Origin of the sequence: Paenibacillus sp. FSL L8-0435, assembly GCF_037965655.1 — a bacterium.
Taxonomy (GTDB): domain Bacteria; phylum Bacillota; class Bacilli; order Paenibacillales; family Paenibacillaceae; genus Paenibacillus.
The window spans coordinates 6,516,374-6,574,044 of record NZ_CP150185.1; the positions used below are offsets into that span (position 1 = coordinate 6,516,374).

Sequence of the window (57,671 nt, forward strand, 5' to 3'; positions counted from 1 at the left end):
CCCACGATCATTCCATACCACCACGGCATCTCCATCCTCCACATTTCTACGGATGGCATCCTCGGGGTGTATCTGCAATAGAGGCATCTTTTCCAAACGCTGATGTTTGGCTGAATTGCCAAAGGTGGAGTTCAGGAAATTATGGTTTGGCGGCGACAGGAACATCAACGGATACGTATCGGTAGGTCCAGCCGGGTTCTCCCCATCATATCCTTCAACCAGAGCGCTATAGGTAGGGAGCGGCGGAAGCCCTCTCTGTTCCATTGTCTCCGAATACAATTCGATTTTGCCTGAAGGTGTGGGCAGTTGATCCAGAAATGCAGCATGTGGCGTCATATCCAGCTTCACGAATCGATGTTCCTTCAATCCCTCCAACGTGACTCCATTCATATAGGGGTTGTCCGTCCCCTGAAGTGCGTCCTCAATCATCTGTTCCGGCGTTTCTCCGAAGATCACAGGGTCATACCCCATGGCCTGTCCAAGCAGGGAAAACAGTTCGACATTGCTCTTGCTCTCCCCGATCGGTGCAATCACCGGTTCTTGCAAATGAACGTACTGATGCCAATAAGAGGTGTACAGGTCTGTCGCTTCAAATGAAGACGTAGCTGGTAACAAGATATCTGCATATTTCGCCGTATCCGTCATGAACAGATCATGCACAACCGTGAATAAATCTTCCCGTGCAAAACCTCGCTCCACCCGCTCGGTATCCGGTGCCACCACCAATGGATTGCTGCAGTAGACCATCATGGCCCGAATCGGCTGCTCTGTTTCCAGCAACGCTTCACCAATTCGATTCATGTTCACCACTCGCGGCTCCGGGTTCTGCCGCAGCTCCGGACGTTCGAGCGCGTCGCTATTCGTGCTCGCATAACTGTTGGTGCGAACGGCACCGCCGCCTTGCTTCAGCCATTGCCCTGTAATGGCAGGCAGACATGCAACGCTGCGCACGTTCATCCCCCCATTATCATGGTGCTGGAGGCCATTGCCAATATGAATATGGGCTGCCTGTGCGTTGCCATATAGTTCGGCCAGCTCCACAATCGTTTCCTCCGGCACGCCCGTAATACGTGCAACGCGGTCAGGGGTGTAACTGCGGACATGGTCACGCAGTGCCTCATGACCCACCGTATATTTTTGCATAAACGCTTCATCCGTTAGTCCCCGTTCGAACAGCACATGCATTAATCCTAGCGCCAGTGCACTGTCCGTGCCCGGATACAGCGGAATAAACCAGTCGCCCCATTGGGCCGTGCGATTGCGATGAACGTCGATTACGACGATCTTGGCGCCTTTTTTGCGGGCTTTCTCCGCCAAAACGACCTGATGCATATTTGTACTCACGATATTGCCGCCCCATACCAGGATGAGATCCGCATGCTCCGTATCTTCCGGCACCGTTCCCCGGTTGGCGCCCATCGTATATTTCCAGCCGGTATTTCCAGCGGAGTTACAGATCGTCTGCTCCAGTACACTCGCACCAAGCGCATTGAAGAAACGTCTGTCCATACCGTCTACGCCGAGAATGCCCATGTTACCGTAAAAGCTGTAGGGCAGGATACTCTCCGGGCCGTAGGTTTCGGACAATGCAGTGAATTTGGTCGTAATCTCGTGAATCGCTTCATCCCAACTCATTCGTTCGAACTTGCCTTCGCCTTTGGCTCCTACACGTTTCATCGGATATTGTAGACGCTCGGGGTGATACACCCGCTCGGTCATATTTCTGACTTTATTACAGATGGCACCCTTCGTTATCGGATGGTCCGGATTGCCAGCTACCTTCACAATTTTACCGTTCTCTTTATGTAACAACAGACCACAAGTGTCCGGACAATCGAGCGGGCATACCGCTGCAAATACCCCATTCTCCTGATCGATCATCGTATGGCTCCCCCTCTTTAAAAGCTATCCCTATATCATATCTTCTTCGAGGTTATCACGTAAAGAGAACAGTATATTTTCGCCTAATATTCGCCGCTATAGCAGCTTCAAATTATTTTCAAAAAAATGTTTTGTCGTTTGATTCAACTTCAGAATTCAGGGGTAAATTAAAAATAAGGCATTAGGCTAGTGTTTCCCCACTTCCTCCTCATGCCATATCATGGACCACTCCCGAAATTCGCCATGAACAGGTTTCGTTCCCCCGAACCTTGTCATGGCGAATTTGCTTTGCGTTGAATTCCAACAAGGACCCCATACAAAAAACGATCCCGACCTTCTCCGTCACAGCATATTCGTTAGGCAGTGTGACGGTGTCTTGTTACCCTCCCTCATATGCATCCATCCCACGTCTCTAAATGAAAAAAGAAAAAAGACTTTATGCCCTCATGTTCGGTTTTGGCTCTAAATTTAAGTTGGCCATAGGCCTTCTGCTGCCCCGCGGCCTGTACGACAGACTTCTTTTCATCTTTAAGCTTACGTATCCAACTGCCCACATAAGCCGTGCTGTTCTCCATCAATACCAGCTACACCGAAAAGCATCGCCGCCCCGATTTCGGCAACTAATTCCTCTTTGCTGTAGTTTTCATCTCCAAAGGCAGCAAGTTCTTTAATCCTTGAAGGCTATCGTGGCCTGTGCTGTGTACATGCTCGTGGAATAATGTGCTGTAATATTCTTCTGTTTTACTGAAATTACAGATAGGTAGCACCCTCACAATATCGTCAACTGGACGATAGAACACACGACCAGACGGACGGTTTTTTGGAACGGTGAAGGAATGAAGCGAAGCGTAATGGAGTCATGGTTCTTTATTTGCTTCGTAGTACATGGTGGGTATTGTGAAGTGGAGTGAAACGGAGCGAAGCAATGCCCATGATGTATGAGCATTGCCCCAAGTTTTTAGCTTCCCTGCTGGTTCCGTTAAGAATCCCAAGCGCCCCCGGACGGCTTATCCGGGGGCGCTTGGGATTTAGGGACGGTGAACTGCGGGAATAAACACCTGTTTTCTACACTTCTTAGATTTTTGTGTAAATAAGTTTGTCCTGGTGTTTGCTGATTGAAATAAGATCTAATTTCAGACTCCCATCGAAACAATACCCGAAACTTTAAATCTATACTCAGTTCTCGATCTTCAACAAACCAGATAACATCTATTCCTTTTCCTCAAAATACTTCTTTCGCTTTCGAATCAATTTGCGAAACAAAATGGTCTCTCATAACAAAATTAGAAAATATTCACTTTTAAAGGAGTAATTTGGACATCGAGGTCGAATTATACATTTGTAGTACTACACATTATTTTTTTAAAAGGGAGACTTCGACAAAATGAAAAAATTATTAGCAGCAGTATCTGTACCAGCCCTAGCTCTTGCATTCACACTAGGAACCGTTCCGGTTTCAGCCGCTCCAGCTGTTCAAGCTGAATCTACTACAATCGGTGGTTCAATCATTACTCCAATGGATACTACAATTCGTACTACTGTGGGTAGCGACTTCTTCATGACAGGCTCTTCTTTTACTATCTTATATGGCTCCAATGTGGTAAGTCTTTCGGGTGGCAAAGCTACTATGATCGGCGAAGGTACCGCGCAGGTAGCAGCATACAAATCTAATGGTGCACTCAACGGAGTGTACACATTTGTAGTAACTAAATAAGGCATAGTTTTTTAATCAAGGTCAGTAATTGGGGTAACCCAATTACTGACCTTTTTATAATTACTTTTTAATTTGAACTTCTACCTCAAGATTAGTTAGGTACTGTTTTAAAACCTCACCGTTTGGATCCTGTTTAAATGTTCCATTCTCATTAATTTCAATAATGTAAGGTTTGATTGTTATTTTGTCTGGTATTGTATTAAAAGGCTGGAATCGAATATCTGAGGTCAACTCGTTCCCATTCGTTTCATGCCATTCATTAGAACTAAGTAACTTTAGACTGTTTCCATCTGAATCGACAACATCATAGGCTAAGCTAAGTGTAAGTGGATCATACGCCTCTCCTTCTGGTAAACTCAAAACAGTTGATAGATTCGTTGTTACTGGTGTAATTTCAACTTTCTGAAATTTTATTGTGAAATCTTCAAACTTCTTTGTCGCATTAATATTAGTCACAAAAGCGTCTGTGGCATTTTTCTCAACAGGGACTTCAATAGATAAAGGCTTGCTTTCTCCTTTAAGATCAACATTCAAAGTCAGATCAAAGGAATTAGGCAGTATTTTCCCTTCTTGGTTACGTAAATCTGAGAATTCAAGGATAACTGAATTGTTATCAACACCGGCATATTGAAATACTCCAATGTCGTTTGAATTATCAGGACCAAAAGATTGAATATCTTCACCATTAATCAATAGACTTATATTTTTAATATCTTTTTTTAATGGATTATTTGAGATTGATAATTCACTTGTTGGATTTCGCTCTAAGCTCAAGGAAACTCTCGTCCCATCATAAATAATTTCCGGTACTACCAAAGATATGTTTTCATTTGATGCACTTACGTTAGGGAAGTTAACTAAATTCTCTTTAACTGCTACCTTTAACCCTAAGTCTCCTGCTAGCTTAAAGATACTCTTTACCCCAGGAACTTGTTGCAAAGATTCAGCCATTGTAGGTGACACAAATCCACTTGCAATCACCAGCGTTAAACTAGCAGCAACCGTTGTAGCAATAACCCTTTTCTTCACTTTTATTCTCCTTTCAATAGTGGTGATAGGTTTTATATTTTGTTCTTTAATTTTTGTCATAATGATATCTGAGAAATCCTTGTTTGGATCCATTTCACGAATTTTATTTATTACTTCATCCTCTTGTGGTTCCAAGTGTTTTTTCATGTTCTTCATAACCTCCATTTCTGTGTCTATTTAATTTTTTTCGAATACGTTCATATTTTTTTCTAGCATTTGCTGCAGTTATGTTAAGTACATGGCCCACCTCATCAAAAGAATACTCCTCTACAGCCCGTAATAGTAAAATGTATTTTTCATTGAAATTAAGCTGTTGTAATAACACATCAATGTAATTTTTCTGGTTTTCATTAGTGGATGAAACTTTGTTTAAATATTGAAAATCAAGAAGCAGTTGATAATCTCTGAATTTCTTCTTATTTAAATTTATAGAGTGGTTATAAACGATCTTGTGAATCCAAGCAGAAAAAGAAACTGTTTTAGTATAGTCACCAATATGTTGATACACTTTAATGAAAATATCTTGAACTGCGTCATCTACTTGTTCTTTATCATTCAGTAAGTAATAACTATAGAGGTAAACTCTCCTCTGGTACTTCTCAATGATGACTCTGAACTTATCAGTATCGCCTTTCTTTATTTGCTGAATTACTTGATCAATTTCCTCACTGTCAATATTGTCTGGATGTTCAGAAGTCAATTGATATCGCCTCCTTCCGTGTACTTATATAACAATTGGAAACTTCAATTTGTGACACTTAGCTATTCTTTATTTTATAAATACTTTCGACTGCCATCTCCCTCCTCTTTGCTTGCAGCGATTCGTGTGATTAGTAGGGGGAGTAGATTTGTTTGCCTTCAGACACAGGGAAATAGAGCTTGTCTTACACCAAGTCCTTGCTCGATTATGTATTACTTATTATTTAGCTTGACGAGGTCATATAAAGCCTGCGGTTGACCATCGTTTGTGCCGGAGCATCCGGTCCTGCAGCAAAGTTTGCCCAGTGGCTCGAAGCAAATTATACGCAACCAAACCCGCACAGAGGAGCCTAAAGAAGGCCTGCAATGCGCAGAAACCAGGAAAAGGGCTCATTCACGATTCGGACCGAGGCATTCATTTCACCATTTATGGTAAAGGAAATATGCAAATCCATCGTGATTGGATGTACGAACATGAAGAAAAGAAAGATTTAATTAAAATCATTTGATGGAAATTATTCTAGGGGTAGATATTCCGGGGTTGCAAAGTGCTTATCTTATCGCAGTGTTGAACATAACAGAGGTGCACAAGAAATTTGCTCGGTGGGTGAAGTTGAACATACAAATTCATTAATATGCCTTGGCCTATCCCGGATGTTCACGAAAAGTATCGCAATGATATTTCAAAATCTTTCGATACTTTCTAATTGTTCTGCATGGATCTCGTCTTCAGCTCATGTCCTGATGTCCTGGGTGGGAGCTGCGCGAATCTCGTCCGGATCGGAGAGAGCAGCAGCATGCCGGTCGCTTGGGGGCTGTCGTTTTTTTTCAATGGAAGGAACCACTTCTTTTTTAGAAGCTTTTCGTTCCTCTCCCTACGTAGCAGCAAGCAGACCCTAAAGCTTCTTTTATACATGAACTGCAAATGAAATAATCTTTAAAGTAGGTAAGTTGTTCCGTTGCGGAACAAAATGTACATTCACATGTTCTATACTTCCGCAAAATTATGCGTGGATCATCAAAAAAATATTCAATTGGATCTCCATGCTCGATCCCCAGGTTATGCTTCAGTTCAATAGGCAATACAATACGTCCAAGTGCGTCTATGTGGTATACCATTCCCGTATCTTTATCTTTTTTCATCACCGTTTCCTCTCCTATTTTTTCCTTATTGTACCATATTATTTATAGTTCTATCGGATATTAAGATAATGTTATCTATGGAATGTTCGGGTTTTGAACAAAAATAGGCAAGCTGCAGGAGCTGGCCAAGCATCCAAATTGCCTTAAAAGACGAACGTTGGTGGTCTTTAATATCTGTTAAGGCTCAGTGCGGGGTGTGAAGCGCGGCACAGGAACCTAAAGCGCCTTGGCCGGGACGGCTTAGGCGCTCTAGGTATCGGGCCAAGTAACCCCCCAGCAGTGCGTAGCGGCTCTTAGGTGGCCGCTCTTGCCCTAGTCTTCTTGATTGGTATAAACACTCCTTCGATCCTCCTGCAGAAGCTGAAGCCCTTCCTGATCCGAAATCCTTCCCTTAGTCTAGGCTTGTTTAAACCAAGCCTAGGTTGCAACAGGACACACAAAAGGCGTTCCCAATAATCCAGGAATGCCCTTTTCTTAGAACTTATTTGTAATTGTAATTTCTGGATTCATGTACGCGCCGATATAATTTTATCGAACGCAATCCCATCCTAATCATCGTCATAGTGAAACTTTATTTCCTTCCGTAACGTACACAAATGAGTCCAGTTAACTCTCTAAATTGGTGATAAAAACAATAATATTATGCACTAACTTCATCATGTATAATTGATGTATAGATACTTTTTGATGGTTTAGTTAACTAGCAATAAATTCTATATTCGAATGGAGGTAAGTGCTATGGAGTACCGATTTGAACAAGGTTACTTTTTGATTTATTTTCCTGCTAGAACCACCAGTACTGGAGACATTATGGTGGTTAAATTATTAGACAGACCATTTAAAGATAGAATTGAATTCCTTATAAATAGCAAAAACTATGAGTGCAAATCACGTAATAAATATTTAACGTTTGAGCCAAATTCAAACAATAAATCTGAAAAGCCCGGTGCATTCTCAGCGGTACGAAGCGAGTACAATCGAATGTGGGCAACAATGAATTCATATTTTGAATAATAAAAATTTAATTGGCAGTTGGGGACGACCTACGTCCACACATGCTACGCAATGCCCTCTATGCTTGTTTGCTCCACATCGCTCTAGCCTCCGTCTCCACAGGTTCGATCGACGTTGCTATCTCTGGCTTCACTTTCGGCTCAACTTGGCGCAGGTACACCACCCAATAGGCTGCAGCTACAAACAAAGCTCCTCCAGTCAGATTCCCGAGCCATACCGGAATGAAATTCATCACATATTGACCCCACGAATAATGTCCTTCGAAGATTGCTGCCGGGATGAGGAACATATTGGCCACAACGTGCTGGAATCCAATCGCCACAAATGCCATCGTTGGAAACCAAATGCCTAGTACTTTGCCACTCATCGTATCGGATGCATAGGATAACCACACGGCCAGCGCAACCAGCCAGTTACAGCCGATGCCGGAGATAAAAGCCTGCAGGAATCCATCATGCAGCTTATGTCCAGCCATATCCACCACTTTCGCCAGATATACACCCTCTCCAGTCAGACCAAGCACATGTCCAAACGCATACGCGACAAACAAAGCTCCAACAAAGTTACCAATCGTCACTAACGTCAGATTTTTCAACATGCTGCCCGCGGATAATTTTCGTGCAATTGTCGCGAGTGGAACAGCCATCATATTTCCCGTCAGCAACTCGCCACCACCAATGAGCACCATAATCAATCCAACTGGGAATACCGCCGCACCGATCAAATTAACCAAACTTCCCCACTCTGCTGGCGCAGAAGCAATTACCCGAATATCCAGTAGAAAACCCAGCGCGATAAAAGCCCCTGCCAGAAAACTGAGCACCAGTACAGAAGAGTCCCGATATTGTGCCTTCTTCATTCCTGTTTGCGCCGTATATTGTGCAACCTCAAGAGGTGTTTTTGCTGCCATATCATTCATCCTCTCCTTCATTGTTCATCATTGGATAAGACCATCTAAAATTCATTAGTTATGCGTTGAATACCATATCCTAATTGTATCTTGGTCTTATACAAAACTTTGTGCAAATTATCACAATGTTATGTATAAAAGTCGTTATTCATGCTTGTCATTGAATGACTCTGACAGCAAGGGATATCGTGCATGTTACTTACACCTCCATTACAGATATACAAAAAAAGACTGACGATATGCTCGCCAGCCTTTGTGCATTTTATGGTTCAGTATTTTATATCAACATCTATTCTGCTTCCTTACACCATTGCTGGTGCTTTTACTTCTATTGGAGGCAGTGCTTGCAGACCCGCCGTGTTCAGGAAGTTCCACGGTTTGTTGTAATGTGGCTGGAAGAAGAAGTCGATGAAGGCCAGCTCATCTACGGTCATGTTGTTTTGGATGCAGACCGAGATCGTATTAATCGATTGAGTCAGATCAACCTGTGACATTACTTGCGCTCCGACAATTCGACGAGTAGCCTGCTCATATACCACTTTGAGTAACAGTTTCTCAGCCGTAGGCATGAACTCCGGACGGTAGCTGTCTTCCAGTACCACGGATTCCACGATCAGACCTTCGTCAGCAGCAGATGTTTCCGTCATCCCGGTACCCGCGATATTTTGCTCGTAAATTTTGATACCCGATGTTCCTTGTGTACCCATATACGGTGTCGTAGGGCGAACCAGGTTGCGGGCTACCAGTGTACCCATCCGCACAGCGTTAGTCGCCAGTGGAATGTAAGATGCTTTGCCTGTAGGGTTATAATGGATAGCACAGCTGTCACCCGCAGCGAAGACGTCTTTTTGACTGGTTTGCATATATTTATCCACGATGATCGCACCGTTTGGCAGCATATCCACTTGGCCTTTGAGCAGCTCTGTATTTGGACGGAAGCCGATGCACAGAATAACCAGATCGGTTTCAAACTCACCTTTGGACGTGATCACCTTGGTCACTTTGCCATTTTCTCCAGTAAACTTCTGTACCGTCTGACCAAGAGCCAGCTTGATACCGCGTCCAGTCAACGTATCTTCGATCGCATCTGTGAATTCAGGGTCCAGGTATTTGTTCAAAATCCGGTCCACACTGTCGATCAGGGTAACTTCCTTGCCGTTCATCTGGAAAGCTTCCACCAGCTCTACGCCGATATATCCTGCACCTACAACGGTAACACGTTTGGCATCTTTGGCTTTTTCTATAATCGTATTGGAGTGATTGTAATTTTTGCAAAGTAAAATGTTATCCTTGTCGATGCCTTCAAGCTTCGGAACGACAGGCCAAGAACCCGTTGTCACGATCAGTTTGTCAAACGTATCTTCAAATTCTTCCCCAGTTTTCAGGTTTTTAGCCTGAAGGGTATGACCCTTGGCATCAACTGCTGTAACTTCATGAAGCATCTTGGTTACAACGCCGAGATCTGCCAATTGATTAGGCGAAGAATAGAACAAACCGTCAGGGTCTTTCACAACCCCACCTACGTAGAGCGCAATGCCACAAGATAGGAAGGAGATATTGTCATTGCGCTCATACACGGTGATGGTAGCATCCGGGTACAATTTGGCGGTATTTACGATGGCTGCGGTCCCTGCGTGTGTACATCCGATAACTGCGATTTTCATTAAAAGTTCCTCCTCGAAATATATAAATGAGTTTGAATATAAGGTTGTTATGGTTGTGAAATATTTCACTTCTTAATCGATACTGTGTATGTGATTAATTTCACTTTATACACTCATTATAATGTGATCTTTTTCACATTGCAATAGGTTGAGCAAAAAAAGTTTGTCGAAAGAAGTCATTTCCCTGTATTCAAGCTTTTCTTCAGCTTTTCTTCCCTTCATTTTATTGATTTCATTTTCCCCGGATTCGGGTCGATTTATGCTATGCAAAGGCTTCCGCGATCCCTGTATGGACGCATAAAGTTAGAAGCGTGCCTTTCATTCATGTTTTAGTTGTACAAAAAATAAATGTCTTCAATTTTCATTACAGAGAGTTGATTTCATGGAGCCAACTCCTACCTGTGAAGAGAATAAATCTGCGTATATAAAATAATCAAAAAAGCCTATCCTCGTTTATACGAGGATAGGCTTCTCAACGTTCATGTATTAACCGAGCAATTTCTCGATATCTGCAATCATGGTCTCCGGGGATTCTTTCGGTTCAACACGACCTACCACTTCACCTTCACGGTTAACAAGGAACTTGGTAAAGTTCCATTGGATGTCGCTTGTTTCGCCTACGCCGGGTTGTTGCTCCTTCAGGTATTGGAATAGAGGATGTGTTTCCTCACCATTCACATCTACCTTGGCAAACACCGGGAAATTCACACCATAGTTAATCTGGCAAAATGATTCGGCTTCCTCATTTGTACCTGGCTCCTGCCCTCCAAACTGGTTACAAGGGAAACCCAGTACAACCAAGCCTTGATCGCGATAACGATCATAGAGCTTTTGCAATTCACCGTATTGCGGGGTCAGTCCACACTTGCTGGCTGTATTGGCAATGACCAATACCTTACCTTGATACAGATCCAGTGAGACTTCTTGGTTCGCGGTAGTTACCGCCTGATATGAATATACGGACATGACTGATTCCTCCCATGACATATGTTGGTTTGGACTGTTGCGAGCACGTTGGCATAACCAATGAACCTACAGCCTGTCTTATTATTATAAACCTGATCGGATGCGATTACCAAATCTCGGATCTACCCATATCCCTTTGCTCCCGACTCACTTCAACCTGACTTGGCAGCCACAATTGCATCATACCGCTCTTGCCGCTCGGCCTTGGTCAGTTTGGGACAGCTGTAACAGTAATTCTGACCACCGTACACCTGATAGTGCAGGCAACATGTCGGCTTCATCAGCATGGTCTCTCCAGGTTGATGGGGATTAGCAATCTCGACCGGTTTGAATGACAGCAAGTTCTTGCGTAACCCCAGAATCTCCGGTGGCATGGCAATGACATGCTCATATCCCTGAATTACAGCTTCTCGTTCCGATTCTGTAATGTCCATCTTTACCACCATCGTCTTGAACCATCTCAGGATGGATGCGAACTGTGCCCACATCTGACCCGTGTTTGCTTCTCCCGCAAGGGCCACCCCCTCAATCAGTGGGCGTAGTTGTTCACCGTAATATGCTGTAAGTAGCTCATTCCGCCAAGGAGATACAGCTCCAACACTGCTGTCGACTGAACCAGGATGGGCATACTCGGTTGCATCCACAATCTGAAAATGGATTACAGGACGCCCTTCCTGAACCTCCAACTGCAAATGGATATTCTCCAACGAAATATTCAGCGATGCATCACACATAGATGTCAAGTAATGAATACCGAGCACTAAACCGCGAACAGAGTGCATGAAATATACAGCAGCAGAGCGAAGAGAATCTGTACGCAGGTGCTTATTATAGACTTCGAGCATAAGCTTTGCGTTCTCCGGATGTCTTAACAATGTCAAAGGCATGCCAAAAACCGGTTCGTTAACCGGACCGGTCGTTATACGTCCATATTGCTCTAACCACGTGTAGTTGATTGCTCCCATTGGTTGCAAACCTCCCATGAATGCGAATGAGCCGCGTGCATTATGCACAGCGGCTTCATTCTATAATGTAAGGACCACATATGGCCCATTTCGTTAACTTCCTGTCGCTTGAACACGTGGTTCTGTCCGTCCTCCAGCATGAACCATCGCACTGTTCATGACCATCTGCTCTGGCGTCTTCGATTGCTGGCGTTCGCCTGCAAGAGCGTAAGGCAAGCAGAGCGGTACACCGGAACGCGGATCAATCACGATATCTGCTTCAATGTTAAATACTTCACGAAGTACATCCGAATTCATAACTTCCACAGGTGAACCATGAGCAATAGCTTTACCTTTTTTGATACCAATCATGTGATGTGCATAGCGGGAAGCATGATTCAAGTCATGGACAACCATAACAATGGTACGGTTGGCTGTGGCATTCAGTTGCTCCAGTAATTGCAATACTTCGAGCTGGTGAGCCATATCCAGGAACGTAGTCGGCTCGTCCAGGAAAAGGATATCTGTTTCTTGTGCAAGTGCCATAGCAATCCAGGCACGTTGACGCTGTCCACCGGACAGTTGATCAATCGGACGATCATGGAATTCAGTCATGGCTGTCACTTCGATAGCCCATTCAATCATGCGTTTGTCTTCCGCACGCATGGAGCCAAATCCCTTTTGATAAGGAAAGCGACCATACGATACCAGTTCAGTAACGGTAAGACCTTCAGGGGCTGTTGGATTCTGTGGCAAAATCGCAAGCTGCTTGGCAACTTCACGCGTGGATTGTTTATGGATGGACTTCCCGTCGAGCAATACATTACCTGCTTTTGGAGCCATAATACGTGCCATCGTTTTCAGGATGGTTGACTTCCCTGAACCATTGGCTCCAACAAGTGCTGTAATTTTTCCTTGGGGAATCTGAATATTCAGATCCTCTACAATTAGTCTTTCCTCATAAGCGATATCCAGCTTGGTCGTCTCCAGACGAAACATGCGATCATCCCTCTCTCATTTATCCCGGTTATGTAATCCGGCTATGGCAACAAAAACGAAATTGTAATTCTGTGTATTTCCGACGCAAATATCTTCTACACTAAAGATACTGATAATCATTATCATTTGTCAACATAAAAAACCAAATTTTCTTCTCTTTTCGTGCTTTATTTGGTCTTTCTATAGCAGAAATCCCCCTCTTTTTTCAAGTACACTTGAGATCTTTTCTCATTCATTCCGCGCACTTTATCACTTCTGTCTGTCTTTCAAACTCTTGAATCGCAAATTTTGTGTCCGAATTGTGAATGACTGATTTATTTTCATGCGTTTGCTATATCCGGGATGTGGAACAAAAAAAGATGACCTTGAAATTCAAGTTCAAGGTCATCTCACATACGCTCGTTTAATAAGGTATGAAGTCAGCATTTTTCATTATTGGATCAAAAGACACTTAATGAATCTATGCAACATGTTCATATAAAATAACTTAGAGCTTCGGCTGCGACATCAATTGGATCACCTTCATATTGCCCTGCGTACTCTTCACACTGACAATACTCTCGGCATCCATATTCGCTGGAAGATCGATCTGCAATCCATACGGATAGAGACGATCTACCTCTCCAATAGACATCTGTGCAGGAGTGGTCGCATCCGCATCCTGTTCATTGGATACAGATGTGTCAGGCGATGTGGAACCAGTAGCTTGATCTGCATCCGTACCTTGATCCGTGTCTCCACTCGCAGCATTAGACGATGTATTCGTCCCTGTACCCGTTGTTGTATCGTTACCAGGATCTGAAGTGGGATCACCCGATGTTGAAGGATCGGCCTGCTGATCGCCATCCTCCGTCTGCTCTATGTTCCCCACGTTTCCCGCTGATGAGCCATCCGTGCTTCCTTCGGAAGTACTTCCTGAGCCACCATCGGAGGTATCTTGGGTATCAGGCTCTTCATTCCGATTAAAACTCTCCCACTTGCCTGTAGTATCCAACTCCTGAGTGCTATCATCCTTCATCGTCAATTGAAGTTTGCCTTGCTCAAACTCAGTGCTTCCCGTATCATTCCTGAAACGGATCACGAGTTGAGCAGGTAATTCCGTACCCTCCTGGTCACTCGCAGGAATCATATAAGCAATCTGCTCCGCGAGCTGCACCTCAGGTTCAGCCGGTATGACAGGCTCCTGGGTAGATGGAGGGGATGCCGCTGGCGGCTCTACAGAATCTTTCATCCATGCATATGTACCGCCAGCAATACCAAGAACGAGGATCAAGAGGATTAATCCGAACAGATTTTTCCTTCTACCCGTTAGCATCCGCACCAGTGGAGAGGACAATTCCGTCTTCGCACGATCATAGACCGGCTTCATTGTCTTGCTGGCTCTCACGTAATACGGTTTGAAAGCTGACTTCGACTTGAAAGCTTCACGGTCATGGGCTTTGAAATACGCCACGATGGCATCCGCATATCCTTTATGCGCATTGGAACCCCAGACAAACATTCGATGATCTCCTGACCATTCGAAGAATGGATACAGCCCTTCAGCACGACTTGCATTGGTGCGAATGAATTCTATCAGGCCAGGATAATCCAACCGATTGCTGCCGCTTCCTCCCCGATAAAAAGCCATAGGCAAAGCTTCATATGCCGCAATCCCCGGATGAGTCTGCAACTCTCCGGCAAGCCAGCGACGCGTCCAGCGTTGAAGTTCATTGCGCTCTGCCAGGGAAAGTGCCTCCAATGCCTCTTCTTCATTCCCCTCGCCACTAAGCCACACTCTCGCAGCCAGCATCATGTTCGTTCGAGCGGATACATCAGAGCCCTGACGTGCCGCCCAATCCCGAACCTCATTACCATGCTGCAAAATATCGACGCTTAACAACTGTTCACGGTTAACCCGATCCAGATCGAGATCCTGAATCATAAACAAGTTAATGACATAAGCGAGCTTGTCTGCAAGGCGGGTTAACTCCTCCTGATATGCCGGATCTTGACTGGCAGACGGAGATCCCCCTTTTCGATTAGGGCGGACTGTAGCTTCAGTTTGACCAATTCGTGCCGTAATGCCTGTATCATACGTACCTTCCACAGATACCCTATCGAGTATGCTAACCCGCTGGAGTGCTTCATTCGCAGATTGTACCGGATTAGGCGCAGAACATAACCGTTCACGCAGCTCATTGGCTGTCCGCTCCTGCAAGAAGCTGTAGGAGATCGCAGATGGATGGGACGTAACCCATCTTCGGATCACTTCCACAACGTTCGCTGCTGATTCCGTGCGTTTCAGCTGATTGTCCAGATAAGGCTCGAACAACAGCTTAGTGAGCGATTCATTGGCCAGCACTTTATCAAAGAAAGCCCGATTCAGCTGCGGATCCCGATCCAGCACAGCATACAATTCCTGCACAGCACGCATACGCTTCTGGGCGCGGGCATTATTCACACCGTAGATAAAATAGTCCACAATCCGGGATTGCACCACGGGCGCGGCAACACTGAAATATTCTCCAATGCGAGCTGCGACGTCTTCTTCCGGTACGTTCTCACGCTTCACGCTGTCCAGTTCCCTGCTGAGCAAGGTCAGGAACAGTTCGTTCAGACGGGAACGTTGCTGTAATCCACCATCCGGCTTCAAATAGGTCAGCAAGCCACTCAGGACATGACTTTTGTTATCCAAATACAGGTCTTCCATGCCTTGTTCAAGACCATAGAACACCGCAAGTTCGCCATATGCTTCAATGGAAAGTTCCCGTCCAGGCTCCATGCCGGATAACATTTCATCCGCAAACGTATAGAACGCATCCGCCGCACCAGGTTCCTGTAATAAGGCCCAAGCGAATTCGGCGTAAGGTAACTTCGCCACAGATGCATCCGCATGTGTCACTCTGCCGGATACCAGATCAAAGGTGAAATCCTTCTCCGTATTCCGGTCTTTCGGACGCAACGTTCCTCGCTCTACAAACTGGACGTGAATGCCCTTCTTGGCCTGTGGCTCCTTGGCAAACGTCATGAATCCCAGCTGCCGCCGGAATGCGTAGGGTAAAGCCGTGTACAGCAAACGTAACAATCCTTTGGCCCCTTCGGTCACTTCTTCTGCCGGAAGGTCCAGCGCAATGTATACTTTTCTGCGTGTCGCTACAGACTGCATTACCGCATAGAGCAGGCGCTTGAACAGCACTTCGTTCATTTTCAAAGCGCTCAGCACTTGGGTTGGTGATCCTACGCCAGCATCGGTCACCCCACCCTGTCCGCTCCTAGGTGATATAGGCAATTCAGCAAGCGCCGGCAGAACTGTACCTTGTTCGATGTCATAGGACGTGGCGAACACGGCATCCAGCCAGCCACCTTGTTTCATCTGCTCTTCCGAGCGTTCGGGAGACAAGACGTAATTATGTGCAAAAAAGGCACTGCGCAGCCCGGTGAAATCCGCAGACTGGTACACATTTTGCCCAAGGATCGTCTCTCCACTCTCCAGATGAAGCAGGTGAATGGAAGCCGGAAACTTCGTCTCGTCCTTCTCGCTACGGCCTGTTAGCTCCGCTGGAGCGTCATAGACACAGTAGGGGTGAAGCACTTTTTTGATAAAAGAAGGGTCCAGTCCCGGCGATGCCGCAACCGTATCAAACCCTTCTGTTGTGCGAAACACCCCGCGCCGCTCTCGGGTATACAACTGTTGTTCAATGGGCGGGGTTACGGAAGAACGCATCATCCCACTCTCCCCTCAATGTACTTCAGCTTGTACAGCAGCCACAGGAAAGGTTCATCCACGCGGATCGGGCTAACCACACCCTGCAATTTCATATCCACCGGATTGCTGCCCAACGCAGATACTGCGAAATAGGCTGTATCCTTGAAGTACACATCCATCGTGCCCTTGAACGGACGATCCACCTTCTCGATAAAACGCCGGATCTCCCCGTCGATATTCTCGAACTCGGTTAAGTCGAACCAATCACGGTGCACCATATTGCGGAAGACATTACTGTTGGATTTGATATAATCGCCCTCTTCATCCTTGAGGGAATGCAACATGTCGCTTTTCGTGAGCACAACGGCTGTTGGAATATTGGTCTTGGCTTTATCCTGATACGCGATAAAATCCCCAAACATCGTCAGTACCACGTCACGTGGTTCATCGTATCGTGGTGTCCACTCTCCCGGCTCATTGCCGAGGTTAATGCGGATTTTGTCCCGAATCGAACGAATCTGAAGCGGGTCCACCATGAACAGGATACCTGCCGAGTTCTTGATGTGCTGCCCGTGAAGTCCGAGATAATCCTGCTCAACCATACCTTCACCTGCAACGTCAAAGAACACCAGCGTCAGCGGCGCTTTATCTTCGTCCTTGAACACAAACTGGAAGATAAACGGCTCCTGCAACTTTTCCTTCTGTGTGGAATCCAGCAGATCCCCCCGTTCGAACAACGGTTCTTCATAATCCGCACGGAACCGGCGGCTGATCTCCGCATTCAATGGCATGCAAGCCGCGTCAAAATGATCGGCGGTATAATGCTGCAATGTATGAATTAATGAAGTCATGTAGACGGATTTACCTACCTGGGATGCACCAATGATGGATATGATGTTGCTCGGTGCTTTACCTGCCGTAACAGGTAGCTCGTTATGACATTGCGGACACAACCGGCGGCGTGTAACGACACCGTACCGATCGTTCAGACCCATCACAATGTTATCGGAATAAATCCGGTGTTCCTCCGGTACATCATGAGGTGCCAATACCGCCTCCATATCAAATACCGTGTCGAGTCCGAACCTTTCGCGATACCGATTCAACTTCGCATCTTCCCCGAGTGCGTAGTCCTCATCATCATCGCGGTGATGGGCGGCGCGGAACACCACCTCTTCCGGTGAAAACTTGCTGAAACAATAAGGGCATACAATATCGTAAAACAGCGGACGTTCCTCCGGCTGTTGTCTCTTCAAAAACCGACTAAAAAAGCTCATAGCCACTCCCCTCCCCTGATCAGTCAGACTAAGGTGATTTACACTTGCACTACGATGACAGAGTAACCTTCCCATCGCTAGTCCAACTATCTAGTCTGATATAAGCCGATAGGCGGCTCCATATTTCGGTCCGTCCGTGAAGAATAATCGCACATAATCATCCTTGGCAACTTCAACGGGCGGCATCTCATTTCTTCCGGGAGCAAAATCACTCACAAAAGGATACACCGTACCATCTTCCTTATTCAGCGGAACCCCGCCCTGTTTGCGAACATAACAGAGGGCTTCCTTGGGAACAGGTACTTCCGCTGTGACGGTGATCAATACACTTTTTCGTTTCTGAAAAAAACCGCTCTTGTAGCGAATGGAAAAGCGGATGTCCGCCTTCCCTGCGCTTGCAATTACCATGTTGTCCTCGTCTCGTTGACGGATCAGTACAGGACCCTCTTCCTCCATCTGACACACATACACGGTGTACTTGATGGCACCAAAACCTGTGATCCGATCCGTGTAACCATTGCTCGCCTTATATTCTTCTCTCGTGTACAGCTTCAGCTTGCCCTGTGCAGGTTCTTCCCCGGTACGATCATCGCTCATCATATCCAGCTCCAGCCGTTCCACATACACAGCTTCTACCCGTTCCGGCCAGAGCCAGCGAAGTGTACAACGCCCTTCATCCACCGCAAGTGTCAGTTTTCGAATCAAGGGTGTCGAAGGGTCTGCATCCGTAAACCGCATTTCCATTGACCTCCCGACGTTAGAATCCTTTGCTGCGTGTATCTCTTGGTCTCTGACCAAACCCTTCGGCAGAAGAAGTTCCGCCGCCAGCTTCACGACGACCTCGGCTCTTCCGCGGCGTGTTCTCCTTAATCGGAACAATCCAGGAGAAGAGGGTCAATACGCCAGACAAAATGAGCATCGCACCGAGTCGTACAAATGTATCACCCACGTTCGAACCGTCGAGTCCCCACTCCAGCAGAAGCCCTGCCAGTAGACCCGACACCGCACCGCCTATACCAAAGCTGAGCGCGAGATGACGGTTATCAAACACCAGTCCAAGTGATACACCCAGGACTACTCCAATCAGTAACACTGCTGCTACACGGAAAATCGCCAGATAAACGCTATGCTCCATCATGCCTGTACGCTCCGTTACCAGCGTCCGTTCATCAATCGTATCGTAGATCTGCTGGAATGCCAGATTCAGACCACCGGAATCCGGTACATCATAGTACATGCCACCCGTTTGCTGGGCAATGTTACGCAACAAATCCGTACCCGAAGGGTCTACCAGACTAAGGCCGACTGTATTAATAGCAATCTGTTCGTTGTTATATTGGGACAAAATATCGGTCGTGTCCGCTTCACTGAAGCCATCGGATAACAAGATGACAACTGTACCGCGTTTCGGGTCCTGTTTGCCCTGAATCTGCTCCATGCCTTCCCGCAGCACGGCATCAAAATTGGTGCCGCCCGAAGTCGTGACAATGCCATCGATTTTGCTATAAACCTCATTCTTGGCCGCTTCACTATCCAGCGCAATAAACGGCTGTAACAACTGCGGTTGGTCATCAAACGTAATGACAGCTACCTGTTTGTCACTCTCCATCTGGCTGATTAGTGTCTTGGCGGCTTCAAAACGTCCGTTATCCGGATCTGTCTCGCTCATGCTGCCCGAGTTATCGATCATCAGTACGATGTCCTTCACTTGCTTCACACCGCCCGGATTGATCTGATACAACAATTGCAGGGCGAGTCCAACAACAAATAACAGAGCCAGTGTTGCCGGAACAAGCAATTTCCACGACAGTCCCAGATACCGGAGCTTCCATGAAGCGCCATTCAGCTTGGGTGAGATCATCTCTGCGATCAAACAGAACAATCCAACGCTCAGCGCCAGTACGCCAAAGTATAATCCCATCAGCAACAGACGTGGCATCTCCCCAAGCCATTGACGCAGCATGATTTCTCCTGCCGCAAAGCCCACTGCCCCGCCAATCAGGCTGAATAGGACCAGGAGAAGATTAATTTTTCGCTGCATGTGTGCATGCATCCTTTCCAAACCAGCCTTAAACAGGCTGAGTTAATACAAGATTGGTGCTGGGTGTAGGACACCACCAGACTTCTTAACGAATGGGTGACAACTTTTCCACCAGACCTGCGGGGTGAAGTTCATAACCATTCTCCGTGTACGAGTCATAATATACCTTGCCGTTCCGATACACCATGAGATCCTCCAGATGGAAACCTCCCATCAGATTCAGTTTCTCCACACCACTGCTGCGTTCTTCGTACACCACACCCAACTTGTAGATGCGTGACGTCTCTTCGGCATGTGCCGCATAGTCCATGAAAGCACTATGATGGTCGCCAAAGAAGTACTTTTCTTCATACCGATGTTCCTGCGTATAATCGAATACCCGTACCCGAACAACCGCCTGATCCTCCAGCGTGTGGTACAACCTGCGGAACAGATCATCCCGGGTTAATACGTCTTTATCTCCGTAGGCAATCGTAACGTTAGCACGCTGCAACAGTTCTTCTTCAAATGGCAATCGCAATGGCTCGGCTGTAAGCAGCAACGAGTGACATACCTCCATCAACCGTTTCAGCAGACGATCATCGCCTTCTGTGGCAAGCCGGTTCATGTCTCCCATGTAACGGTCCTCAAACCATACATCCCGTCCGCGTTTGGCTTCCAGGTCAATGATTAGCTCTTCCGTCACTTTGCCGTAGTACTCCATCACGTTCTGGCCGATGTATTCATCCGCAGCGGCGATACTTTGGGCAGCTGTCTCTCGCAGTGTGCGTTCCAGCGCTTCAAGTGTTGCTGTGACGTGGCGACTAAAACGATGAAGTTCTTCCATCTCCGTATCGTAGATGCGCAGCAGATGTAATTCATTTTCCAGTCGCAGTAATTCTACCTTTTGTACATACACTCGCTCCAGCATGCAGTCAATCAGATTGCGTACATTCTGTTTATCACGGAACAACGCTCGTTTGAACGACTGATCTTCCACTCGCTCTTGCTGACGTTGCTCCAGCAGAGCACGTGCCGATTCAAGCTGCATCGATTTATCCCGAATCAGTCCGAGCAGCGCTTCACGTACACTACCAGGCTCACTGTCACTCCAGGCCGCCCACTGGAAGTAACCAACCTCTGGATGCTCCGCGCGGGAATGTTCAGCCTGACGGCGCAGGGAACCGTTAGAGCTGCGCTCGCGCACACGCTCTTCGACAAGACGGACAACGTTATCGCGGAAGTACGCATCAGCTCCTTGTCCAAACAACGCTCTCTCCGCTTCACGTAGGGAGAGCGGCTTCAGATCAGAGAAACTGACGTTATGCGTCATGATGCCACTCATGCCACTAACCAGATCTTCATTGGGCAGCAAGCCTTCGACTTTGCGTTCCACCGAAGCCGCGTCCAGTCCAAAGAATGCGAGCTTGTCCTTAATGCTCCAATCCGGCTCTTGCCGCATGCGTGCGAGCAGATACCGATACAGGTGATATAACACCGTCAGGGCAATCGGCTTGTTTGGCCGCCTGATCTCGGCAAAACCCGCACTTGCATAACCATGCTGATCAGAGGTAGTACGAATATTGTTTTTAAAGGATGTATTGTTGTACGTGTTCGCTCCCGTGCTTGAAACGCTACCCGAGTGATCCACATCCTGCTTCCTGTTCTTCAGCAGGCAGATGCGGCAGATGATCTCGGCATTTTCGATCCAGCCACCGGGAACGCCGGTTCCACGCTCATTTTTGTCGGACAACAGATATACCAGATCAAACAACGGTGACGCGGGATGTGTAACCGGAATGGAGATCCCATCCTCCGTCACCAGCAGTTTACCGCTGAACGTGTAGTCCAAGGACTGCATATAATCCAGTTCCCGCAGAAAAGCAAGACCTGCTGCGCTGGCATACCCGAAGGAATCCACCTGCTCCATCTCACTGACCAATACATGCAGATCCGTCTGCACCGACTTGAAGGCTTGGGACAAAATGGTCTCCGTCAGCTTGGTGAGCTCTGGCAACAATACATTCAGCGGATCATCCGCTCTGGTTACCACCGTAACGTAAATCCGATCAAATGACGAGTATAACCGTCCATATTCGGCAATTCGGTTACTGACCCGCCGAAGCGTACGATTCAGATCGTAGAGCGCCTGATCCGATTCATGGAAATTGCGGTGCACATCCTTACGCCGTGTTTTGGAAGGTCGCTCCTTCTGCCCAGTGGACAATGGCAAGCGGTGCAGAGTTACCTGTCCGTCGTCACCGGATGAGCTATCGTTCCTCGTTTCACCCGGATCTGCTTCCTGATCTTCTGTCCCAATCTGAACGTAGACCACACCGTCTCCATTATCCCATTTCAACCGGTTAATCTCCCTCACGGCAGACACGGCAGGTGCAACCTGATCACCCACGAACAGAAACAAGGCCGGGTAATGGATACTGCTGCGTCCATCACCCAGGCTGCCTTGACGCTCCTGCTCTATTGCATACTGTGCTGCATACTTCTCCAGATCACGCTTCAGGGTATTGTTCGAATTGAACTCCATCCCAGCCGCCATCTTACTTCAGCCTTCTGCGAATGTCGTTCAGCTTGGACGACATCGTTCTGTAGAACTGATAGATGTCTTCTCCGTTAGCCAGTTCTACCCGCTCGTATTCGAGACGATCGCGCGATTCCATGAACAGCGCAGCCAGATCATCCAGCTTCGTCAGCAGTGGGGTGATATCCTCTGAAGCGGTTAGATCGTTATCGCGGCGGGAGGCTTTGCGCAGCAATGTACTGCGATCCTTCTCAGCCAGACCGCGGAAGTTGCCAAACACTTCATACTCGGCAAAGTTACGGCTCTTCATCAGGTTTGCGAATGGCTCCCATGCGTCTTCTTCCGGGTCACGGTCATAGACGTAGAGCGCGCCTTTTTTGACGATGGTGTCGGTATATAACGCTTCGATGAAGCGGTCATACCACTGCTCTTCATCCTGGTACTGGGCAAGAATGCCTTCGAGTTCCGCGACTTTGGCCGAGATGGCATTCATCTTCGCCAGTTCCTCACGTACACGTGCGATCAGCTGCGGGGAGCGTACCAGGTTTTCTTTAGCCATATCTTCATTAATACTGCCGAAAATATCCTTAACTCCCACACGAGGCAACCCTTCGGATTGCAGACGTTTCAGCTCGATCACCGCCCGCTTCACTTCGCCGAGGTTCGGCGTGGTGGACGTCAGACGCATGTCGTAGGCTCCCAGTTTGGCAGACAAATCAAACGCTTCTGTTGTCACAATCGCATACCGGTTGCTTGTATTCTCATCGATGGATTTGGCTGTCACAATGTTGTATCCGAGCGCCTGCTCGAATTCGCTACGCACACGGGCGTTATACTGCTTCACGCGGGCGTTCTCGTACACATCTCCCCATGATTTCTCCGGAATCGGAGACGGCAGATAGGTCCAGTTGTTTTTCTCCGTTTGCACCAAGTGACGACCAATGCCTTCTTTGTCCAAAATGGTACGTTCATAACTTTCCTCATATACCTTAAGCGGTGTATACACAAAGAGTGGTACCCCGTTGCGGGTATTCAGCCAGAAAATCCGGTTACGTACTTCACTTTCCTTAACGGTAAAATGAGACTTGCCCACGGCATTGTTCTGATAATTGCGAATCCCTTTCAGAATGCCCGGCGCCTGTGCAGGTACCGATACAAATCCCCATGAAGGGAAATGCAGACTGCCTGTACTGTTGCTCAGATTGAACACTGGAACAGCCTCATCATCCAGCTTGCCAGCAATGAAACGTTCCACGAATTTCTCTACTGACTCATCCTGACCGTACTTGATCACCAGGAAATCTTCCATGGAACGGGTAATCAGATCACCGAATTTCTCACTTAGGAAGTCGGAGATGGAGCTGACGATATCAATCTCGTTTTCTTTCACCCACTGGCTGGAGTTTTCCAGCAATTCACGAGAGAAGTCACGGATCAGATCATCCGTATCTCGCTTGTCCAACAGCCTGTCCACTACACTGACGATATCCGGTACACTTACAACGTTCCAATAATATGTTTTGTTGCCTTTGTGATCGGCTTGTTCTTCGCCGCGTGTCAGCAGGTCACCGTTCTTGGCGAATATCGAGCTAAGGGCGTTCAGCGTTTCGGTAAATACGTTATAAATGCGGCTGTTCTCCTGGTTCAGCAACTCATACAGATCTTCATAGAACTCGATCATCTGATCGTTGCGTTCCACGTCGGCGTGCAGCCAGTACTCATGAATTTTTGCTTCAATATAAGCATTCTTTTTCTTCTCTTTGGAGACAAAAGCACTCTTTGCATCGCCCAGCTTCTCTTCGGACTGCTCCTGAGCTGCTTCAATATCACGCGGAATGCGGAAGGCATTCTCACGCAGCGTTTCGATGTACGACTGAATCATCTTCAGTACACAGAAACCTTTTTCCGTATAAATCAGACGAGAGACATAGAACGGACCTTGTTCGGGATGCAAAAACATACGCCGGATCTGTTCGGTGAACTGACCCGCAATCTCACCCGGCAGTTGTTTCTTCGCCTTGATATATTCTTCACGGGCACGGGCCAGGAAGTTCTGCTCCAGTTCGGTGTCCATATTCACAACTTGTGATTTCACCACGTTGCCATAGGATAAACGCTCGCTGTTCTGATAACCAGGCAGCGGCTCTGGCACGCGGGCTTCAAAAGACTTGACCACACTTTCGAGATCAATGCCCAGCTTGCGGGCAAACTTCTCGGTATCCTCCTGGTTTGGTGCTTTGGAGAACATGGTGTTCATTTTGTCGAACATCCGGTAAGCCAGATACGTTGTCATCTCTTCAATCGGCAGTACAGCCGAAGATGCACCGATGATGTTGTAATCATAGTTCGCCGGGTACACCTTGTTCATCTGTGCAATGTTGGTCCGGATGTTGCTGATATAGTCATGGATCGCAAACTCCTCACCCGACTGCTTCTCCTCACTTGCCATGAAGTTGGTAATGTTCTCGGCAGTGACGTTCATGCAGTAATCATAGGCGTTCTCCAGCAATTTGCCCTCGGTATTCGTCGCAGAGATCAGGTGACACAGGTTAAATGGTGGCAGTGGTGAGTTAACTGTTAAAATATTGCCGTACTTCTGTGTAAACCGCTCACCGCGGCTATCCACGTTCATCCAATAATCCAGCTCTTTGAGCGCAGCATATCCGTTCTTGCGAATATATTCGCGAGTGTGTTCGCTCAAGCTTTTGTTGGACAGGTTCACGTCTGGCGTGAACAGATAGCCCAGCGTATTCACGCGGTCAATCCCGGCTGAGCCGTGATCACGTTCGATAATACCGCGCACGATATAGGAAATATCGAGGAAGCAACCGCTGCCTGTACCGCCGGACAGACCTGTCAGCAGGAACACCATCAGTTTTTTGTTGGTGCCTACAGATAAGGTTTTGATCTTTTTATCGATGGCCTGTACGACCTGATTAATCTTGGTGAACAGGAGCAGACGTCCAGCCTGACGCACCCCTGCGGCGCCGTTCATGCCGTCCGTGATGCTCAGTTCCGGAGACAGCCAGTCCGTAATGTACGGCTCTAGTACACTGCGGTTCTGAAGAAGTCCGCCAATCTCGGCATTGGACAGCAGCACGAATTCATTGATCGGATCAAGTCCGATCCCTTTATACTTTTTGGCACGATCCTGTTCGTTTGTCTCAAAAGCCAGAAACTCCACATTGTCCGGCTTATCCATTTTTTTCTTGGATACTGGGTCTTGTGGCAGCTTGAAACGACGGTTGATCTGATATTTGAGACGCAGCAGCGCATCAATTCCCGTTCCTCCCAGACCAATAATCAGAATGGGGTTATCAATCGTATCAACTCTGATCTTCTCACTGACAATACCTCCGCCAAGTGATACATCCAGTTGCTGAATATGTTCTCTAACAATCGGTTTCATTCCATGTCCTCCTTAGATTAACGCACGTATGCTTCAATCTATATAATTCAAACTAAAGAATATTTACACTTGCCACTCCGTTGACAGAACAACCTTCCGATCGCTGTTATACCCAGATTTTTTGATTCTATTTTCCAAAGGTGAACATCTGGGTATAAAGGCGAACGCTTCGCTTCTCCAGCTTTTTTCTGTCCTCTGCGTTCTCGTGTAAATGGATTAGTTCAACTTATATAGCTTACATTCACTTAGCTATAATCTTTCACACCAGATACTCAATTAAAATGGTTTTGTCCGCCTGTTGCAGCGGGATGCTCAGTCGGTCACCGTTCTTCAGTTCAACGCCTGAGCTTGCATCGACTGCACGACCGGATTTCTCCAGCGTACCGCCAGCGGTGTTACGGATTATAATTCGATCCCCATTGCTGGGCGTAAATACATATTTCTCGGTTTCCTTCAGCTCAGGGTCCAGTTGCAACAACTGATGCAGATGGAATCTGCCGCGGAAGGATACCAGCTTTTTATATTGTGGATAGGACTTGTCGCCTGTGTTCTCATCACGAATCTCCACAACCATCTGACCTACAAATCCACGGTTTTTGCGTTTCAGCCAGCCCATCAGGAACCATGCACCCACACCGACCACAATTAGAGCTATAACACCCAGAATAACAGGTAACCAAGGAAACGGCTTATCCTGTTCACCGCCTGATGTTGTCGGTTGTGTTCCACTTCCGGCTGCTCCGCTCGCGTTGATCGTAATTGGCGCACTTTCACGGTAGAAGCTGTCTTCTTCCGCACGGATGACCAATTCATAGTTATGATTGTCCGGTACTTCAAACGTTCCGGCAAAACCAGAACCTGTGTTTTCCAGCGGTTGTTCTTCACTTTTGCCTGTATCCACATCTTTCACAACCAGCGTGGCCTTCATATCCGTATACAGGTCATTATCCTGAAGCGGCTGACCGCCATTCTCCAGTTTGGCTGCAAGATCAACCTTGTCCCCTTTGGTATAGGACTTGGTCTTAATTGGGTCCACAACGAGCTGAAGATCATAGTTGAACAACAGGTTGATATCGATGCTGTCTTTCGGAGCCCCTTTTACCCGAAGTTTCCAGTCTCCCTCTTGGGGTTTCAACAGCTTCACGAGTGAATAACTCTTCGACGTCGAGAGCTTGGCTGCATCCGAATTCAGGTCCACGGCTTGTCCGGAAGGGTCCGTCAATTGCACTTCCACCGGCTTCGAAGACATGATCGAAATATTTGCTTCCAATACACTGTCATTCGGCACATTCACGGTAACTTCCTGATAACTGCCGTTTCCCGTTACAGAGGGCAGCTTCACCACATTCAGTTTGGCATGATCGGCGAAGATCTCACTCAGAATCTGTGGCAGATCATCCGGCGTATCGGTAATGAATGACTTGCCTCCGGTCTGCTGAGCCAGGTCTGCGAGTGCATTCTTGTTCAGCTTGCCATCCGCGTTCAGTCCAATCGTATACACCGGAATACCTTGATCCTGTGCTTCCTTCACGGCTTTCGCCAGATCAGCGTCGGATTGTGCCTGTGTACGGCCTTTGGTTTTGTTAAAGTCATTGTTGCCATCCGCCAGCAGCACGATCATCGGCGAGTGGGATGGGTCTGCACCATGATTCAGTATGTTTACGGCTTCAGCGACACCAACTGAGACATCGGTATATGGGCCTCGGCCGAGTTGATCAATAAAATCCTTCAGGCTACTCTTGTCCGCATCGGACTGAATCTCCAGCATAGCCTTTTCCCGCTCCACCTGATCGGTATATGCAACAATTCCTACCTTGTCCCCCTGGACCGGCAGCATATCAACAAACATTTTCATGGCCTCATTACTAATCTTGTCACGGTCACTTGTATTCATCGAGTTACTTACATCGGCTACAAGTACCGCATCGATTCCGCTTGTCTGTGCCTGAGCCGCTGCAGCTTGTGGCAGCAACGCTTGAGGTAGCAGTAGCGTTAGAATTGCCAGCAGAACCATCGTTCCGCTGAGCCAGCGTATTTTGCGTGTCCGCAGCATTGGGTGTACTCCTTCACGTTTGAGATTAAAATGGGAATAGTTTATTATAGGCGTCAAGCCTTAAGGAAATCTTAACAGTCTGCTAATAAATTCTGAAAAGCACCCCTATCTTGAGTTACAGTTTTGTAATGACTGACAATAATCGACGATTTCACGCCTGTAACTGGCACAAAAGTACCAACTATGGAAATATGATATAGTTATTGCCAGCAAACTGCAATATAACAGCGCTTGATTATCAAGCTATAGAAGGGAACGGATTATGGTTACATACGGATGCCTCGCCATATTGTTTCTTTTTGTCATGATAAAGGGTTTTGCACTCCAGCTTCATCGGCGGAAACCGGTCTCCCGGGAAGACACGGATCGTACCCTCTACACTATTCTGAATGGTGAGCGTGATTGAGCATGAGTACTAAACTAGTTGTATCCATACGACCATTTCAACGAACGACCTATGCCTATGAAAAGTTGCAAGTCTGCACCCGTTGTGGACAGTATACCTGCCTGTGGGAAGAGGAGTGCACGGCCTGTGGCCGGGGTACCCTGAATTCCGTTCAAGCGAAGGCAACTTCCCGTGTGAAACGTCGAATTGCACGCGACCTGTTCATTACGATATTGTTCGGTGCTGCTGCCACCTATTTTGGTGAAACCATAGATCAGACCATGGCGGCAGCCAGCGTTTCCCTGCTGCTTCTGGCCTTACTGATTTTCATGCAGAAACGTTCGTTCGAGGTACAGCAGCAGCGCGAGTTGAAGCGCACGTTGCAACAGGATGAGGAACTCATCCGCCAGGGTATTAACCGCAACTGGGCTCTGGTCGCTGAAGCTCGAAAGCAGGATGAAGCACTTGCCTATGAGATGCTCCGCGAGATCGGCTCACTCGTCTACAATGACCGGATTCGACTGCAACAGGTTGCGCTGTTACAATCCTTTGTACTGCGCAGTGATATGGATCTGCAGCTCAAGCCCTTGCTGTTACGCAGCTTCGAGCGGCTACTGGCTGAATATATCGGTGAGATCGCACGACTTAAGCCGGATTTGATCCGGGAAGATGCGATTCGTTATATCGCAACCTATGAAGTGAACATTTTACAGCTCCACAATGGTATTCAGATTCTTACAGCCGTAGCTGCTGCTGCCGTGCGCAAGAGCAAATATATTGAGTTATTCCCTAGTCTTATTACCCGCTACGCCCGCTTTATGCCCAAGGATCGATTCATGAGACTTTATCACACGATTGAACGCTATCCGAGCAAGGCACGCGGGGGACTGGCGGAGTCAGTAGGCCGGGTGTATAACGAGAAATATCGGGATCAATACGCAGATGTTCAGCTGTAGGGATGATATATTGAGAAAGAAAAACGTAGTTTAGTGCAAACTCATTCCCTGTATATAGACGAATGCAATTTCATCCATCCCTGCATGCGCGTCAGCACCACAGATCGAAGGTTATGATTCTAATGATATAAGAATTAATCCAAAAACACCCCATCCTTAGGTCTAGGATGAGGTGTTTTGAATTTTATGGAAGTTTGCCAAGTGCTATGCGCAGTACACGGACAGAAAGAAAAACTAGATGGGGAATACCTAAATGGCATCTTCCATGGATCAAGCAGGCGCACAAACAGGCACTCACAGATGACAAAAAGAATAAGCGAAAATGATCATCTGCCCTGTTGAAAAAGGGCCGCGACGTGGTTCCGTCGCGACCCTTGATCTGAGGGTTCGGTACATCTGTACCCGAACCCTCTCATATGTGCCATGCCAAACCCTGTGGCATGGCATGGTGCCTGCGCAATTGCGGCTGCATCGCCGCTTGCGCCAAGGCTTTACCGTCCGCGACGGGAATCGCGACGGTCGCCCTTTGCCGGTCCGCGTCCTGCGGATTCCGGACGGCGAGAGCCTTCGCTGCTGCGCCCGGAGCTGCGCTTGTCGGCGCTACGGCCAGCCCAGCCGCTGCTAGCTGCACCGCGTCCGCCTTGGCCCGCTGCTCCGCGACTGCTGTCGCTGCTGCGCGCGGAACCACGACCTGCGCTGCGCTCGTCGCCACTGCGACCTGCACCGCGTCCACCTTGACCCGCTGCACCACGACTGCTGTCGCTGCTGCGGCCAGCGCTACGACCACCACTGCGGCCACCTTCACTGCGTCCACCTTCGCCGCCGCGGGAACCACGCCCCCCACGTCCGCCATCTCTGCGATCGTTACGGCCTGCACCGCGACGGGCACTACCAGTTCCGGAAGAGCGTCCGCCTGAACGTTCGTCATCCCCTTGACTGTTGATGGAACGTCTAGCTGCTCCAGTTGAAGCAATTGGACCTTCGCTTGTCCACTGGATACGGGACAGCTTCTGGTCGATCCCTTGTTCAATACGTGCTAGTTCCGGTCTGTCGTGCTCTGTTGCAAACGTTACAGCAAGACCTGTACCGCCTGCACGGCCCGTACGACCAATCCGGTGAATATAACTTTCCGCATCATGCGGCATATCGTAGTTAAATACATGCGTAACGCCTTCAACATCAAGTCCACGTGCAGCTACATCTGTAGCAACCAGCACTTGCAGTTTGGCATCGCGGAACGCTTTCATGACGTTCTCACGCTTGGATTGGGACAGATCTCCATGAAGTTCATCACTTGCATAACCTGCTTCACGCAGATCTTGGTTCAGCTTGGATGCACGACGCTTGGTCCGACAGAAAATAATCGCCAAGTATGGGCGATACGTATCAATCATGCCGCGAAGTGCTTCTAATTTACCACGATCCGTGCATTCCAGCACTTGCTGGCGAATTTGTTTGATCGGAATAACAGATTGGGAAGATACTTTTACATCTTCCGGATCTTTCATGTAGGTCTTCGCCAGGTTGCGAATGCCCTTCGGCATTGTTGCTGAGAACAGCATGGTCTGACGTTTGTGTGGAAGCTCACTAAGAATCGTTTCCACATCGTCCAGGAAGCCCATGTGCAACATTTGGTCGGCTTCATCCAGCACCAGTTTCTTCACATTATCAAGCTTCAACGTGCCACGGCGCAGGTGATCCAGGAGACGACCTGGTGTACCAATAACGATCTGGGTACCGTTCTGCAATTTACGCAGTTGCTTGTCCACATCCTGCCCGCCGTATACGGCAAGCACGTGCAGTTTATCGTCGTTTGCCGTGAGTTTCTTCGCTTCTTCCGTAATTTGCAGCGCAAGCTCACGCGTAGGCGCAATAATCAACGCTTGTGGCGAACGGTCCGATACGTTAATTTTCTGAATAATCGGCAGCAAAAATGCCAGCGTTTTCCCTGTTCCTGTCTGTGCCTCGGCGATAATATCGCGTCCACCCAGCAGTACCGGAATCGAACGCTCCTGTACCGGAGTCGGCACGGCGATGCCCTGATGTTTCAGGATCTCGCACCATTCCGGGCGAATGCCCAGTTGTTCAAAGTTTGCCAATCGTTACACCTCTGTATATTCATTTAGATAAGTCCATTTCATAATGACCTTAGTATCAGTATCTGCCATCAAGACTAGTTTTCCTTATATCAATCATGTTTATGAAATGAATTTTTTAAAAAGCAATCCACTCGTTGCTCTTCTTCTCCATACCCTGTAGTTTACACGTTAGTCAAGCAAAACAAAAGGGGATACAGCGTTACACCCTAACTTGTAGCATAAAATCTCGAGATCAGCGTGACTTGTATCAACCAAGTGACTCTAGATCTGCCTTCAGGTTGCTGATGATGTGGAAATGACCTAGCATGCCTCAGGCTCTAATAAAAAACAGCGACGCCCTCTCCCCGATTAAATCCGGAAAAAGTGCGCCGCTGATTAAAATGCATCTTTTTATGTTATCTATTCGTTGTTTACTTCGTTGCAACCAAGTTACGAGCCGTGCCCTCCAGCTGTGGCAAATCCACTCCGTTCAAGAATGCGAGTGCTCTCTTCGTTCAACCCGCGCAGGTGCACAGTTTTGCCCAGCTTCGCGTATTTGAACTTCACTTTGCCAATAGCCACAACCGCAGTATTGTCCCAGATATGTGAACCTCCGAAATCAATCGTGATTTCCTTCGGATCAGCTTCTGCATCGAACTCGTCCACAAACCGGGACGAAGAACCGAAGAAGAACGGTCCATGAACCCGATATACTTTCTGCCCTTGCTCCTGGCTCGCCTGAACACGAATCTTGGTCTGTTTCCAGCCAAAATGCAACACACTGAGCACAACGCCTACCATGACCCCGATCGACAGATCGTGGGTATAGACCACAATTGCCACCGTCACGATCATGACAAAGGCTTCCGCCCGAGGCACACGAGCAATATTTTTAATGGAACTCCAGTCGAATGTTCCGATACACACCATAAACATTACACCGACGAGCGCACCCATCGGCACCTGTTTCACCACGCCGCTAAAAAGCAACAACAGGATCGCGAGAAACGCACCCGCAGTAAACGTGGACAATCTTCCACGTCCGCCAGACTTCACATTAATGACCGACTGCCCAATCATCGCACAGCCGCCCATGCCGCCAAACAAACCGTTCACAAAATTCGCGATACCCTGACCACGCACCTCACGGTTCTTGCTGCTCTTGGTCTCGGTCATCTCATCCACGATGGTTGCAGTCAGCAGGGATTCCAGCAAACCAACCAGTGCCATGGTGAATGAATAAGGCAAAAGAATCATCAGCGTGTCCCAAGTCCATGCAATATTTGGCAAGTGGAACATCGGCAGAGTGCTCGTTATATTCCCCATATTGCCTACTGTTCTTACGTCCAGATGGAACACCACGGTAATAATCGTCATCACGATAATCGCAATCAGTGGAGCTGGAACGCCTTTGAAAAACCGTGGCAAAATATAAACGATCGCCAGCGTGCCCGCCACCATCGCATACATAATCCAATTCGCTCCCGTGAAGTGGGTTAACTGCGCCATAAAGATCAGTATAGCCAGTGCATTCACGAATCCGGTCAGAACAGAATGAGGCACAAACGTAATAAACCGTCCAACCTTAAATATGCCCAGTAGAAACTGAATAATTCCTGTTAATATCGTTGCTGCAAAAAGGTATTCCACGCCATAATCCTTGACGAGTCCAACCATCAGTACCGCCATGGCACCTGTTGCCGCCGAGATCATGCCTGGTCTTCCACCAGCTATCGAGATCACAATTGCAATTGTAATCGAAGCATACAACCCGACCATCGGATCAACACCCGCAATGATGGAGAACGCAATGGCTTCCGGAATTAACGCCAGCGCTACCGTAATGCCTGCCAGCACGTCTCCGCGAATGTTGCCAAACCATTGTTGTTTTAAAGTATTCATATGTTCTTGCCGTTCCTCCTACGTGTATTCCTCAGAATGGACAATCTTACTGAAGAGTAACGGAAGACGTTCACACTAACCAACTACCCAGGACAGCACAAAACAACGGATCCCGCTCCGCATCATTCGTCTATGCTCTTGCCTGAGCTGCACCATTCTTCCCCATCCGTATAACCTTGACGGGTTCATGAGCACTCATGTCTTTTCCGTTCCAGTGTGTACCGCTGATATTCCATTACTGCCCTCAGTTGTCTTACTCGTGCGACATCAGGAGCTGATCCTGATATCATAGGTTTTCCCCTCTCAGAAAAACCGGGTCCGTTAATGTACTGACCTATTATTATAGTCACAGGACTGGATATGTACTAATACAGTTAAGGCGAAAAAACAGAACCTTTTCTTCTATTATCTTAATATTTCTATAATTTACTCACCAATTCTCTATTCACAAAAAATAACCCGCAAAGACCTTTGGAGAAAGTCTCTTTGCGGGTATTCTGTAATGTCATGCTAGTGCTAGAACCTTCCCGATTTGAATATCGAATAGAGCAGGAAAGCCACCATCAGAATCGCCACCAGGAAACCAATCTCAATGACCGGAATATCCCACAGCATCGTGGACTGATGACTGATCGACGAACCAATAATCAAACCAACCATGATGATACAAAAAGCGAGTAACACAATACTGAAAGACAGCCGATTACTGATTTGGTCCATTCTGCGCATGAGTGCATCCAGTTCAGGGACACTGATCTCCAGCCTCAACTTGCCTTTGCTAATAATGGATGATAATTGCCTTAACTGCCCTGGCAGACCAATGACACTTTCGGCCATATCAGCCGCACTGCGGAACAACCGATTCTTTATTCTTCCTGCGCTAAAACGTTCCTTGATCAGCTTCCGCCCAAAGGGCTCGGCCATATCTACGATGCTCAGGGAAGGATCGAGATGTTCGATGACACCTTCCATTGTTAGCAACGATTTACCGAGCAGCAGAATATCGGCAGGCATGACAACCCGGTGCCTCTGGGCTACGCCGAACAAGTCATTTAGCGCCTGACCCACACTAATCTTGGAAAAAGGAATATCATAATATTTGGTACGCAACTTGTCCAAATCCACATGAAGCCCACGCAGGTCCATGTCATCTGGCATCATGCCCAATTTCTCAATTGCCCGGATCATACTGTCCGTATCTTTGCGCATTAACCCAATAATAAGCGAAGCAAGCTGCTGTTTCATCTCATCACTCAGACTGCCCACCATACCGAAGTCTATAAAGGCAAGACGTCCATCCTTCAATACCATCAGATTGCCCGGATGTGGATCAGCGTGAAAGAAACCCTGAATAAAAATCTGATTCAATAATGAATCCACCAGCCGCTCGGCAATGTTATTCAGATCATGACCGCGTCTAACCAGTTCTTCACGATCATTGAGTTTGATACCTTCGATATACTCCATCGTGAGTACACGGGATGAAGTCTGATCCCAGTAAATTGCCGGGATTTTCACCTTGTTGTCCTGTTGGTATTGCTGTGCAATCTTTTCCGTATTGCGGCCTTCGACCGTATAATCCAGCTCGGCCATCAGGGCCTGAGCATATTCTTCGACCATTTGCGGAATCTGATATTGTTTTACCCAGTCCCACCGCTTCTCCGCCATGGCTGTCAGTTCACGCAAAATATCCAGGTCACGCTGCACAATACGCGATATACCCGGCCGCTGAATCTTGATGGCTACCGACTCACCGCTTCGAAGTTTGCCCAGATGCACCTGTCCAATGCTGGCCGCAGCTACAGGGGTATCCTCGAACCGGGAAAAGATCTCCTCCAGCGGTGTATCCAATTCCTGTTCCAAAATACCCCGTGCCGTCTCGGAAGAGAAAGGCGGGACCTGATCCTGCAACTTCACCAATTCACGAATGACAGACTCAGGCAATAGATCTGCCCTTGTACTTGCGAGTTGCCCCAGCTTGACGAAAGCTGGCCCCAGCTCCTGCAGCACAAGCCTGATGCGTTCACTCAACGTTTTGGTGGTGTGTGCTTCACGCGACATCCACCGTCTGGGCAGAGCCAACAGCTGGAACAAACCCAGCTCCTCGACCATATAACCGAAGCCATGACGCACTAGCGCCATGGCAATTTCACGGTATCTGCCGACATGTTTGATTCGCACTGCCATCTACTCGATCTCGTTTCCTTTGAGAGGAGGAGGAACTTCAAGTGGAGCCGGGGATTCATCAGGGTGGAGCTGTGGTGATTGGCCCAGTTCGGCAAGTTTTTTCTCCAGGACAGCAACGCGCTGTTCCAGACTGGTTACATCACTTTCGGATGCCACACCAGCTTCCTGAAGCACTCGCTTGACCTGCTCCTGAATCATTCTCTTGAACTGACCCTGCTCTTCATCGCCCCGTTCCAGCAGACGTTCAACCAAAGCTTTGGATTCACCGGGCGCAAGTTCCCCGCGCTTGACCAAATCATCCACGGTTTTCTCAATCTTTTCTTTGCTTACAACAGTAAGACCAAGCCCTAACGAGATCGCCTTTTTGAACAAATCGCTCATTTTTGTCATCCTCCTCTTCGTTGATCTCTATATTATACCCCTTATACTCTGCATGCAAAGTTGCGTGTCCGATTAGACGTAACGTGCAGCCCATTTGCCTGCTTGCAGAAGTAATTTACGGTACGTTTCGTGTGCAAAAGACGGCACATGGTGACCCGGCATCAGATACACAATACGTCCAACACCATATCGATGAGCCCAAACCGCAGGTTTTGGTCCATCTTCGGATTGATATTCCAGCAATATTTTCGTTTCAGCAAAAGAACCAAATTCGAACTGATACGGCTCTTCTTCCATTGTGAAATTCGAAATGCCCTCCGTCACGGGATGGCTTTCCGCCGTTACAGTAAATTCAAGCGGTGCATATGCCGGATGATGCAGGAACTTGGCACCGATCATCTGTTTGAGCTCATAACGATTTTGGAGCGAAATGCCGTTATGTATAATGACCAGTCCACCTCCATTACTTACATAGGACAACAAACCTGCTGTCTGCTGTGGAGAGACTTTCCCCTTCCAATCGTCCATGTATGAGATACATACATCAAACCCGGTTATATTTTCTTGCAGCAGCATATTCCGATTCTCACTGCACTGCACAGTCATAGTATCATGGAAAATTCGGCTAATCTCCGCATCCACACCTTGAAGCGGGTGCCAATCCGGATGTGTATAATCGCCAAGTAGTAATGCTTTTTTACGATGATCCATTCAATCAATCTCCTTTCTTGTTCACCTCACTGTATCCATCAACTACCAGGGGAGCTTCTCGCCCTTGTAGTCCACATATGCGGGTTGATCTCCTTTAAACTGTTCATGGCGGTCGATAAGTACTGCGATATGCTGTGCAGATTGCTCGGGCGTGAGATCCGCAGAAACATCCAATTCGCCCCTCATATAACTCTGTACCCAACCGGGATGCACAAGCATCACTTGTCCGCCTTCATCCTTCAGACCATTGTGCACAAGACGGGCCTGCATGTTCAAAGCAGCTTTGGACATACAATAGGCATACCACCCATCCCGACTGCATTGCTCTATACTTCCAGCCTCGGAAGAGATATCAACAATCAGCTTGACCTGTCCTTGAAGAAGGAGGGGCAACAGCGAATGAGTCACACGCAGTGTGCCTAAGGTGTTCACATTAAATACTTCAGCCATCTCCGCCATATTCAACGGCCCGCGGATATGATCCGTAATACTCCCTAGTATAGCCGCATTATTGATCAGCATATCCAAATGATTCGTATCCAGCTTCAACGTCTCCGTGAACAAAGCTACCGACAGGTCGTCCGCGATATCCAGTTCGATGGCGCGCAGATGGTCAGGATATCCTTCTGCAAGCATACGAATCCCCTCGGAATCCTCCACGTCCAGACCGGCCGCATACACGAGATACCCTCTCTTCAGCATCTGTGCCGTCAAAGCCAATCCCAATCCCCGAGCAGCTCCCGTTACACATACGGTTCTCATCATGATGTCCCTCCCTCGCATAATGATTCTGTCTTTTATTCATTCCACATATTCATCTAAAAACCTTTAATTCAGAATGGGATCGCCAACTTCACGACCAAAGACTCAGGAGGCAAAAGCGAGATTAGAGCCATTTTGCTTATTGAATTCAGCTATCTATTTGAGCTATAAAAAGCTGCTATTATCTCTGCATATATCGCTCCTGCCGATAGGCTAGACAATGTTCCACCCATCTTCGAGCGGCTGCCGGGTAAGAGCCCAGATGAACGTGCGTGTACCCCGCCACGATGTTGCCTGCGGCATACCCTTCTTGCTTCAAGCCACGCAACCCCTTGGTCTCATACGCATAAGGAATCATTCCTTCTTCACGATAGGTCATTGTGGAGTAATGAAATTCATGACCCCGAAGTACTTCACCCTTTTTCAGCAAAAAGGAATCCTGAACCGCACTCGCTTCACGGTAACCAAGTGCAGCTCGCTTCTTCTGCATCAGCACCTGTGCGGGGATAATGCCCGCCATCTCGAAAGTAACACCCTCCCGATCGGTCAACGTTTCCCCGAGCACCATGTAGCCGCCACACTCTGCGAATAAGGGCATGTTGGATTGTGCTGCCTGTCGAAGTCCTTCCAAGAACCCCTGGTTACCGGCAATCTCTGCTGCAAACTCCTCTGGAAACCCGCCGCCCAAATAGACGCCATCCACATCCATTGGAATACCTTCACCAGCGAGCGGGCTGAAGTATTGTAATCGGGCCCCGGCTGCTTCGAGCAATTCCAGATTATCGGGATAATAGAAATTAAATGCCGCATCACGCGCAACGGCAATGACAGGCTGCACCGCATATGATACATGTCGATTATTAACGTGGATCACTGAATCGAATTGCGAATCGTAATTCGAGCCTGATTCAGCATTAGCCGAATCCGCGTGGGTAGTAGCGGCAAGACTCCCTTTTTCTTGTTGAAGCGGCGGGGCGCTTGCTGCCAGCTCCAGCAGAAGATCCAGATCAGTGCCTTCCATTAACACATCGGCTGCACGTTGGAATAATGGCTCCAGTTCACCGCGCTCAATGGCAGGCACCAGTCCCAGATGTCTCTCAGGGATGGACATGTCCTCGTCCCGCTGCAGCCAGCCAACCACCGGAATGCCGCACATCTGCTCAATGGCTTTTTTCACAATGGTGTAATGACCTGCACTTCCACACCGGTTAACGATCACTCCCGCAATATTTAATTCAGGCTCCAAATGTTGAAAACCCAGTACAATCGCGGCCGCACTGCGAGCCATGCTGCGTACATCCACGACCAGGATCACAGGGGTCTGCGTGACCAGAGCAATCTCTGCAGTTGAGCCTGTATTGCTAAGCGGATCTTTGCCATCGTAGAGGCCCATAACGCCTTCGATAATGGATATATCATGTCCTGCCGATGCCTTCTCGAACGTATCTCTCACATACTCAGGCGATGTCATCCATGCATCCAGATTACGTGACGGTCTGCCCGTGACTGCGGTATGATATGTCGGATCAATATAATCCGGGCCGCACTTGAACCCTTGTACACTCAAGCCACGCTGAGCGAGTGCTCTCATCAGCCCCAAGGTTACTGTCGTTTTTCCTGCACCACTCCCGGTGCCTGCAATGATCAGTCGGGGCCTGGCGTTACGATCTGCAATGGTCATCGTCATTTCCACCTTTTCTTCGAGATAAGAAAAGCTTCTGATCGAAGCACTATCAAGGATGTACATTGGTGTTTTAGTTGTAATGTATAAATTCTATAATCTAAACAAAACCGCATCATATAGCGATGCGGTTAAGCTTAATGCACACTCTTTATTCATGAAGCGACGCCAAAAGCTTTTTGTCGAACTGATCTAAAAGCAGGCCACTAATCTCTAATCTTGGCCGCACGCCCTGCTGCAAAGTAACGTCCGAGCTCCACGATGAGTGCTCCCATCTTCTCTTCCTCCGGAATGACCAGTGCCTCAATGCCTTCTTCACGCATGGAGTTTGCTGTAACTTTACCTACAGACGCAGGAATTAAACCTTGTCTGAAGGCTGCAAGCATAGGCTCAAGCTTGTCCTGGGAGGCTGCATATTGGGTCAGAAATCTGACCTGCGGTCCACTTGTGAACGCAACAGCATCTACTTCGAAATTTAGAATTTCATTCAGTAACTGTTCCAGCTCTGTCTCTTCTGGCGGTACATGGCGGTAAGGAAGCACTTGTCTGACGAGTGCGCCTTGTTCTTCCAACCATACGACAAGTTTGGGAGCTGTCTCCCCATGAAGCTGCAACATCACCTTTTTCCCTGCGAGATCATGTGGGGCGAATTCTCGAATGAGCCCGTCCGTGCTACCGTCATCATCTCGTACCAGTGGTGTTAACTTGCGCTTTTTGAGCGCATTCACCGTCTTGTATCCCCTTGCCGCAATTGAGGATTCCGATAATACATCCAACAATTGGCCTGCCACTTCCATATCCTCAGCCATTTCAAACAACGCATCCAATCCCATACCCGTAGTTAATACCGCCCAGTCTGGCGGGTCTGAGATCCAGGATACCAGCCCGTCCCTGATACTCCGGTCATCCAGAAATACGGTCCCCTGTGCCGGTCGCACAAGCGGGATTCCACCCATTTTTTCAACCAGTACGGACATTTCTTTCGATTTTCGTGGTCCTGTCAATGCTACACGCACACCTGCCAAATGTTGAGCCATTCATGTTCCCCCCGTTAGTTCAGCCGAATGTTCATCAGTCTGACTACAGTATACAGGGTACTTCTGTGAAGGGGAACTGTGCTTTCCCTCTTTTTGCCCGTTCATCTATAAGGATTTTTGATGGAATGCATCAGGAAGGCTGGAGTTCCCCACCATGAGAATCTTTCCGCCTTTTCTCTCCGTCCTTCTCCGAATCAGCCGATTTTTGTTCCGGCTCATGCTTCTCTTTCTTTGACTGGTCTCCCGTTCTCTGTTGGGTAGATTCTTTTTTATCCTTTTTGCGAGGACGAAGAAAAAGGAACAGCACAATGGGGAACAGCGCTTCGAAAACAATAGCAATCCATGTCCATTCCCGGGTAAAACGATTAAGCTGAATCGCGTTTCGGAAGAACCAGAAAGCACATACGAATCCAACCAAGGCCACCGGGCCTGTCATCATCTTTCCCGACACTTTCGGAATCATCCGCTTCAGTCCCCAGCAGACAAAGTATAGATCAAATGCAATCTTCGTAATCATGGTTGGCATGGTTGCTGCTGCCAGCGCAAGGTCAAACCGGTCCAGAAAATCACTGATTTGCAGCTGCCTTGCCAGTTCATAGGATGGGTATACGAGTCTGGAAGCAATAGGGACTCCGATCGCAGTTATCGTCTCCACAAGGATAAGCATCATTAGGAGTGCAGAGATGATAATTCCCCATAGAACCGACTTGAAACGAAAATCACTACCCTTGATGACAAACGGCAATGCAATCATCTCTCCATAAAACGAAAATATGTACCAACTCCCCTTGCCTACTCCTGCAACATCAACATGAAAATACGGCATGAGATTATCCATATTTACCTGCTGAATAAGCATGAAAGGTATAATCAACGAGATCAGCAGAAACAGCATAACATACAATTCCGCCATTCCGATTAAGGAACCGAGTCCGCCTCGAACGATAAAGACGCCCATGATCACCAGAGATAATACAATGATGGAAATGGGTGTGTTCTCCAGTAGCGTTATACTTATATAGTCACCTGATAGTCGGATGTCTCTTGCAAACACGAAGAAAAAAAATAGAATGTACAGAAATCCCATTACTCTCCCCAAAAACGGGAATCGCTGAACAATGGATTCGAACAGATCCTGATTGGGAAATCGTCGCTGGACCCGACTTATTAACCATAGAGATATTATCATCACAAAAACAACGGGCACATACGAGAGATAAGCATGCTGCTCCGCGTAGAAAATGGCCTGAGCGTGGGGCTGAATCAGCGTACCTGTAATACTGAGTATCAGCACGAGCAGCACAACCTGCCGATGGGTCACACTCTGATTCATACAATACCTCCTTTCCGTCAGTTAATCTGCAATCTATGGTAAAGGTAAAAATCGCTGAATAACGTGGCTTATCCATACTGTGACATAAAGCGTTTTACTCAAGTGAGTGACATAGAACCAAATGACCGTTCCCAATGCAATCAGACCATAGGATATCCAGCGATTAATGGCTGCTGCCTGCTTCATATGTCTGAAATCCATCAAAATGACCACAATTGCCATGCCCAGATAGGTAAACAAAAGCGGTTTAATCATGTACGACCTCCTCCTCCACGACACCGATCGGTTTGTTGATCACTCCTACATTTTCAATAATGACATGGGGAATAACGGTTACCTCAACTTCAGGATAAATGACTTCCCATCGATCCTTCATCTTGTCCCATTCCGCCGGCAGGTGCTGATGGATAGATCGACCGATTCCAAGAATATCGGCACGATACTTCTGCTGGACCAATCGGATGCCTTCCTCAATATCTGACTTTATTTTCTTGTGGATGGCGTCATTTATCTTTAATATCTCATCCTCCCGCCGGTCACCGTAATTCGATTCGTTATCGACGATAACTCCCTTGGCGTATAATTGAATGTTTACCTTAACCTTGTCATTCTTGATACTGGGATGCAGCGAAGAATTGTTCTCGTTCAGTTTAATGAATATATCTCCTTCTCCCCCTGGAGCCTCGACCATAACCTCTGGTGCATTGGCCTCACCCATGGCCAGAATTAGTGCATCTGCTGGTGCTTTATCGATCATGCCTACCAGCTTGTCTTTCTTGAAAATGGCCAATCCATCCATCTTGATGTTCGTTTTGGGGTCCTTCCAGTTTTTGGGCACAGTGTCAACGACCGAAGCTATGGGCAGAAAAGGATCTACGCCTTCGCTAAGAATGGAATCTATAAACGTCTTGAGCGAGCGGGGATTTCGCATATTTAAAAAACACAATTCCCGTACCATCTCAGATGGAAATTTTTCTATGGGTGCATCAGTATCCATGACCTTATATGCTTCTCCTCTTGTCACAACCGGCAACGCTGAGAAACGATTGAGCGGATAACGTGTCATCAAATCCAGCATAGGGGCAACGCCCTCCCTCGCCAAATCCTCACCGATTAGCAGAGTACGCCGATGAGCGTAATATATTCTGCGTGAGAGCGCCTTTTGCCCTTCAAGAGATGTTCCGTGAAAGGTTTTGGCTGTATTGGACAATATGAACCAGGATTTATCACCACTTGTGCCCCCTCCTCCTCCTTCACTACCCGAAGAACCAGATTGTCCTGGAAGAGCAATCTGCAGACTGGATCTGTAGTTTTGTTCCTCCTTATCCACAGCGATACCAATTACAAAGGCAACATCATTTATTTCCTCTCGATCCCAGCAACCTGAAATGAGAGAGGTACATAACAACAGGGCTATAACTGCCCGGTATTTATACATAAATTGCATGGGTTTACCACCCTTCCTCTGCTTCGGGGGAACCATTGATCTTCTCATTCATCCGTTTATGGTTATCATGGACGGTAGATGGACGATTGATCATTTTCCACCACGGCACACGAATGAGAATATCCTTGGTATCCGTTTTGCTGTATGGGCTAAGACCCGACAGATAAGGCACACCAAATGAGGTCATCTGGGTCAGATGCACCGATATCAGGACCAGACCGATCACGATGCCATACAGTCCGAACATGCCCGCCAGTAACATGATTGGAAAACGCAATAGACGAACGGTAATCGCAAAATTAAACCGCGGAATCGTAAAGGAAGCGATACCTGTCATGGATACGATAATAACCATTGGTGCAGATACAATCCCTGCCTGAACGGCTGCCTGCCCAATTACAAGCGCACCCAAGATACTGACGGCCTGCCCTACCGTTTTCGGTAACCTGACTCCTGCTTCACGAAGTGCCTCGAAGGAAAGCTCCATGATAAGAGCCTCTACCAGTGCCGGAAAAGGGATGGCTTCCCGCGCCCCGGCAATACTCAGTATCAAAGTGGTTGGCAGCATGTCCTGATGAAATGTCGTAATAGCAATGTAAAGCGCTGGCAGAAATAGAGCGATGGCTACGAACAAAAATCGAATCCAACGCACCAGATTACTGATGAAGAATCGTTCGTAATAATCCTCGCTGGCTTGCAGCATCTGCCACATTGTGACTGGAGCAATCAACGCAAAGGGAGTACCATCTACCATAATGGCAAACCGCCCTTCCAACAGATTGCCTGCTACCGTATCCGGACGCTCCGAGTAGTGCATTTGTGGAAAAGGAGAATACGGATGATCCTCAATTAACTCCTCGATATACCCACTCTCCAGGATGCCGTCGATTTTTATTTTTTCCAGACGTTTCTTGACATCCTGAATCGTTTTAGGATCAGCTATATCCTCCAGATAGGTTAGAACGATATCGGTCTTGGTATCTGTGCCAAGGGTCATACTCACGATCTTGAGAGAGGGTGTTTTCAGCTTGAACCGCAATAAGGCCGTATTTACACGGAGCGTCTCGGTAAATCCCTCCCGCGGTCCCCGAATCACGGATTCTGTCTGCGGTTCCTCCACACCACGTCTGACGCCGCCTTTGACATTGAACATCCAGGCTTCGCTACTTCCATCGACCACCAGAAGTGCGGAGGATGCCAGCACCCCTTCTGTCGCAGCAGCCCAGGTATCCACTCGCTTCACCTGTGTCAGCTCAACACGTGTATCATCCAAAGGAACATCAGGTTCATCTGTACGCTGCTGCACCAGCCCTCGAATAATCGGACGCAGCATGTGTTCCTGGATATCAGCCGAATTAACAATGCCTTCGATATAGACGAGAAGTCCTTTCACTTCAGGCGTAATCATGACGTTGCGAAAAACCACATCCGAGCAATCGGAGAATATCTCCTTCACCGCTTGAATCTGAGTTTCATGTACTGCACTAATCGGCTGCCGCAGAAAAGGCGGGGACGGCAGTCCCAAAGGGATATGTTTTTTTTCTGAAGTTCTTCCCGATTGCCGGGACTTGTCTTTCCCAGATGTTTTGTCCGCCATATGCCGCCCCTCCGTTCTTGTTTTTATACAAGGTAGCTTGTGCCAGACAGCAGGGAATTATGTGGTCTTTTTTGCAAAATTACGATTAAATCCTCTGAGTTTTCAGACAGCAAAAAAGGCCTCTGTATTTAACAGAGACCTCTGGGATGTTCCAAGTTCTATCGTTACTTACACGTTAATCCGCAAAATAATCTTCAGGCACATAACGAATCTCCGACTTCGCATAGATGCTTAGCGTGTGACTCTCCCTATCGTACACAACCCGTTCACCATCTACGTAGTACCAGTGTTTCAAAAGGGGCTGATCCTTGCGTTGGACGAAGCGAAATACGTTCAGTTCCTGTCTAAGCTCCATAATCTGTTCCACCATCTGCTCGTCCAGACCCGTAACGGTAAATATGAAGCCTGTACCCTCCTGTTGGAACCGATAGGACAGGGAATCTGTTTTGCTATTAGCTAATCCTCGCCCGGTCACCGCATGTTTAACCATAAACCATTCCTGTTGCGCCATACGTGTATATCCTCCTTCATCTTGGAGTTCATTTCATCAGTCATCTACGGCAAATCAATAATCATATAGAACGTATCTTCGTTTCCTTGCAGTTCGATTGAATCCCGCTGTTCCACACGAGCCGTGTCGCCTTCGTTCAACAGGTACTCTCCATCCAATCCCAGCTTGCCTTCGATGGAGAAAATGTACATTCGGCGGCCTGCATCCTGATTAAAGGTTAACGTTTCGTCTTTGGCTAATCGGCCAAGGTAGATCGTCATATCCTGATGAATGGTCGCAACTCTTGGTCCCCCATCTGGGGATACAATCGGCACGAGTGCTCCTGCCAATGCCGCTGGATCAAATGATGTCGTCTCATAGGAGGGCTCCAACCCTTTGGTCTGTGGCATGAACCAGAGTTGAAGCAAACGTACTTCTTCGGTATCGGATGCATTATGTTCGGTATGAATCATGCCACTGCCTGCTGACATCCGCTGGATACCGCCAAAGCCTGTAACGGCTACATTCCCAAGGTTATCTTCATGTCGCAACTTGCCGTTCAGTACGATCGATACAATCTCCATATCACTATGCGGGTGAACTCCAAAACCGCGACCAGGCGCGATCACATCGTCGTTCGCTACCCGCATCGGTCCAAACGCCGTATTCTCCGGGTCTTGGTATTCTCCGAAAGAAAAGCTGTGACTACCACGGAGCCAGTCTCGATCGAAGCTGGAGCGGGCATCGGATGGAATGACGTTAATCATAAAATGCATCCTCCTTATTTTTTCTTAGTAGCATACTTATTCTCATTGTACCAAACCAAAGGCATGTCGTCCAAACAAGGTGAAACGGCTGTCGCCGTCCGCTCACGGTTCAGCGTGTTTCATTCCGAAGAAATATAGATAAAGACTCGCAAATCAATTCCCGAACCGGCCTGGCCAATAAAGAACCTCGTTACAGGACTAATCCTGCACTTCATTATTTGTAGCAATCGTTAGTCCATTCAAGCACTCACATTCTGGCGACCGTTCCCCTGTCTGGAGAACAGATAATCCACGGCCAGGAAGCGGCTTCCTGTGAAGAGCAGTGTCACGGAACCCGCCAGCAGCAGGTAATCTAACTCGGTACCACTCAGGAACGGCTCACCCACTTTGGCTGTAAACAGAACGCCAACCATCACGATGGCAAACAGGGCAGCAAACACACGTGTTCCCAGACCCAGAATCATCGCTGCACCACCTACCAACTCAATGATGGCTACAACGGATGCAAGAAATCCGGGAATACCAATACTTTCGAAAAAACCTACCGTACCGCTGATTCCACCTTCGAATTTACTCCAGCCGTGCAATACAAAAATCAAACCGATCATAATCCTTGAGAAAAGTAATCCAATCTCTACACTTTTATTATTCATGTTCATCTTCCTTTCTCATTATATTCGACTTCACTTTAGCCAAATTAATCTATCCGATCGACCAAACAAACAAGATAGACAGCAATAGAAAAACAGTAGCCGACATCAGAACAGCATAACGTGGCAACCTCAACGTCACGTCCTGTTCCGGATCCAGCAGACGTGAAATTCGGACATTCACCGACGTATCCGCAAATGAGGATTGAACGGTCAGTTCTGTGGCCCCCCAAGGTTCAGGACAAGCGCGGAGCAGCTTGAGTAAAGCACTGCCAATGCCTGCCACATTGCCTGTACGCTCAATGGCCTCATTGTCTGCCAGAATTTCTCTAACGATATTGTAATGTTTCGAAGTATGCTTCAATACGGGAATATACGGCATCATGATTGCAAATACCGATAACAGTGTCGTCTTCAGTGGGTCACGGTGCCACAGATGATGGACTTCGTGGTACACAACTGCTGTCTCCTCTTCTGCATCCAACATCGTCAGAAGCCCCGTGGAGAGTACGATGCAAGGTCTCCATAGACCAATTGTAAATGCAACCGGAGAATGCTTGTCCACTACAATGAATCCTGGCTGTCCAAGATGGTGATACTTGGACTCCAGTTCGCGAGACAATGCACGCACCTCCATGGAGCGGAGCTTACGTACGGCTGCTCTGGTTTTCATCATACGCACCATTAGCAACCAACCTGTTCCCGCAAATGTCAGCAATACCAGTGCCAGCAGGAAATGTCCCACGGATAACCAACCCAGTCGACTCATCCAATGATTACAGAGCCAGAGCAGGTTAAACGGGATATCCCAGCCAAAAATTTTGTACATCGCGTACATGAACATCTGCATGAACACGAGTAACGGAATGCCAAACCCGACGGTAAACAAAAGTTTCGAGCGGGTCTTCCACATCTTAATCGGTATCCTTTTTCCATTGTTTGATCTTCTGTTCCAAGCGTTCAATCAGACCCGCATCTGCTTCATCCAGCGCATCCAGCATATGATTCAATGCCAAAGCTCCGAATTCATCCACCAACTCATGTGACAGTTCCTTGGATTGGTCGTTCATAAACTCCTCCTTACTCTGTACCGGTTGGTACAAAGATGTTCTGCCCTTTTGTGACTTTCCGAGAAGTCCCTTGTCTACGAGCCGGTTCATCACGGTCATGACTGTATTAAAATTGACGTCTTTGTCTTGTTCAAGTGCGGTCTGCACTTCACGGATGCTGCTGCCAGGACGAGCCCATAAAATGTCCATGATCTTGGCCTCCAGCGGACCGAAAAATCGGTTGAGCCCACGCTCACCCACTTTGAAATTGTGTATTCTCATTTTCTGACACCCCTCACACTACCCATTGTAGTGCCAACAAATGAGAAGTCAACCTCTATGTCAGCTATTTTATGTAAATGATTTGTAAATTTGTTTTCCATTGCAGTAAAAAAGGTTAAAGACCGGGAAATTCCGCACGTTCACGGTTTTCCCGGTCTTCAACGAATATCAGTCAGTATGATGTTGTGAGTACAAGTTCAAACTGCAATTTATTTTCCATCCTGTGACGGCATATGTGCAGAAATATCCACGCCGAGTCCATGAGCCAAACGTCCGCCAAGCTGTCCATCCGCCCGGAAGAAGTGGCACAGGGCACGCATTTGAATATCAACAGATACGCCCTTGAGGTCATTGATCAGATTATCCAGCAAATGCTGCTGCTCTACAGGAGTGAATGAACGGAAAAGCTCCCCTGCCTGCGTATAATCATCCGTCTTCTCGATTTTCTCTCTTGTAACGTGTCCTTGCAACGGAACCTGACTGTCCCGGTATGCCGGATCTTCCTGCGGGCTGTTCCCGGAACTGTTGGGTTCATAGTTCACCGGGGATGGGTCCTGATTCACATTCATGAGTCCATCACGCTGATGATTACGAACGGGTGCGTACGGGCAATTCACCGGAATTTGTAAATAGTTCGTTCCAAGCCGGTGCCGCTGTGTATCTGGGTAGGAGAATAGGCGTCCTTGCAGCAATTTGTCTTCGGAAGGCTCAATTCCAGGTACAACCGCACTAGGAGAAAACGCAGCCTGCTCCACTTCAGCAAAGAAGTTTTGCGGATTACGATTCAGGGTCATGGTTCCTACCGTATGGAACGGGAGTACATCCTCAGGCCAGGTCTTCGTAGGGTCGAGTGGATCAAAAGCAAAATCATCCATCTGTTCAGGCTTCAACAGTTGCACTTGAAGCTTCCACTGCGGGTATTGCCCGTTCTTGATATGTTCACGCAGATCACGGGTAGCATGGTTAAAGTCTTGGCCCTGTACTTCGGCAGCTTCCTGACGAGAGAAGCCTCGGACCCCTTGGGCAGACTCCCACTTATACTTCACATAGTGGACCTGTCCCTGTGCATTGATCCATTTGAAAGCATGTACGCCGAATCCATCCATCTCCCGATAACTTGCCGGTGTACCCAGGTCAGAGAATAACCAGGTCATCATATGGGTTGATTCCGGCGAGAGGGTCATAAAGTCCCAATAGCGAGCTGGGTCCTGAATGTTGGTATCCGGAGCTGGCTTCAGGGAGTGAACCATGTCAGGGAACTTTATGGCATCACGAATGAAGAAAACGGGCAGATGGTTGCCTACGATATCATAGTTGCCTTCACGTGTGTAGAATTTGACGGCGAATCCACGCGGATCTCTTGCGGTCTCTGGTGATCCCGTACCATGAATAACGGTCGAAAACCGCACCAGCACATCGGTCTCCGTACCCGGATCTTGCAGGAAGTCCGCTGTTGTATAAGCCTTCATACTTTGCTCCAGCGTGAATACACCATGAGCTCCGGCACCTCTCGCATGTACGACTCTTTCGGGAATACGTTCACGGTCAAAGTGGGCTATTTTCTCAATGAGATGGTAGTCTTCAAGCAGTGTTGGCCCTCTTCTGCCTGCTGTGCGGGAATTCTGGTTGTCACCTACAGGTGCTCCCTGATTCGTAGTCATACGTTCTGTCATCATGTCGTCCTCCTCTAATGGGTCTCACGGCTGTTATATATCTACTATTAAAATCATATTCGGCTTCGGTTTAAATATACATTTAGACTTGATCTAACTGTTAAATTGATTCTAACATGTCCCTCTCTGCTCTTGCATGAGGTTCACATGAGATTAAGATGAGGTTCTCCAACACTTCATGAATGAACTATGAACTTGCTTTTAAGGAAGTGATCCGGATTTACTATATCCATTAGGCAAAAAAAAAGCGGACTAATCCGCCAGGCGGTAGCCCACTCCTCTTACAGTGACAATATATTGCGGCGAAGATGCGTTATCGCCCAATTTTTTACGCAAGCTTTTGATATGAACATCGACCACATTGCTTCCACCCGTAAAGTCCGTCTCCCAGATATCGCTGAGCATCTCCTCACGGGAAATGACTGCACCTTTGGCATCAATCAGCTTGAGTAACAGATCATATTCGGTCTTGGTTAGATGAATCCGGTTATTATCGCGCTGTACACTCATCCGTTCACGGTCGAGCCACAGATCCTTAAATCCGATACGGTGCCCTTCCTCAGGCAAAAAACCACGGTTGGGTAGAGCAGGACTGTTACCAATCATACGCTGCACCCGGTAAAGTGCTTCCTGCGGGCGTGCAGGCCACACCAGCAATTCCTCCTGAAGCATCGGTCCACTCGCACTGCCGATCATCTTCTCACCAACCAGATACAGACAAGGGGTTGTATGCTCAGCCTCACGATTCAATCGGCTGCTAATGCCGGCAAATGCATCGATCGTTCCGGCAACAGACAGGTCATAGATCAACAGATCAAAGACAAGACGCTCATGCAGATCTGGTTCCCAGCGATGAAAGACCAGTACATCAAAGCAGCTATCCGTTAAGGCTTTTACCAGTTCATGAACCTGCCCCGGCATCGGGCTGATCAGAATAACACGCCGTGTAACAGGACAATTGTCCACAAGAGGTGCCGAGTCGGACAAGGCTGGTTTAACCCTAAGGGGTAAACGGCGGCCAGGCAGTTTTATTTTTACTTGATCCGTTTGTTTCTGCATTCCCCGCAGACACCTCCAAAGACCACATGAGCATGATCGATTGCATATCCGGTTTCTTCAGCTACCTGTTTCATCCATTGTGGAGGAACCTCTGTCATTACCTCATCCACTTTGCCGCACACTTCACACATGATGTGCTGATGATCATCCATACGGGCATCGTATCGGCTTGCTGTCTCTCCGAGTTTAAGTTCCCGTATCAATTCTTTGTCCGTCAGATAACGAAGAGAATTATACACCGTACCATAGGCCAGATTATATCCTTGTTCTACGAGTCGATTCATGACATCTGCAGCTGTCGGGTGATCCTCTGAATGGCGCACCACATCATATACCGCTTGCCGTTGTATCGTCAGATTTAAAGTTCTCACAACCATTTCTCCTTTATTATTGATCCATTTTATATGAAATCAGACACTGATCTTCTACTTATGATGGTCTTCCCAAAAAGAAGGAATACATTTTGATTTAGATTAAGTATAAATCTTATTGCATATTGAAGTCAATATCACCCTAACATCCTGTATATGCAAATAAAACATCTTTCCCAGCAATCCCCTCATAAATTTGGGATAATATGGTTCGCTACAGCACCACTTTTCAGATAAAATATAGGGATGTGCGTAAAAAGGGGGAATGTCGGTTGTTTAGCACTTTTTTCATTAATATCTGTGTCATGATTACGTTTATGTATGTGTCCGGGATCATCGCGAAGTTCTATAGTATCCGATTGCCTTTTCCCTCGTTACGTGTTCAGTTGATCGGCGGCTTATTATTCGGTATATATGGCACAGTACTCATGAACTACTCCTTCCCTTTGAACGAGACTACAATTGTAGATCTACGGCATCTGGCCATCGTTACCGCAGCGGTATATCTGGGAGGACTGGCTTCGATCGTTACGGGACTCATGATCTCGGTCCTTCGGATTCTGATGTTTGGCATATCTTCCTCTGCCATAGATGCAGGATTTGTCATGACTCTGATTGGACTGTCCGGTGTATACTTCGCCTATGCTTCCTGGTCCAGACTGACCAAAATCATTACGATGAATCTGCTCGGCATTACGTTAATCTTTATCATCCTTATGTTGAACACGGACAGCATGAATTCATTAATGAAGATCTATCCGTTACAAATGACCATTTCCTTTGCCGGTGGATTATTTATCTATTTCATCGCAGAACTCATCAATAAATCCAATGAAATGTTATTTCTATTGGAAAAAAGAGCATCTACCGATCATCTTACCAACCTGAGCAATCGACGACAGTTCGAAAAATCACTTCAACTGGAACTCCAGCGTGCGCGGGATTACCAACAGAAGCTTTCCTTGCTTGCCATTGATATTGACCGATTCAAAAAGGTGAACGACACCTATGGTCATTCCGCCGGCGATGCGGTCCTGAAGCAACTTGGACAACTGCTCGTTGAGCATGCACGTTCTGCTGATATCGTATCACGAAACGGTGGGGAAGAATTCGCCATTCTCTTGCTCGACTGTGGACACCGTCAGGCCGTGGCTACCGCCGAATCTATACGACAGGCTGTAGAGAAATACCATTTTGCTCTACCCGACGGGCACACCACACGTCTAACCATCTCCATTGGTGTAGCCGTGTATCCCGATCATTGTGATGATCATGACGATGACGATTTCTTCGAACAGGCCGATCGTGCGTTATATGAAGCGAAGAATACAGGGCGTAACCGTGTGTGTGCCTTAACTTTTCGTTCCTTGCCTCTTACACATTAAAGTAATATCTAACCGGTAAATAAACTAACCTTTCACCGTTCTCCCAAAAAAGGGATGTCTCGTTCGCCTATTCAGGCGCACAGGACATCCCTCTTTTTATGGATCATCACATATCATCTCAGCTTGTGTGCTGACAGGAGATCAAGCAAGGATGCTCTCAATCTCCTCGATAATGGCAGCATCCAGCTTCACACCAGATGCAGCTGCGTTCTCTTTTACCTGCTCGGGACGACTCGCCCCTACAAGTGCACTGGATACATTGTTCTGGCGCAGAATCCAGGCAAGGGCCAGTTGGCCAACCTTCAGATCCAGCTTGTCCGCCACTTCAATCAGCTGACGAACTTTCCCGATACGATCCGCATTGATCTTTCCTTCGTCCCATCCTAGCTTGGCAGCACGGCTATTCTCTGGGATATCGGAAACGGACGTATATTTCCCGGTCAATAGACCTTGAGCAAGCGGGGAGTATACAACTTGTCCAATGCCTTTGCGCTCGCCGAGCGGAATAATCTCATTTTCGATATAACGGTCAAACATGTTGTACACCGGCTGATTGACCACGATATGATCGAGGAGCAGACGATCTGCTGTACCTAACGCATCTTCCATCTGAGCTGCAGTCCACTGGCTGACGCCTACATATAACACTTTGCCTTGACGTACCAGATCATCAAGCGCGCGAAGTGTTTCTTCGATTGGTGTTTCAGTATGATAACGATGGCAGTAATAGATATCCACATATTCAACGCCCAGGCGCTTCAAGCTGGCTTCACATTGCTCCTTGATATGTTTGCGAGACAACCCCTGGTCATTCGGACCATCACCCATTTTGCCAAATACTTTGGTTGCAAGTACATAAGAATCACGGGAGTACGCTTTGAGCGTCTGTCCAAGCAGTTCTTCTGCTGCACCCCGTTCATATACATTGGCAGTATCAAAAAAGTTAATGCCTTCATCAAATGCAGTTTCAATTGATTTCACCGCATTTTCACGTTCCACATACCCTCCGTACGTCAGCCAGCTTCCCAGGCTGATCTCGCTTACTTTCAGTCCGCTTCCACCTAATCTGCGATAATCCAATGTACATCCTCCTCTGTGATTATAAAGATGAAGTTCACTTTCTATTGTAACGTAACCAGCTCGGAATAAAAGGGCTTTGCCTCAGAAAATGGAAAATGAAAAGAAACGCACCCATAACAGGTGCGCCGAATAAAGATTTGTCTTCTGATCATGATTTAAGGCAAAGTAATACTCAATGCATTCAACAGATCAGCCTGTCTGACTGGCTTCGTCAGGACAGCATCAAAGGCTTCTGCTTCATGCAATTCAATGTGTATACCATAAGGAACAAGAACAATGACGGGCAGATCCTCCAGTCGCTGTTTCAGTTCTTGTACAAAATCAACCGCGCCGCCTTCCAGTAATCCCATATCCACAACGGCTACATCAGGCATGAATCCTTCGTTGATCCAATCATGCGCTAATGTCAGATTCGAGGTCATGTGTACATCCATCTCCCACCTACGCATCAGGGAAGAGACGCCTTGCAAAATGTCAGGGTCCTTGGCAAGTAACACCTTTTTCCCTTTTAACCGTTGCTGAACACTTGCGAGTTGAGGTAACTCCCAGTATCTGCGTAACGGAAGGGATATGTTGAATTCCGTCTCATTTTCCTTCACACTGCTCACCTGAATACGGCCATGCATGAGAATGGCAAGATTCTGGCTTACAGCCAGACCCAGATTACTTCCAATCAGTTTTTGGATATTCAACTTCTCTTCTTGGCTGTTAAAGGTTTGCATCTTCTTATCCGATAACGTCTGACCTGTGTAATTCACCTTGAGCAGAAGTGTACCCGTCTCTTCGGTGTCTTCTCCGTTCACCACTGCCGTGATCAGGACGGAGCCCTCACGCGTTGAATCGAGAGCGTATTGAATGACATGTGCAAGCAGCTGTCCGATCTTGATCTCATCACCAACGAATACTTGCGACACATTCAGCTCCAGATTCAATCCCAGCTCAATGTTCTTGCCAGCCGCAATTCCCGCATAAAGATAGACCGTATTCTCAATTGTACCTACCAGATCGAAAGGATCATCATGTATAACCGTTTTACCTGCCTCATTGATGTTGAAATTCATCATATTGTTCAACAAAGTAAGCAGAATATTGCCGCTCGTCTCAATCATATTCACATATTCTGACTGCTCCTCAGGCATATCCGGTGTACGCATCAGATCAGTCAGTCCCAAAATGCCGTTCAACGGATTGCGAATCTCATGACTCATCAGCTTGAGCATCTGTGATTTGGTCATGGCCTCCGATTCAGCTCGTTCTTTCTCTGCCTGGAGTTGCTGTTGCATTTGTTCCGAATCACTCAATTTACGCTCCTGAAGATGCAATGTGCTCTCCAGGTCCACAACATAGCCAAGGAATACGGCCATCGCCTTCAGCGTCTTCATGTCGGTTTCACTGATTACATAATCAGGATTATCCATCAGACAGATGGTCCCGAATGTTTCGCCAGATCTTCGCATGATGGGCACGCCCACGAAGAAACGATTGCCGAGCCCACTCGTGACATCCATGAATCTTGTCATCGGATGTTCACATGTATTCTGGATTGTAAGGTTCTCATGTTTATCTTTTAATACCAAGCTGCAGTAAGAATCTTCAAATGGAAGTTCGCTACCTTTTACAATCAATTCTTCCTTGCGATTGAACGCCTCAAGAATGACATTCGTCAAACCGTCATTCGTAGCAACAAAGATGGTATTAACCTTCAATATACCACTTAGTACGTCTACAATATGGGCCGCAGCTTCCTTTATATCTTCATAGAAGCCTCTCGTAATGCCTTCTGCCGTCCCCATGATCCACCCCTTTTATCTTAGCTGCACTATCTAATCTGTAGATCATAATTGTGTAATCACGTACAAGGGTTCATCAAAAAATCCGAATAGCTGTCACAATCTATACTTATATGATTAACACCGTAGCTGTATAAGAGAATCATACTTCCTGTTTTTTGCCCATTTGCGGTCAAAACAGTTCTTAAACGGATGGATTAACAAACGAAAAATTATGGCAAAACGCCTTTTCAGATTGATTAAAGTCCATCTTGTCCAACTTCGGATATTATCCTTGCAGGATAACTAGAAATTATACGCTTCTACTCAAACTTTGGGAACCTTTATCCACAGCAATTAAAGGAAAGTCCACTTTGTCCTGTGAACTATGTGACCATTATCACACCCAAAAAACCACATATAGTTTATAAATGGATAAGACGAATCTACATATAGTGTTATACGGAAATTGAATGATATTCAATCATTTTAGGAGGAACCTTACATGAACATGCTTGAGTATGCCACTCCACCGGCATCCGATCTATTATCCGACCTGGGAAGACGAATTATTGGCGCAGAAGACGCCGATACGCTGAGGGAAAATGCCAATCTGAACGGAGACTCCTTCAGCGGCAAGATGAGCAGGCTCGGTTCGGAGACAGCCAAGTGGCATGCTCTGCGTCATGTGTTGCCGGAAGAGCTTGCCCAAGCTGTGGAGAATGGGGATCTGTATGTACACGATCTGGACCAGTATGCACTTGGAACGACCAACTGCATCTTTATCCCGTTTGACCGTCTTCTTGCTGCGGGTTTCAATACAGGCAACGGATCGGTTCGCACACCTCAGACAATCATGTCTGCAATGGCTCTGGTTGCGATCATCTTCCAATCCCAGCAGAACAGTCAATATGGCGGTGTGTCAGCCAATAAAATCGACTGGGATCTGGCTCCCTATGTACAGCGATCGTTCCGCAAACATTACCGCAAAGGACAACGACTCTTTGGTGAGCATGCCCTGCTCGAGGATGAACAGCTTCATCTGGACAGCATCGAAGCGAAGAATCAGTGCCCGCAGGCGTATGCCTTCGCCTATGAAGAGACTGAACTGGAGACAGGACAAGCTGCTGAATCGCTGATTCATAACCTGAATACGATGAGCAGTCGTGCAGGTGGCCAGATTCCATTCACTTCACTGAACTATGGATTATGTACATCAGCAGAAGGTCGGTTGGTATCACGCTCGTTGCTGGAAGCAACCATCCGTGGCCTGGGCAACGGGGAGACTCCCGTGTTCCCTCAACATATTTTCCAGTGCAAACAGGGGATCAATCAGGCTCAAGGAGAGCCGAACTATGATTTGTTCCGTCTCGCAGTCACCTGTTCATCCCGGCGGATGTATCCCAACTTTGTCAATGTGGATGCCTCTTTCAATCTGCCTTTCTATCATCCGGAAGATCCGGATACGATCATCGCCACCATGGGATGCCGCACACGTACACTGGCTGACCGATTTGGTCGCAATCGTCAAAGTGGTAAAGGTAATCTGTCCTTCAACACCATTAACCTCGTCAAGCTCGGCATCCGGTTTGGCATCTGCCAAGGCAGCAGAGCCGTTGCAGATCGGGCAGGGTTCTATACTGCTTTGGAGTCGGTTATGCATAATGCCGCTTCCGGCCTGCTGCACCGCTACCAAATTCAGACAGCACAACCTGCTAAGGCATCCGACTTCATGATGCGGGAGGGAGTATGGGAAGGTGGAGAACAGCTTGGCCCGAACGAGCCGGTTGCCGATCTTTTGAAGCATGGAACATTATCTCTTGGTTTTATCGGTCTTGCGGAATGTATGACAGCTCTCTATGGGCGCCATCATGGGCAGGACACTCATGTACATCGTGAAGCACTGAACATTATTCGGACCATGCGAGAATTCTGTGATCGGATGAGCGAGCAGCATAACCTGAATATCACCCTGTTTGCCACACCTGCTGAAGGGTTGTCCGGCAAATTCACGAAAATCGACAGAGAGCGTTATGGCATTATTCCCGGAGTGAATGATCGGGAGTATTATACGAATTCATTCCATATCCCGGTCTACCACACGCTTCCAGCATATCGGAAGATTGAACTGGAGGCCCCATTCCACACTTTATGTAACGCGGGTGCAATCTCCTATGTGGAGCTTGACGGAAACGTTCGGGCCAACACCGCAGCTTTCCTGCGAATTGTACAGTATGCACTGGCGCAGGATATCGGTTATTTCTCCATTAATCATCCAATTGATCGCTGCCCTGCATGTGGTTATGAAGGCGTCATTGGGGATGTATGCCCAAACTGTGAAGCCCACGAGAACCATGTACACTTCCAGCGGTTACGCCGCGTAACGGGCTATCTGACCGGAGATTACAAAGTACGCTTTAATGCTGCGAAGCAGGCCGAAGTGCGGGATCGGGTGAAGCACCGGTGAATCTATATGGTTACATCCCGGAATCGGTAAATGAAGGGACAGGTCTGCGTGCTGTGTTGTTCATCAGCGGATGTCGTCACGCCTGTCCGGGCTGCTTTAGCCCAGATTCATGGAGCTTTCGAGCGGGTGAGCCCTTTACAGAGGAGCGGCAGCAGCAGATTCTGCATGAAGTGACGACCCATCCATTGCTGGATGGCGTTACGTTGTGTGGTGGTGATCCCTT

At 47.5% G+C, this 57,671-nt stretch carries 44 protein-coding genes (2 of these 44 running past the window's edge); 6 read left to right on the plus strand and 38 right to left on the minus strand.

What is annotated here, in order from left to right; genetic code table 11:
• On the minus strand, nucleotides 1-1,881 hold the 5' portion of the coding sequence (locus NST33_RS28830; RefSeq protein WP_221825512.1) for a molybdopterin oxidoreductase family protein. 183 nt of this gene lie to the left of the window's left edge; 1,881 of the gene's 2,064 nt are visible here — the first part of the coding sequence; the start codon lies at nucleotides 1,879-1,881; its stop codon lies off the left edge, out of view.
• A gap of 1,384 nt (nucleotides 1,882-3,265) precedes the next feature.
• On the opposite strand from NST33_RS28830, the gene NST33_RS28835 reads away from it, so the two are divergent.
• A complete protein-coding gene (locus NST33_RS28835; RefSeq protein ID WP_221825514.1) occupies nucleotides 3,266-3,595 on the plus strand; it encodes a hypothetical protein in 330 nt (109 codons plus the stop codon).
• A 60-nt stretch (nucleotides 3,596-3,655) separates the two neighbouring features.
• On the opposite strand, the gene NST33_RS28840 is transcribed toward NST33_RS28835, so the two are convergent.
• The 3 genes from NST33_RS28840 to NST33_RS28850 all read right to left on the minus strand — a co-directional run bounded on the left by NST33_RS28840 (nucleotide 3,656) and on the right by NST33_RS28850 (nucleotide 6,469).
• Nucleotides 3,656-4,771 (minus strand): DUF4179 domain-containing protein, encoded by a 1,116-nt coding sequence (locus NST33_RS28840; RefSeq protein WP_339305987.1) that lies wholly within the window; start codon nucleotides 4,769-4,771, stop codon nucleotides 3,656-3,658.
• On the minus strand, nucleotides 4,740-5,324 hold the full coding sequence (locus NST33_RS28845; protein WP_221825519.1) for a sigma-70 family RNA polymerase sigma factor: 585 nt from the start codon (nucleotides 5,322-5,324) through the stop codon (nucleotides 4,740-4,742). The genes NST33_RS28840 and NST33_RS28845 overlap by 32 nt, the downstream gene beginning before the upstream one ends.
• 851 nt (nucleotides 5,325-6,175) lie before the next feature.
• Nucleotides 6,176-6,469: an AbrB/MazE/SpoVT family DNA-binding domain-containing protein gene (locus NST33_RS28850; protein WP_221825521.1), complete on the minus strand. Its 294-nt coding sequence runs from the start codon at nucleotides 6,467-6,469 to the stop codon at nucleotides 6,176-6,178.
• 735 nt (nucleotides 6,470-7,204) lie between these two features.
• Here NST33_RS28850 and NST33_RS28855 point away from each other — a divergent pair.
• Nucleotides 7,205-7,480 carry a hypothetical protein gene (locus NST33_RS28855; RefSeq protein WP_221825523.1) on the plus strand — a complete coding sequence of 92 codons (276 nt, stop codon included), beginning with the start codon at nucleotides 7,205-7,207 and terminating at the stop codon, nucleotides 7,478-7,480.
• 58 nt (nucleotides 7,481-7,538) lie between these two features.
• Here NST33_RS28855 and NST33_RS28860 read toward each other — a convergent pair whose 3' ends face one another.
• From NST33_RS28860 to NST33_RS28915, 12 genes are all read right to left on the minus strand, one after another.
• A complete protein-coding gene (locus NST33_RS28860; RefSeq protein ID WP_339180085.1) occupies nucleotides 7,539-8,390 on the minus strand; it encodes a formate/nitrite transporter family protein in 852 nt (283 codons plus the stop codon).
• 302 nt (nucleotides 8,391-8,692) lie between these two features.
• Nucleotides 8,693-10,054 carry an FAD-dependent oxidoreductase gene (locus tag NST33_RS28865; RefSeq protein ID WP_221825527.1) on the minus strand — a complete coding sequence of 454 codons (1,362 nt, stop codon included), beginning with the start codon at nucleotides 10,052-10,054 and terminating at the stop codon, nucleotides 8,693-8,695.
• A gap of 486 nt (nucleotides 10,055-10,540) precedes the next feature.
• Complete coding sequence (locus NST33_RS28870) at nucleotides 10,541-11,020, minus strand: glutathione peroxidase (RefSeq protein WP_339305990.1); 480 nt, start codon at nucleotides 11,018-11,020, stop codon at nucleotides 10,541-10,543.
• Nucleotides 11,021-11,172: 152 nt separating this feature from the next.
• A complete protein-coding gene (locus NST33_RS28875) occupies nucleotides 11,173-11,985 on the minus strand; it encodes a (2Fe-2S)-binding protein (RefSeq protein WP_221825528.1) in 813 nt (270 codons plus the stop codon).
• A 93-nt stretch (nucleotides 11,986-12,078) separates the two neighbouring features.
• Nucleotides 12,079-12,963, minus strand: coding sequence for an ABC transporter ATP-binding protein (locus tag NST33_RS28880; protein ID WP_091012819.1), 885 nt, complete (start codon nucleotides 12,961-12,963; stop codon nucleotides 12,079-12,081).
• A 487-nt stretch (nucleotides 12,964-13,450) separates the two neighbouring features.
• On the minus strand, nucleotides 13,451-16,672 hold the full coding sequence (locus tag NST33_RS28885) for a hypothetical protein (RefSeq protein WP_339305992.1): 3,222 nt from the start codon (nucleotides 16,670-16,672) through the stop codon (nucleotides 13,451-13,453).
• Nucleotides 16,669-17,928: a hypothetical protein gene (locus NST33_RS28890; protein WP_024632789.1), complete on the minus strand. Its 1,260-nt coding sequence runs from the start codon at nucleotides 17,926-17,928 to the stop codon at nucleotides 16,669-16,671. The genes NST33_RS28885 and NST33_RS28890 overlap by 4 nt, the downstream gene beginning before the upstream one ends.
• A gap of 90 nt (nucleotides 17,929-18,018) precedes the next feature.
• Nucleotides 18,019-18,666: a beta-mannanase gene (locus NST33_RS28895; RefSeq protein ID WP_076209731.1), complete on the minus strand. Its 648-nt coding sequence runs from the start codon at nucleotides 18,664-18,666 to the stop codon at nucleotides 18,019-18,021.
• Between the two features lie 19 nt (nucleotides 18,667-18,685).
• Nucleotides 18,686-19,969 carry a vWA domain-containing protein gene (locus tag NST33_RS28900; RefSeq protein ID WP_339305994.1) on the minus strand — a complete coding sequence of 428 codons (1,284 nt, stop codon included), beginning with the start codon at nucleotides 19,967-19,969 and terminating at the stop codon, nucleotides 18,686-18,688.
• Between the two features lie 85 nt (nucleotides 19,970-20,054).
• The gene (locus NST33_RS28905; RefSeq protein WP_339305996.1) at nucleotides 20,055-22,505 is read right to left on the minus strand and encodes a transcription initiation factor TFIID; all 2,451 of its coding nucleotides are present in this window, start codon (nucleotides 22,503-22,505) and stop codon (nucleotides 20,055-20,057) included.
• A gap of 1 nt (nucleotide 22,506) precedes the next feature.
• Entirely contained in the window at nucleotides 22,507-25,896 is a 3,390-nt protein-coding gene (locus NST33_RS28910; protein WP_339305998.1) for a tubulin-like doman-containing protein, read from the minus strand.
• 259 nt (nucleotides 25,897-26,155) lie between these two features.
• Entirely contained in the window at nucleotides 26,156-27,949 is a 1,794-nt protein-coding gene (locus tag NST33_RS28915; RefSeq protein WP_339306000.1) for a VWA domain-containing protein, read from the minus strand.
• Nucleotides 27,950-28,357: 408 nt separating this feature from the next.
• Between NST33_RS28915 and NST33_RS28920 the strand changes: the two genes are divergently transcribed.
• Nucleotides 28,358-29,290: a hypothetical protein gene (locus NST33_RS28920; protein ID WP_221825536.1), complete on the plus strand. Its 933-nt coding sequence runs from the start codon at nucleotides 28,358-28,360 to the stop codon at nucleotides 29,288-29,290.
• A 491-nt stretch (nucleotides 29,291-29,781) separates the two neighbouring features.
• Here the strand turns inward: NST33_RS28920 and NST33_RS28925 are convergent, their stop codons facing one another.
• The 20 genes from NST33_RS28925 to NST33_RS29020 form a co-directional block, all read right to left on the minus strand.
• A complete protein-coding gene (locus NST33_RS28925) occupies nucleotides 29,782-31,389 on the minus strand; it encodes a DEAD/DEAH box helicase (RefSeq protein ID WP_221825537.1) in 1,608 nt (535 codons plus the stop codon).
• Between the two features lie 429 nt (nucleotides 31,390-31,818).
• Nucleotides 31,819-33,270 carry a SulP family inorganic anion transporter gene (locus NST33_RS28930; RefSeq protein ID WP_221825538.1) on the minus strand — a complete coding sequence of 484 codons (1,452 nt, stop codon included), beginning with the start codon at nucleotides 33,268-33,270 and terminating at the stop codon, nucleotides 31,819-31,821.
• 516 nt (nucleotides 33,271-33,786) lie between these two features.
• Complete coding sequence (locus NST33_RS28935; RefSeq protein ID WP_221825539.1) at nucleotides 33,787-35,457, minus strand: AarF/ABC1/UbiB kinase family protein; 1,671 nt, start codon at nucleotides 35,455-35,457, stop codon at nucleotides 33,787-33,789.
• Complete coding sequence (locus tag NST33_RS28940) at nucleotides 35,458-35,838, minus strand: phasin family protein (RefSeq protein ID WP_076209724.1); 381 nt, start codon at nucleotides 35,836-35,838, stop codon at nucleotides 35,458-35,460.
• 72 nt (nucleotides 35,839-35,910) lie between these two features.
• The gene (locus NST33_RS28945) at nucleotides 35,911-36,549 is read right to left on the minus strand and encodes a ThuA domain-containing protein (protein WP_074092596.1); all 639 of its coding nucleotides are present in this window, start codon (nucleotides 36,547-36,549) and stop codon (nucleotides 35,911-35,913) included.
• Nucleotides 36,550-36,591: 42 nt separating this feature from the next.
• On the minus strand, nucleotides 36,592-37,314 hold the full coding sequence (locus NST33_RS28950; RefSeq protein WP_260633050.1) for an SDR family oxidoreductase: 723 nt from the start codon (nucleotides 37,312-37,314) through the stop codon (nucleotides 36,592-36,594).
• Nucleotides 37,315-37,492: 178 nt separating this feature from the next.
• Nucleotides 37,493-38,992: a cobyrinate a,c-diamide synthase gene (locus tag NST33_RS28955; RefSeq protein ID WP_339306005.1), complete on the minus strand. Its 1,500-nt coding sequence runs from the start codon at nucleotides 38,990-38,992 to the stop codon at nucleotides 37,493-37,495.
• A gap of 206 nt (nucleotides 38,993-39,198) precedes the next feature.
• The gene (locus NST33_RS28960; RefSeq protein WP_339306007.1) at nucleotides 39,199-40,029 is read right to left on the minus strand and encodes a uroporphyrinogen-III synthase; all 831 of its coding nucleotides are present in this window, start codon (nucleotides 40,027-40,029) and stop codon (nucleotides 39,199-39,201) included.
• 130 nt (nucleotides 40,030-40,159) lie between these two features.
• A complete protein-coding gene (locus NST33_RS28965) occupies nucleotides 40,160-41,362 on the minus strand; it encodes an endospore germination permease (RefSeq protein ID WP_339180128.1) in 1,203 nt (400 codons plus the stop codon).
• Between the two features lie 33 nt (nucleotides 41,363-41,395).
• Nucleotides 41,396-41,617, minus strand: coding sequence for a hypothetical protein (locus NST33_RS28970; protein ID WP_221825544.1), 222 nt, complete (start codon nucleotides 41,615-41,617; stop codon nucleotides 41,396-41,398).
• The gene (locus tag NST33_RS28975) at nucleotides 41,610-42,809 is read right to left on the minus strand and encodes a Ger(x)C family spore germination protein (RefSeq protein ID WP_221825546.1); all 1,200 of its coding nucleotides are present in this window, start codon (nucleotides 42,807-42,809) and stop codon (nucleotides 41,610-41,612) included. Before NST33_RS28975 ends, NST33_RS28970 begins: the two co-directional genes overlap by 8 nt.
• Before the next feature lie 4 nt (nucleotides 42,810-42,813).
• Nucleotides 42,814-44,406, minus strand: a complete 1,593-nt coding sequence (locus NST33_RS28980; RefSeq protein WP_221825548.1) for a spore germination protein — start codon at nucleotides 44,404-44,406, stop codon at nucleotides 42,814-42,816.
• 175 nt (nucleotides 44,407-44,581) lie between these two features.
• The gene (locus NST33_RS28985; RefSeq protein ID WP_076209715.1) at nucleotides 44,582-44,917 is read right to left on the minus strand and encodes a hypothetical protein; all 336 of its coding nucleotides are present in this window, start codon (nucleotides 44,915-44,917) and stop codon (nucleotides 44,582-44,584) included.
• A gap of 44 nt (nucleotides 44,918-44,961) precedes the next feature.
• Nucleotides 44,962-45,663 (minus strand): pirin family protein, encoded by a 702-nt coding sequence (locus NST33_RS28990; protein WP_221825550.1) that lies wholly within the window; start codon nucleotides 45,661-45,663, stop codon nucleotides 44,962-44,964.
• Between the two features lie 239 nt (nucleotides 45,664-45,902).
• The gene (locus NST33_RS28995; RefSeq protein ID WP_221825551.1) at nucleotides 45,903-46,316 is read right to left on the minus strand and encodes a DoxX family protein; all 414 of its coding nucleotides are present in this window, start codon (nucleotides 46,314-46,316) and stop codon (nucleotides 45,903-45,905) included.
• A 49-nt stretch (nucleotides 46,317-46,365) separates the two neighbouring features.
• Entirely contained in the window at nucleotides 46,366-47,226 is an 861-nt protein-coding gene (locus NST33_RS29000) for a M56 family metallopeptidase (RefSeq protein ID WP_221825552.1), read from the minus strand.
• A 1-nt stretch (nucleotide 47,227) separates the two neighbouring features.
• Nucleotides 47,228-47,644 (minus strand): BlaI/MecI/CopY family transcriptional regulator, encoded by a 417-nt coding sequence (locus tag NST33_RS29005; RefSeq protein WP_221825553.1) that lies wholly within the window; start codon nucleotides 47,642-47,644, stop codon nucleotides 47,228-47,230.
• Between the two features lie 209 nt (nucleotides 47,645-47,853).
• The gene (locus NST33_RS29010; RefSeq protein ID WP_313771530.1) at nucleotides 47,854-49,317 is read right to left on the minus strand and encodes a catalase; all 1,464 of its coding nucleotides are present in this window, start codon (nucleotides 49,315-49,317) and stop codon (nucleotides 47,854-47,856) included.
• Nucleotides 49,318-49,569: 252 nt separating this feature from the next.
• Nucleotides 49,570-50,376 (minus strand): winged-helix domain-containing protein, encoded by an 807-nt coding sequence (locus tag NST33_RS29015; protein WP_150365790.1) that lies wholly within the window; start codon nucleotides 50,374-50,376, stop codon nucleotides 49,570-49,572.
• Complete coding sequence (locus NST33_RS29020; RefSeq protein ID WP_036612807.1) at nucleotides 50,352-50,747, minus strand: transcriptional repressor; 396 nt, start codon at nucleotides 50,745-50,747, stop codon at nucleotides 50,352-50,354. The genes NST33_RS29015 and NST33_RS29020 overlap by 25 nt, the downstream gene beginning before the upstream one ends.
• Before the next feature lie 272 nt (nucleotides 50,748-51,019).
• On the opposite strand from NST33_RS29020, the gene NST33_RS29025 reads away from it, so the two are divergent.
• Nucleotides 51,020-52,132 (plus strand): diguanylate cyclase, encoded by a 1,113-nt coding sequence (locus NST33_RS29025; protein ID WP_221825558.1) that lies wholly within the window; start codon nucleotides 51,020-51,022, stop codon nucleotides 52,130-52,132.
• 141 nt (nucleotides 52,133-52,273) lie between these two features.
• On the opposite strand, the gene NST33_RS29030 is transcribed toward NST33_RS29025, so the two are convergent.
• Together NST33_RS29030 and NST33_RS29035 are read right to left on the minus strand one after the other, a co-directional pair.
• Nucleotides 52,274-53,212 (minus strand): aldo/keto reductase family protein, encoded by a 939-nt coding sequence (locus tag NST33_RS29030; RefSeq protein WP_221825561.1) that lies wholly within the window; start codon nucleotides 53,210-53,212, stop codon nucleotides 52,274-52,276.
• Nucleotides 53,213-53,367: 155 nt separating this feature from the next.
• Nucleotides 53,368-55,005, minus strand: coding sequence for a histidine kinase dimerization/phospho-acceptor domain-containing protein (locus NST33_RS29035; protein ID WP_221825564.1), 1,638 nt, complete (start codon nucleotides 55,003-55,005; stop codon nucleotides 53,368-53,370).
• Between the two features lie 481 nt (nucleotides 55,006-55,486).
• Between NST33_RS29035 and NST33_RS29040 the strand changes: the two genes are divergently transcribed.
• The gene (locus tag NST33_RS29040) at nucleotides 55,487-57,448 is read left to right on the plus strand and encodes an anaerobic ribonucleoside triphosphate reductase (RefSeq protein WP_339306011.1); all 1,962 of its coding nucleotides are present in this window, start codon (nucleotides 55,487-55,489) and stop codon (nucleotides 57,446-57,448) included.
• Nucleotides 57,445-57,671, plus strand: the beginning of a protein-coding gene (gene nrdG / locus NST33_RS29045; protein ID WP_339306013.1) for an anaerobic ribonucleoside-triphosphate reductase activating protein. It continues 283 nt past the right edge of the window; the window shows 227 of its 510 coding nt (coding positions 1-227); it begins with the start codon at nucleotides 57,445-57,447; the stop codon falls past the right edge of the window. Before NST33_RS29040 ends, nrdG begins: the two co-directional genes overlap by 4 nt.

Coding starts and splice junctions, on each gene's coding strand:
- NST33_RS28860 (WP_339180085.1), bottom strand. CDS start 8,390: ATGGCAGCAAAAACACCTCTTGAGGTTGCACAATATACGGCGCAAACA.
- NST33_RS29040 (WP_339306011.1), top strand. CDS start 55,487: ATGAACATGCTTGAGTATGCCACTCCACCGGCATCCGATCTATTATCC.
- NST33_RS28875 (WP_221825528.1), bottom strand. CDS start 11,985: ATGGGAGCAATCAACTACACGTGGTTAGAGCAATATGGACGTATAACG.
- NST33_RS28880 (WP_091012819.1), bottom strand. CDS start 12,963: ATGTTTCGTCTGGAGACGACCAAGCTGGATATCGCTTATGAGGAAAGA.
- NST33_RS28870 (WP_339305990.1), bottom strand. CDS start 11,020: ATGTCCGTATATTCATATCAGGCGGTAACTACCGCGAACCAAGAAGTC.
- NST33_RS29010 (WP_313771530.1), bottom strand. CDS start 49,317: ATGACAGAACGTATGACTACGAATCAGGGAGCACCTGTAGGTGACAAC.
- NST33_RS28940 (WP_076209724.1), bottom strand. CDS start 35,838: ATGAGCGATTTGTTCAAAAAGGCGATCTCGTTAGGGCTTGGTCTTACT.
- NST33_RS28945 (WP_074092596.1), bottom strand. CDS start 36,549: ATGGATCATCGTAAAAAAGCATTACTACTTGGCGATTATACACATCCG.
- NST33_RS29005 (WP_221825553.1), bottom strand. CDS start 47,644: ATGAGAATACACAATTTCAAAGTGGGTGAGCGTGGGCTCAACCGATTT.
- NST33_RS29000 (WP_221825552.1), bottom strand. CDS start 47,226: ATGTGGAAGACCCGCTCGAAACTTTTGTTTACCGTCGGGTTTGGCATT.
- NST33_RS29035 (WP_221825564.1), bottom strand. CDS start 55,005: ATGGGGACGGCAGAAGGCATTACGAGAGGCTTCTATGAAGATATAAAG.
- NST33_RS28900 (WP_339305994.1), bottom strand. CDS start 19,969: ATGCAGCGAAAAATTAATCTTCTCCTGGTCCTATTCAGCCTGATTGGC.
- NST33_RS28835 (WP_221825514.1), top strand. CDS start 3,266: ATGAAAAAATTATTAGCAGCAGTATCTGTACCAGCCCTAGCTCTTGCA.
- NST33_RS28895 (WP_076209731.1), bottom strand. CDS start 18,666: ATGCGGTTTACGGATGCAGACCCTTCGACACCCTTGATTCGAAAACTG.
- NST33_RS28865 (WP_221825527.1), bottom strand. CDS start 10,054: ATGAAAATCGCAGTTATCGGATGTACACACGCAGGGACCGCAGCCATC.
- NST33_RS28955 (WP_339306005.1), bottom strand. CDS start 38,992: ATGACCATTGCAGATCGTAACGCCAGGCCCCGACTGATCATTGCAGGC.
- NST33_RS28980 (WP_221825548.1), bottom strand. CDS start 44,406: ATGGCGGACAAAACATCTGGGAAAGACAAGTCCCGGCAATCGGGAAGA.
- NST33_RS28970 (WP_221825544.1), bottom strand. CDS start 41,617: ATGATTAAACCGCTTTTGTTTACCTATCTGGGCATGGCAATTGTGGTC.
- NST33_RS28885 (WP_339305992.1), bottom strand. CDS start 16,672: ATGATGCGTTCTTCCGTAACCCCGCCCATTGAACAACAGTTGTATACC.
- NST33_RS28935 (WP_221825539.1), bottom strand. CDS start 35,457: ATGGCAGTGCGAATCAAACATGTCGGCAGATACCGTGAAATTGCCATG.
- NST33_RS28975 (WP_221825546.1), bottom strand. CDS start 42,809: ATGCAATTTATGTATAAATACCGGGCAGTTATAGCCCTGTTGTTATGT.
- NST33_RS28995 (WP_221825551.1), bottom strand. CDS start 46,316: ATGAATAATAAAAGTGTAGAGATTGGATTACTTTTCTCAAGGATTATG.
- NST33_RS28920 (WP_221825536.1), top strand. CDS start 28,358: ATGAGTACTAAACTAGTTGTATCCATACGACCATTTCAACGAACGACC.
- NST33_RS28930 (WP_221825538.1), bottom strand. CDS start 33,270: ATGAATACTTTAAAACAACAATGGTTTGGCAACATTCGCGGAGACGTG.
- NST33_RS28910 (WP_339305998.1), bottom strand. CDS start 25,896: ATGAAACCGATTGTTAGAGAACATATTCAGCAACTGGATGTATCACTT.
- NST33_RS28990 (WP_221825550.1), bottom strand. CDS start 45,663: ATGATTAACGTCATTCCATCCGATGCCCGCTCCAGCTTCGATCGAGAC.
- NST33_RS28890 (WP_024632789.1), bottom strand. CDS start 17,928: ATGAGCTTTTTTAGTCGGTTTTTGAAGAGACAACAGCCGGAGGAACGT.
- NST33_RS28905 (WP_339305996.1), bottom strand. CDS start 22,505: ATGGCGGCTGGGATGGAGTTCAATTCGAACAATACCCTGAAGCGTGAT.
- NST33_RS28960 (WP_339306007.1), bottom strand. CDS start 40,029: ATGGCTCAACATTTGGCAGGTGTGCGTGTAGCATTGACAGGACCACGA.
- NST33_RS29015 (WP_150365790.1), bottom strand. CDS start 50,376: ATGCAGAAACAAACGGATCAAGTAAAAATAAAACTGCCTGGCCGCCGT.
- NST33_RS28950 (WP_260633050.1), bottom strand. CDS start 37,314: ATGATGAGAACCGTATGTGTAACGGGAGCTGCTCGGGGATTGGGATTG.
- NST33_RS28965 (WP_339180128.1), bottom strand. CDS start 41,362: ATGAATCAGAGTGTGACCCATCGGCAGGTTGTGCTGCTCGTGCTGATA.
- NST33_RS28855 (WP_221825523.1), top strand. CDS start 7,205: ATGGAGTACCGATTTGAACAAGGTTACTTTTTGATTTATTTTCCTGCT.
- NST33_RS28985 (WP_076209715.1), bottom strand. CDS start 44,917: ATGGCGCAACAGGAATGGTTTATGGTTAAACATGCGGTGACCGGGCGA.
- NST33_RS28840 (WP_339305987.1), bottom strand. CDS start 4,771: ATGAAAAAACACTTGGAACCACAAGAGGATGAAGTAATAAATAAAATT.
- NST33_RS28915 (WP_339306000.1), bottom strand. CDS start 27,949: ATGCTGCGGACACGCAAAATACGCTGGCTCAGCGGAACGATGGTTCTG.